General features: G+C 44.5%; 54 protein-coding genes and 2 pseudogenes (1 of these 56 running past the window's edge). 30 read left to right on the top strand and 26 right to left on the bottom strand.

Annotated elements, in window-relative coordinates; all coding sequences use genetic code 11:
- Nucleotides 1–452: 452 nt before the first annotated feature.
- Complete coding sequence (locus ACR9Y8_RS00005; RefSeq protein ID WP_481211163.1) at nucleotides 453–1,268, bottom strand: hypothetical protein; 816 nt, start codon at nucleotides 1,266–1,268, stop codon at nucleotides 453–455.
- Nucleotides 1,269–1,763: 495 nt separating this feature from the next.
- Between ACR9Y8_RS00005 and ACR9Y8_RS00010 the strand changes: the two are divergent.
- The 3 genes and pseudogenes from ACR9Y8_RS00010 (at nucleotide 1,764) to ACR9Y8_RS00020 (ending at nucleotide 4,710) form a co-directional block, all read left to right on the top strand.
- Nucleotides 1,764–2,959: pseudogene (locus ACR9Y8_RS00010) on the top strand (IS256 family transposase).
- 956 nt (nucleotides 2,960–3,915) lie between these two features.
- A complete protein-coding gene (locus ACR9Y8_RS00015) occupies nucleotides 3,916–4,302 on the top strand; it encodes a hypothetical protein (RefSeq protein WP_481211164.1) in 387 nt (128 codons plus the stop codon).
- 129 nt (nucleotides 4,303–4,431) lie between these two features.
- Nucleotides 4,432–4,710 carry a hypothetical protein gene (locus tag ACR9Y8_RS00020; protein WP_481211165.1) on the top strand — a complete coding sequence of 93 codons (279 nt, stop codon included), beginning with the start codon at nucleotides 4,432–4,434 and terminating at the stop codon, nucleotides 4,708–4,710.
- Between the two features lie 150 nt (nucleotides 4,711–4,860).
- On the opposite strand, the gene ACR9Y8_RS00025 is transcribed toward ACR9Y8_RS00020, so the two are convergent.
- Entirely contained in the window at nucleotides 4,861–5,391 is a 531-nt protein-coding gene (locus ACR9Y8_RS00025; protein ID WP_481211166.1) for a hypothetical protein, read from the bottom strand.
- Between the two features lie 60 nt (nucleotides 5,392–5,451).
- Entirely contained in the window at nucleotides 5,452–5,655 is a 204-nt protein-coding gene (locus ACR9Y8_RS00030; protein ID WP_481211167.1) for a hypothetical protein, read from the bottom strand.
- Between the two features lie 270 nt (nucleotides 5,656–5,925).
- On the opposite strand from ACR9Y8_RS00030, the gene ACR9Y8_RS00035 reads away from it, so the two are divergent.
- The gene (locus ACR9Y8_RS00035) at nucleotides 5,926–6,600 is read left to right on the top strand and encodes a hypothetical protein (protein ID WP_481211168.1); all 675 of its coding nucleotides are present in this window, start codon (nucleotides 5,926–5,928) and stop codon (nucleotides 6,598–6,600) included.
- A gap of 69 nt (nucleotides 6,601–6,669) precedes the next feature.
- Here the strand turns inward: ACR9Y8_RS00035 and ACR9Y8_RS00040 are convergent, their stop codons facing one another.
- Nucleotides 6,670–7,026, bottom strand: coding sequence for a hypothetical protein (locus ACR9Y8_RS00040; protein WP_481211169.1), 357 nt, complete (start codon nucleotides 7,024–7,026; stop codon nucleotides 6,670–6,672).
- Between the two features lie 249 nt (nucleotides 7,027–7,275).
- Nucleotides 7,276–8,172: a hypothetical protein gene (locus tag ACR9Y8_RS00045; protein WP_481211170.1), complete on the bottom strand. Its 897-nt coding sequence runs from the start codon at nucleotides 8,170–8,172 to the stop codon at nucleotides 7,276–7,278.
- A gap of 2,327 nt (nucleotides 8,173–10,499) precedes the next feature.
- On the opposite strand from ACR9Y8_RS00045, the gene ACR9Y8_RS00050 reads away from it, so the two are divergent.
- The 8 genes from ACR9Y8_RS00050 (at nucleotide 10,500) to ACR9Y8_RS00085 (ending at nucleotide 18,187) form a co-directional block, all read left to right on the top strand.
- Complete coding sequence (locus ACR9Y8_RS00050) at nucleotides 10,500–11,468, top strand: hypothetical protein (protein WP_481211171.1); 969 nt, start codon at nucleotides 10,500–10,502, stop codon at nucleotides 11,466–11,468.
- 126 nt (nucleotides 11,469–11,594) lie between these two features.
- A complete protein-coding gene (locus ACR9Y8_RS00055; RefSeq protein WP_481211172.1) occupies nucleotides 11,595–12,281 on the top strand; it encodes a hypothetical protein in 687 nt (228 codons plus the stop codon).
- Entirely contained in the window at nucleotides 12,263–13,447 is a 1,185-nt protein-coding gene (locus tag ACR9Y8_RS00060) for an alpha/beta hydrolase family protein (protein ID WP_481211173.1), read from the top strand. Before ACR9Y8_RS00055 ends, ACR9Y8_RS00060 begins: the two co-directional genes overlap by 19 nt.
- Nucleotides 13,448–13,929: 482 nt before the next feature.
- The gene (locus ACR9Y8_RS00065; RefSeq protein ID WP_481211174.1) at nucleotides 13,930–14,853 is read left to right on the top strand and encodes an NAD(P)-binding protein; all 924 of its coding nucleotides are present in this window, start codon (nucleotides 13,930–13,932) and stop codon (nucleotides 14,851–14,853) included.
- A 241-nt stretch (nucleotides 14,854–15,094) separates the two neighbouring features.
- Nucleotides 15,095–15,682 (top strand): hypothetical protein, encoded by a 588-nt coding sequence (locus ACR9Y8_RS00070; protein ID WP_481211175.1) that lies wholly within the window; start codon nucleotides 15,095–15,097, stop codon nucleotides 15,680–15,682.
- Between the two features lie 287 nt (nucleotides 15,683–15,969).
- Nucleotides 15,970–16,515: a hypothetical protein gene (locus tag ACR9Y8_RS00075; RefSeq protein ID WP_481211176.1), complete on the top strand. Its 546-nt coding sequence runs from the start codon at nucleotides 15,970–15,972 to the stop codon at nucleotides 16,513–16,515.
- A gap of 795 nt (nucleotides 16,516–17,310) precedes the next feature.
- On the top strand, nucleotides 17,311–17,721 hold the full coding sequence (locus ACR9Y8_RS00080) for a peroxiredoxin family protein (protein ID WP_481216202.1): 411 nt from the start codon (nucleotides 17,311–17,313) through the stop codon (nucleotides 17,719–17,721).
- A gap of 190 nt (nucleotides 17,722–17,911) precedes the next feature.
- Nucleotides 17,912–18,187: a hypothetical protein gene (locus ACR9Y8_RS00085; protein ID WP_481211177.1), complete on the top strand. Its 276-nt coding sequence runs from the start codon at nucleotides 17,912–17,914 to the stop codon at nucleotides 18,185–18,187.
- A gap of 939 nt (nucleotides 18,188–19,126) precedes the next feature.
- Here ACR9Y8_RS00085 and ACR9Y8_RS00090 read toward each other — a convergent pair.
- From ACR9Y8_RS00090 to ACR9Y8_RS00140, 11 genes and pseudogenes are all read right to left on the bottom strand, one after another.
- Nucleotides 19,127–19,387, bottom strand: a complete 261-nt coding sequence (locus ACR9Y8_RS00090; RefSeq protein ID WP_481211178.1) for a hypothetical protein — start codon at nucleotides 19,385–19,387, stop codon at nucleotides 19,127–19,129.
- Nucleotides 19,388–19,636: 249 nt separating this feature from the next.
- Nucleotides 19,637–19,906, bottom strand: coding sequence for a hypothetical protein (locus tag ACR9Y8_RS00095; RefSeq protein WP_481211179.1), 270 nt, complete (start codon nucleotides 19,904–19,906; stop codon nucleotides 19,637–19,639).
- A gap of 8 nt (nucleotides 19,907–19,914) precedes the next feature.
- On the bottom strand, nucleotides 19,915–20,154 hold the full coding sequence (locus ACR9Y8_RS00100; protein WP_481211180.1) for a thioredoxin family protein: 240 nt from the start codon (nucleotides 20,152–20,154) through the stop codon (nucleotides 19,915–19,917).
- A gap of 54 nt (nucleotides 20,155–20,208) precedes the next feature.
- Entirely contained in the window at nucleotides 20,209–20,574 is a 366-nt protein-coding gene (locus ACR9Y8_RS00105; protein WP_481211181.1) for a RagB/SusD family nutrient uptake outer membrane protein, read from the bottom strand.
- 310 nt (nucleotides 20,575–20,884) lie between these two features.
- On the bottom strand, nucleotides 20,885–21,655 hold the full coding sequence (locus tag ACR9Y8_RS00110; RefSeq protein ID WP_481211182.1) for a RagB/SusD family nutrient uptake outer membrane protein: 771 nt from the start codon (nucleotides 21,653–21,655) through the stop codon (nucleotides 20,885–20,887).
- Between the two features lie 931 nt (nucleotides 21,656–22,586).
- A complete protein-coding gene (locus ACR9Y8_RS00115; RefSeq protein ID WP_481211183.1) occupies nucleotides 22,587–23,564 on the bottom strand; it encodes a hypothetical protein in 978 nt (325 codons plus the stop codon).
- 241 nt (nucleotides 23,565–23,805) lie between these two features.
- Nucleotides 23,806–24,225, bottom strand: a pseudogene (locus ACR9Y8_RS00120) (TonB-dependent receptor plug domain-containing protein); the annotation flags it as partial.
- Between the two features lie 226 nt (nucleotides 24,226–24,451).
- Nucleotides 24,452–24,634, bottom strand: a complete 183-nt coding sequence (locus tag ACR9Y8_RS00125; protein WP_481211184.1) for a carboxypeptidase-like regulatory domain-containing protein — start codon at nucleotides 24,632–24,634, stop codon at nucleotides 24,452–24,454.
- Nucleotides 24,635–24,642: 8 nt separating this feature from the next.
- Nucleotides 24,643–24,822 (bottom strand): STN domain-containing protein, encoded by a 180-nt coding sequence (locus ACR9Y8_RS00130; protein ID WP_481211185.1) that lies wholly within the window; start codon nucleotides 24,820–24,822, stop codon nucleotides 24,643–24,645.
- Between the two features lie 478 nt (nucleotides 24,823–25,300).
- Entirely contained in the window at nucleotides 25,301–26,167 is an 867-nt protein-coding gene (locus tag ACR9Y8_RS00135) for an outer membrane beta-barrel protein (RefSeq protein ID WP_481216203.1), read from the bottom strand.
- Nucleotides 26,127–27,965 (bottom strand): carboxypeptidase regulatory-like domain-containing protein, encoded by a 1,839-nt coding sequence (locus ACR9Y8_RS00140; RefSeq protein WP_481211186.1) that lies wholly within the window; start codon nucleotides 27,963–27,965, stop codon nucleotides 26,127–26,129. The genes ACR9Y8_RS00135 and ACR9Y8_RS00140 overlap by 41 nt, the downstream gene beginning before the upstream one ends.
- A 336-nt stretch (nucleotides 27,966–28,301) precedes the next feature.
- Between ACR9Y8_RS00140 and ACR9Y8_RS00145 the strand changes: the two genes are divergently transcribed.
- The 7 genes from ACR9Y8_RS00145 (at nucleotide 28,302) to ACR9Y8_RS00175 (ending at nucleotide 36,719) form a co-directional block, all read left to right on the top strand.
- Nucleotides 28,302–28,877: an RNA polymerase sigma factor gene (locus tag ACR9Y8_RS00145; protein ID WP_481211187.1), complete on the top strand. Its 576-nt coding sequence runs from the start codon at nucleotides 28,302–28,304 to the stop codon at nucleotides 28,875–28,877.
- A 47-nt stretch (nucleotides 28,878–28,924) separates the two neighbouring features.
- On the top strand, nucleotides 28,925–29,179 hold the full coding sequence (locus ACR9Y8_RS00150) for a hypothetical protein (protein ID WP_481211188.1): 255 nt from the start codon (nucleotides 28,925–28,927) through the stop codon (nucleotides 29,177–29,179).
- Nucleotides 29,180–29,269: 90 nt separating this feature from the next.
- Entirely contained in the window at nucleotides 29,270–30,100 is an 831-nt protein-coding gene (locus ACR9Y8_RS00155; protein WP_481211189.1) for a FecR family protein, read from the top strand.
- Nucleotides 30,101–30,414: 314 nt separating this feature from the next.
- Nucleotides 30,415–31,563, top strand: a complete 1,149-nt coding sequence (locus ACR9Y8_RS00160) for a FecR family protein (RefSeq protein ID WP_481211190.1) — start codon at nucleotides 30,415–30,417, stop codon at nucleotides 31,561–31,563.
- Nucleotides 31,564–31,665: 102 nt separating this feature from the next.
- Nucleotides 31,666–32,226: a DUF4974 domain-containing protein gene (locus ACR9Y8_RS00165; protein WP_481211191.1), complete on the top strand. Its 561-nt coding sequence runs from the start codon at nucleotides 31,666–31,668 to the stop codon at nucleotides 32,224–32,226.
- Between the two features lie 139 nt (nucleotides 32,227–32,365).
- Nucleotides 32,366–35,635 (top strand): SusC/RagA family TonB-linked outer membrane protein, encoded by a 3,270-nt coding sequence (locus ACR9Y8_RS00170; protein WP_481211192.1) that lies wholly within the window; start codon nucleotides 32,366–32,368, stop codon nucleotides 35,633–35,635.
- Nucleotides 35,636–36,272: 637 nt separating this feature from the next.
- Nucleotides 36,273–36,719, top strand: a complete 447-nt coding sequence (locus ACR9Y8_RS00175; protein WP_481211193.1) for a carboxymuconolactone decarboxylase family protein — start codon at nucleotides 36,273–36,275, stop codon at nucleotides 36,717–36,719.
- Here the strand turns inward: ACR9Y8_RS00175 and ACR9Y8_RS00180 are convergent.
- From ACR9Y8_RS00180 to ACR9Y8_RS00195, 4 genes are all read right to left on the bottom strand, one after another.
- Nucleotides 36,711–37,049, bottom strand: a complete 339-nt coding sequence (locus ACR9Y8_RS00180; protein WP_481211194.1) for a DHCW motif cupin fold protein — start codon at nucleotides 37,047–37,049, stop codon at nucleotides 36,711–36,713. The genes ACR9Y8_RS00175 and ACR9Y8_RS00180 overlap by 9 nt on opposite strands.
- Before the next feature lie 20 nt (nucleotides 37,050–37,069).
- Nucleotides 37,070–37,867 carry a 3-keto-disaccharide hydrolase gene (locus ACR9Y8_RS00185; protein WP_481211195.1) on the bottom strand — a complete coding sequence of 266 codons (798 nt, stop codon included), beginning with the start codon at nucleotides 37,865–37,867 and terminating at the stop codon, nucleotides 37,070–37,072.
- 45 nt (nucleotides 37,868–37,912) lie between these two features.
- Nucleotides 37,913–39,154 (bottom strand): DEAD/DEAH box helicase, encoded by a 1,242-nt coding sequence (locus ACR9Y8_RS00190; RefSeq protein WP_481211196.1) that lies wholly within the window; start codon nucleotides 39,152–39,154, stop codon nucleotides 37,913–37,915.
- Between the two features lie 87 nt (nucleotides 39,155–39,241).
- Entirely contained in the window at nucleotides 39,242–40,198 is a 957-nt protein-coding gene (locus tag ACR9Y8_RS00195) for a hypothetical protein (protein WP_481211197.1), read from the bottom strand.
- 212 nt (nucleotides 40,199–40,410) lie between these two features.
- Between ACR9Y8_RS00195 and ACR9Y8_RS00200 the strand changes: the two genes are divergently transcribed.
- Nucleotides 40,411–42,057 (top strand): serine hydrolase domain-containing protein, encoded by a 1,647-nt coding sequence (locus ACR9Y8_RS00200; protein ID WP_481211198.1) that lies wholly within the window; start codon nucleotides 40,411–40,413, stop codon nucleotides 42,055–42,057.
- Nucleotides 42,058–42,065: 8 nt separating this feature from the next.
- Here ACR9Y8_RS00200 and ACR9Y8_RS00205 read toward each other — a convergent pair whose 3' ends face one another.
- Nucleotides 42,066–43,211, bottom strand: coding sequence for a DUF3095 domain-containing protein (locus ACR9Y8_RS00205; protein ID WP_481211199.1), 1,146 nt, complete (start codon nucleotides 43,209–43,211; stop codon nucleotides 42,066–42,068).
- Between the two features lie 306 nt (nucleotides 43,212–43,517).
- Here ACR9Y8_RS00205 and ACR9Y8_RS00210 point away from each other — a divergent pair, with 306 nt between their 5' ends.
- From ACR9Y8_RS00210 to ACR9Y8_RS00245, 8 genes are all read left to right on the top strand, one after another.
- Complete coding sequence (locus tag ACR9Y8_RS00210) at nucleotides 43,518–45,962, top strand: hypothetical protein (RefSeq protein ID WP_481211200.1); 2,445 nt, start codon at nucleotides 43,518–43,520, stop codon at nucleotides 45,960–45,962.
- A gap of 5 nt (nucleotides 45,963–45,967) precedes the next feature.
- Nucleotides 45,968–46,108, top strand: a complete 141-nt coding sequence (locus ACR9Y8_RS00215) for a hypothetical protein (RefSeq protein WP_481211201.1) — start codon at nucleotides 45,968–45,970, stop codon at nucleotides 46,106–46,108.
- A gap of 167 nt (nucleotides 46,109–46,275) precedes the next feature.
- Nucleotides 46,276–47,781, top strand: coding sequence for a hypothetical protein (locus tag ACR9Y8_RS00220; protein ID WP_481211202.1), 1,506 nt, complete (start codon nucleotides 46,276–46,278; stop codon nucleotides 47,779–47,781).
- Nucleotides 47,778–48,980 (top strand): metallophosphoesterase, encoded by a 1,203-nt coding sequence (locus tag ACR9Y8_RS00225; protein ID WP_481211203.1) that lies wholly within the window; start codon nucleotides 47,778–47,780, stop codon nucleotides 48,978–48,980. Before ACR9Y8_RS00220 ends, ACR9Y8_RS00225 begins: the two co-directional genes overlap by 4 nt.
- 41 nt (nucleotides 48,981–49,021) lie before the next feature.
- Nucleotides 49,022–49,444 (top strand): hypothetical protein, encoded by a 423-nt coding sequence (locus ACR9Y8_RS00230; RefSeq protein ID WP_481211204.1) that lies wholly within the window; start codon nucleotides 49,022–49,024, stop codon nucleotides 49,442–49,444.
- 35 nt (nucleotides 49,445–49,479) lie between these two features.
- Nucleotides 49,480–49,737, top strand: coding sequence for a hypothetical protein (locus ACR9Y8_RS00235; RefSeq protein WP_481211205.1), 258 nt, complete (start codon nucleotides 49,480–49,482; stop codon nucleotides 49,735–49,737).
- Nucleotides 49,738–49,864: 127 nt separating this feature from the next.
- A complete protein-coding gene (locus ACR9Y8_RS00240; protein ID WP_481211206.1) occupies nucleotides 49,865–50,857 on the top strand; it encodes a hypothetical protein in 993 nt (330 codons plus the stop codon).
- Between the two features lie 3 nt (nucleotides 50,858–50,860).
- Nucleotides 50,861–51,787 (top strand): SH3 domain-containing protein, encoded by a 927-nt coding sequence (locus ACR9Y8_RS00245; RefSeq protein ID WP_481211207.1) that lies wholly within the window; start codon nucleotides 50,861–50,863, stop codon nucleotides 51,785–51,787.
- Nucleotides 51,788–51,801: 14 nt separating this feature from the next.
- Here the strand turns inward: ACR9Y8_RS00245 and ACR9Y8_RS00250 are convergent, their stop codons facing one another.
- From ACR9Y8_RS00250 to ACR9Y8_RS00270, 5 genes are read right to left on the bottom strand one after another with little or no spacing between them, the layout of a single operon-like run.
- Complete coding sequence (locus tag ACR9Y8_RS00250) at nucleotides 51,802–52,875, bottom strand: DUF2652 domain-containing protein (RefSeq protein WP_481211208.1); 1,074 nt, start codon at nucleotides 52,873–52,875, stop codon at nucleotides 51,802–51,804.
- A gap of 39 nt (nucleotides 52,876–52,914) precedes the next feature.
- Entirely contained in the window at nucleotides 52,915–53,574 is a 660-nt protein-coding gene (locus ACR9Y8_RS00255; RefSeq protein WP_481211209.1) for a response regulator, read from the bottom strand.
- The gene (locus ACR9Y8_RS00260; protein WP_481211210.1) at nucleotides 53,567–54,349 is read right to left on the bottom strand and encodes a sensor histidine kinase; all 783 of its coding nucleotides are present in this window, start codon (nucleotides 54,347–54,349) and stop codon (nucleotides 53,567–53,569) included. Before ACR9Y8_RS00260 ends, ACR9Y8_RS00255 begins: the two co-directional genes overlap by 8 nt.
- Nucleotides 54,325–54,987, bottom strand: coding sequence for a hypothetical protein (locus tag ACR9Y8_RS00265; RefSeq protein ID WP_481211211.1), 663 nt, complete (start codon nucleotides 54,985–54,987; stop codon nucleotides 54,325–54,327). Before ACR9Y8_RS00265 ends, ACR9Y8_RS00260 begins: the two co-directional genes overlap by 25 nt.
- A 4-nt stretch (nucleotides 54,988–54,991) precedes the next feature.
- Complete coding sequence (locus ACR9Y8_RS00270) at nucleotides 54,992–55,231, bottom strand: hypothetical protein (protein ID WP_481211212.1); 240 nt, start codon at nucleotides 55,229–55,231, stop codon at nucleotides 54,992–54,994.
- 305 nt (nucleotides 55,232–55,536) lie between these two features.
- Between ACR9Y8_RS00270 and ACR9Y8_RS00275 the strand changes: the two genes are divergently transcribed.
- The gene (locus ACR9Y8_RS00275; protein ID WP_481211213.1) at nucleotides 55,537–56,451 is read left to right on the top strand and encodes a chymotrypsin family serine protease; all 915 of its coding nucleotides are present in this window, start codon (nucleotides 55,537–55,539) and stop codon (nucleotides 56,449–56,451) included.
- A 3-nt stretch (nucleotides 56,452–56,454) separates the two neighbouring features.
- Nucleotides 56,455–57,671 carry the 5' portion of a hypothetical protein gene (locus ACR9Y8_RS00280; RefSeq protein ID WP_481211214.1) on the top strand. 262 nt of this gene lie beyond the right edge of the window, so only the first 1,217 of its 1,479 coding nucleotides appear in the window; the start codon lies at nucleotides 56,455–56,457; its stop codon lies beyond the right edge, outside the window.

A 57,671-nucleotide genomic window follows, 5' to 3' on the forward strand; every position in this document is an offset into this window, starting at 1 on the left:
CCAGAAGATTTGGAGGGAAAGGAAGAAGTGGATGCATTTTTAGATAAACTCTATGCCAAATACGACGAGTTGAGGCAGCAGTAGCCAGAAATGTTTACGAGGATCTGACGGCGGGGAGGCAGGTAAAGGGACTGTTCAAGAGCTGTGTAAGTTTAAGAAAATCGGAGTTCGTAGCAGGAACTATATAAATCGCAGCTCTTACGAACCCCGATTTTCTATGTTTACACAGTTTTTGTTATAGTGTCCAGGTAAAGCATTTATGCTGTCGATAGCAGCAACTATATCCCCTTCCTGCCCCTAGAATGTTTAGAAGACAACAGCCAAAATCGGTAGCTCCGATGTGTTAAATAGTCTCTACTTGTCATAACTGGTTCCAATAATTCAAGATCTTATTATCTTAACGCCATATCTCTTTATTTACTGCCGATCAAAATAAGCTCGCTTCGCTTTATTCAATAATCATAGCTATTAACGTAAATATCTTTCATGTAATGGAAATTCTTGACCCATACATCTTCTGAGATATTTTGAGAGCTATCTTCAATTAACGTCAATGATCCATCATTTTGATATTCAAATATTCTATATGCATGTAAAAGTGTTCTTGATGTCTTGTTGCCTTTGATAATTGAATATTGAAAGGTGGTATTATGCTTGGAAACAATTTTGATAAACAAATAGTGTGTCTCATCTTTATTTAGTGTATACCCCAGCGGGCGCGTTTTATCGGCGTTTAAAGTAAATGGAGGTGCAAAAATCATAGAATTTTCTAAATAGCATTTATTTCCAATCATAACCTTCCCATGCCATATGCTAGTTTGGCATTTTATTATTTCATTGTAATTGCAAATCGTTATTTCTACCTCATACATAGGATAATACGAAGTATTTTCGACATAGCATTTTAATTCGGTTTCATTAGCACCTCCAATCTTGATCCGTGCATGGCCGAAACCCATTACTTTTTTAATGGTTTCTCCTTGAGCCTCAATCAGTTTGGAGTTTGATTCAATTATGCTAGATGCTTTAGAGTTTACTTCTAAATTTAATTTTTTTATTTCTTCATTAGCTGCTAATAGTTTTTCAAAGTATGAATCTGCCTTCCTTTGATTCTCCTCTGCTTTTCTTTGATTTTCTTCTGCTTTTTTTCGATTCTCCTCTGCTTTCTCGCTCGCTTTTTTCTTTTCCCATGCTTGCCATATTGCACCGCCAACTGTGGCAAATCCCGCTAATAACGCTAAAAATATTGGAAACATATGTTTTTTCATTTATTGATAATATATAAATTTTAATTTTTAGGCGTCGCCTTTTTCTATAACGTACCAACGAGCTGCCGTTACCCTGTGTACTTCTTATATATACGAATAGTTACTTGTTTGGGATTAAATGGCGTAACAAAGAAAGAAAAGGACTAACGGTAAACGCTATCATATTTGGTAATTTGAGTATATATGAATGGAATGGGTATCTAATTACTATATTTAAACGACTGCTAAGAGAACTGCATCAATTAGATCGGATGAAGATTTCCATTCCTGTCAGTGGTTGATGGAGATGAATAACTTAAACTTTCTGACATTTCTTGCGATTTCCTGTAGTATATCATGGGCGTTTTGATTATAAGAGTACGTTGTAAAAGCTTTTGTTTGGGAGAAAAGATTTCTTGATTTATGTTTAAGACACTATAACAAAAACTGTGTAAACATAGAAAATCGGGGTTCGTAAGAGCTCCGATTTTTTTACTTTAAACTTTTACACAGGCTATGAAAACCGAGGATTTTTTATCAGACGACTTTTTGAAGCAGTTTAAGACTGGCGAGCAACTCAATGATTTTCTGGGCCAGATCCAGATACGAGCCATTGAGAAGATGCTGGAAGGCGAGCTGGATGGGCATTTAGGATATGAGAAGAATGAACAGAACGACAGTAAAAATGCGCGTAATGGCTACGGAAAAAAGAAGATCAGGACCCAGTATGGGGAATCAGAGATTAAAGTCCCACGTGACCGGGATGCCAGTTTTAACCCCATGATCGTTCCCAAGCGGGAAAGCATGGTAGAAGGTATTGAAGAAGTAATTGTGTCACTATATGCCAAAGGCATGAGCGTAAGTGATATCGAGGAACAGATCAAGGATGTTTACAAATTTGAAGTATCTGCGGCAACAATCAGCCGGATCACCTCTCGGATAGCCGAAGATATTGTAGCATGGTAGAACCGGCCTCTGGAACGAGTTTATCTAATCGTGTGGATGGATGGCATTGTGTTCAAGGTCCGGGAGAACAGCAAAGTGGTCAACAAAACGGTTTATATCGCAGTAGGCCTGCGCCAGGACGGGTTTAAAGAGGTGTTGGGCATGTGGCTGGGCAAAAATGAATCTGCAGCTTACTGGATGACTGTACTGACCGATATGAAGGCCCGGGGCATGGAAGACATCCTGATCACTGCTACTGATAACCTGGGTGGCTTCACCCAAACCATCGGACCGTATTCCCTCAGTCAGCAACCCAGGTCTGTGTTGTCCACCAGATCCGTAACAGCTGCCGCTATGTAGTCTGGAAAGACAAACGTGAGTTCAGCCACGATATGAAGGATATCTATGGGGCACCCACACGCCAGGCTGCGCAGGCCGCCCTGCAGGCCATGGAAACCAAGTGGGGCAGCAAATATGGGTATGCTATCAAAAGCTGGAAGGACAACTGGGAAGAGCTGACTGTCTTCTTCCACTTTCCCTTGGAGATCAGTCAGATCATCTATACCACTAACGTGATTGAAAATCTTAATGGTAAGATCAGGAAGTACACCAAAAAACTAACTTTCATTCCCTAATGACGATGCAGTGCTCAAATCTGTCTACCTGGCCTTGAGAGAGGCTACAAAAAGATGGACAATGCCAATAAGAAACTGGGGCATTGTCCTGGACCAGTTTTAACTATTTTTGAAAACAGGATCAGAATATAGTTCCTGCTACGAACTCCGATTTTCTTAAACTTACACAGTTCTTGGAATAGTCCCTTTGAAGAAAGCCCAATGATAATGCAGGATATCCTCATCACTATCGTAGTAATAATTAGGTTTGCTCCATGCCCAGTCGGCTATTGAATCTATGATTTCTTAAGTCAGTCGATGGCTGTTCACCTCCAAACCAACTAGGTCATTTATTATCTCCCATAGGGTATAAACATATCCCTGGTAGCGCCCTGGCTTGAATCAAAGCTCATGAAGTTAGCAGCATCTGTATAAAAATTTAAGATGCCCTTCATCATGAATACATCAACTTCTCCAGTGAAATGACCTTTTTAGTTCCGTTGCAGTATGTACATTTACCAGGTTCTGAAGTTCTCCGGATAAACCTTCTTATGGCATAATCGTCAATATGATCAGGGCATAAAAGGTCTCTTTGAGGGTTTCTTAATCCGCGTTCATCTAGCCCAATTTTTTCATGATCTACTCAGCTCATGCTGTTGAATTTTCAAAACCGACGTCTAACAAAATTTGCAAAAGGTTAAAAAGCATGTACAAAGGTATACGGACAGTCATTTAATGAATGGGCGATTTCGTGAATAACCGAAAATCTTTAGTAAACGCTTTAACTTTCTCTATGAAATTACGTATAGTGGCTTGGTACAATAAATTATTGTAAAATTATTCCACTTATTGCACTTATATATCATTCCATTACTAAGCTGTAACGCTACAACTCTACTTCCTAGCTATTTTAGGACTAGACAATTCGATCATAATCCGAGGATGTTCGGTAGATGTCCCGTATATGTCCCGTAGTTCACCGGTATATGTCCTGTCCCTTAATAGATACCCATCATCTACTGCTCATATACCTAAATCATACAAAAAAAATACCTTTTTACTAAACCTATCACCCACTTTGCTTGTTTAACTCACTAAAATTTTACATTATGGCAACTCTTGAAGAAGGTATTGAAATTACTGGCGGACTAGGACAGCTATCCGCCTACAAAATGCGAGGTTCCGATAAGATCATCGTCCGTAAAAAGGCAGGACCTACAAAGAAGCAAATGTTACATTCCAAAAAATTCGAACGTACCAGGGAGAATATGGCGGAATTTATCGGGGTAGGGAAGGCCGTTCGCGCCATTAGGTCCCCGCTGACGCATGTGAAGCGGCTTGCTGGGTATAATTTTACTTCTACGCTGACCACCATTTTTAAGAAGATCCAGGTGCAGGACCCGAACTGGCGAAAAAGGCCGGCGTGGTATTTATCTTTCGCGGCACCGTTACATGCTGAGCGGGCTTCAGGCTGCATAGAGCACAGCCCTTTGTAAGTATTGTAACAGGCCCCATAAAGTGCACGCTTAACCGGGAAACTCAAAGTGCACTTATACAGCTGCCGCAACTTGTACAGGGTGTCAATCTCGAATCTTCCCTGGAAGCAGCCGCTCTACCGTTTTTGTATGTCCTTGGGGGTAGTGCCCGATGTAATGTATGATGGTAATGGTTATAATGACCATGCTGCAGAATGGGCCAGTACCAAACTGGATACCGCCTGGCAGGTGGTAACGGATCCCTTACCCGCACAAACCCTGGAGCTCAAATTGGAAGTACCAGGTGCCATCAAAGACTCCCAGACGCTGGTATTTGCCATTGGTGTAGAAATGGGAGCGCCAGGGCTCTCGGGACAGATAGAAGAAGTAAAATACGCCGGATCGGCCTGTATCCTGGCTGTAGGGTAAATGTAGAAAAGGAGAGGCTGCACCTGTGTGAAGTGCCGGTACAACCTCTCGGAACGGGTCCCAGGGACACCGCCTTTTCCTCTATTAAATAGTTGCTTTGATTGCAGATATGCTGCAGTCTTGCAATTTGACCGTATTGGCCATACTTGCTTATCGTTTTACCCCACCAGGCAGTGGAACCGGACGTTTAAGCATAAACCTTCTTAGTTCCATTACATCTATATTGAGAAAAGAAGAAATCTGCTGACTACTTGCATAGTCGAATACCTTAGGTTTTTGTTGTTGCAGCTTCATATATTGTTGAAAAGGGCTTAGATATTTAATGTCACTAATTCTTTCTGCTATTAGCAAGTTATGGCAGCCTCTGGTGAAAGCGTATTCCTCACGGCCTTCTTCTGATTCCCTCAGGTGTTGCAGCATGACGCTATAGTCGTCGAAACCTAAGAAATCAGCATCCGTCGAAAGCACTATGTTACTATAAGGAGAAGTTGGGATCACAAGTTCTCTTTCCGTCCAAAACCAAGATACAAGCTGTTTGTTTTTATTTGTCCGGTAAAATTCATATGCAAAACCCTCCGACAGGAAACCGTAGAGGGGCGCTGTTGCTGGTGGCATTTGCTCTATTTGTCCCGCTACATGCCGGAGCTTCTTCAGGGTATGAAACAGTTGAACATTAATCATATTCTCTTTTTTTTGATAGAAAATGTAATTCTTATAAGGACTTATTATATTCCGTCTTAGTCACTCATAAAAGGCCTGATCCTGTTCTTCCGTTAACCCGGTATGATTACAAAAGTCTGTGATAGTCAAAATATCATCTCTCTCTTTACCTGCATAATCCCTGATCTTCCGTAAGAATCGCCTGACGGAGCGCGGGCTCCAGCCCGTAAGACGCTCAATGTCCTCCGGGTAAATAGCGATCCTTTTAGGAACTTGATTTTTCATATTGTTTTTGTGCATTTATTCGATGAAACAATAAAGTACAACATCATCCATTTACTATCATTTTGGTCAAGATTGCCGAAAAGCGGCCATCTGCTTTTTTTCGTTTGCCCGTCTGTTTTACGATTGCACTATCAATTAAAGATTAAAAATATGCTACCATATAACAGCGCCGGAGTGCAGTCCGGTAAAGGATTTCATCTAGATGACGGCTTAAACAGCATGTGCCATATAACATGCTGCAATTTTTCCAATTATTTAAACCATTTAATTATGGCAACTAAAAATTACAGTAAGCGGGTAGCTACCGAGGCAGGCTTCGAACGTACCCGTGAAAACATGGCGGAATTTGAAAGAGCCGCCAAATCCGGTAAACTGCTCACCGATGCATTCCGGGCGATTGTTGACAGCGCCAGTGATGCGCGTCAGACGGCGCGGATGTCAAGGGCCATGTCCAAGGTGATCAAGTCCGACAAGTTGAACGAGCGAGGGCAGCGGAAAGTCAGTGACGGCAATTTGCAGCTGCTGCGAGGTTTCGACTTTAACGTGGATGCGAAGCTGACCACGGTTTTCTTTGCCCCTTATACGGCAACGATTGACCGTGCTGCGGGTACACTTAAAGTGGACATCCCGGCATTTATTTCCAAAAAGATGCTGAAAGCGCCGCCTAACACTAGTCACTTCTCGGTCGTCTGCGGCGCGGCGGAGCTGAATTTTGATACGGCCACGCAGAAAGGGGCCAATAGCGCCACCCCCGAACTGGCATACGGTAAGGAGTTGACGGAAGCCATTAGCCTGAGTAATGTGCTTACTCCCAACAGTACGGAACCACTGTTCCTGGTACTGGGCGTAACGTTCTACCAGTCTGTAAACGGCAAGTATTATCCATTGAATAACGGAGCGTACAACGCTGTGGCGATCATACAGGTGGATGCTCCTAATCCGTAAAAACGCAGTTTGTTTCATTTTGATATGTTTTAGTAATTAAGAGCGGCCCCTCTATTCTTGGAGGGGCTGTTATAATCTCCTCTTATCCTGGCTTGTTCCTGGAAAGGCCACCAGATTGAACATCTCGCTCATACGGCTGCGCAGGCGGGGGCCGTAACGTTCTTCCAGCTCGTCGGCGTTCAGGTTGGTGGTGATATGCGTGAACATTTTATCTTCCAGGAACAGTTCATAGCGGATGGGCAGGATCTCCGCCAGCGTGTTGAACGGAATACCATAGTTAGGGATGTTACTTTCGCTTCCCAGGTCATCGAAACAGACCGTACGCGGCTTCCCTTGGAGGTCGTAAGACCTGACAGTGTAGCGGTCGATCACGGTGTAACCTTCCTGGCCAAATTGTAATGCAACCCGCAATGAAGACTTGAGCACAAACTTCCACGTTGGGGGACACTGCAGGAGCAGAGAATCTTCATGATAGCACTTTTACCGCAGCCGATAGGCCCCGTTAGCAGAATGCCTTTATCGAGCGATAGACCTTCTTCTGTTGCTATGGCTTCATCGCGAAGGAACCAACAGCAGAGTTTCAGGATAGTGGCACGGTCTTCTTTAAAGATCCTGAATTTAGGACCAATCAACTGCTTACCACAGGCGGTCACTGTCTGCAGCGCTTCATCATAGTCAAAGCGACTTGTTGTAGCTTTTGTTTTGATTGACCTTGTGCTGCCCGAGTAGCTGGTCGGATTTTGTTCTTCCATTTTCGTTGATTTTATGATCATTAAATTGCTTGTTTTCGAAGGAATTACTGGTCCATTTATCAGCGGCGGCCTGCCAGTTTTTGATAGGTACTTTGCCGCCCTGCAGCCAACCGTTAGCCTGGTAGTGCGCAAAGAACTTCAAAGCTTCTTTCTCGGAATGCTTTACTGTGGCAAAGTATTGGATCACTTCATCCTTAGGTGGAGGCACCGATAGCGCAGGAGGGCCGGCGGTGGGCGAGTCGGCGGCGCGGGATGTACCCCGGTTTATATTATTCCCTGAGCTGTCCTTAACAGAAACGCCTGGGGGGCGCGTCTCACTCTCTATACCGTTTCCGTTTACACCCTCTTTATTATTAGGGCCCAAATCTGGGCCGCTTTCCGGCTCAGGTTTGACACCCGACTTTACCGGATCTGGGTCGGTAAGTGTACCAATCATGGCGATGAGCTGTCCCATATCTGTTACAGTCAGCGGTTTATTTTCGGTAAGGATGGCGTGAGATGTAGACAGCTGTTGCCTGAGCTCCGCCGTTGGCTTCCAGCGTAAAAGACTGACCTTGGGACGGTGATGCTTATGCAGAGAAGGATCGTAGCGAATGTAGCCGAACTCGTGCAGCTGTTTTAGGCATTTCAGGTACGTGTTCTTGGAGCCGATACCGCTGATCTGCATCAGCCTCTCCCGGTAAAGTGGAAATGGATGCTGGAACCTGTTGCAGTTCCAGTGATGGAAGAGGGCCAGGTAAAGACTGATGTGACTGGACGTGAGGCGGCTTTCCCTTTGGAGCAGCCAAAAGAACGTGTTGAGGTGATGTATGTAGTTCATGTTTGTTTAGTACTGATCATTGTTTAAGGTGAAGAGATCGGGGGTATCAACGGGACTGAAATAGAAGACACTTCTTCCGTAAGTGACAGGGATAATACGATGTTCTTGCAGGGCGCATCGGTCTCGCCAGGGGATGCGGAGGATTTTATCGATCTGCCGGTTGGAAAGCAGGAGGGTTATTAGCTTGCTCTGTTGTAACAGTGATTCGTGGACATCACGTTGAATAGCCATTTTGATGGCTGTTTGCGAAGTAGTAAAGTTTTTCATAATACGCTATACGCTTAAGTTAAAACAATGGGTATTAAAAATGTGGTTTTTCAAGTACCTGAGAATGGCAACCTGCTGAGATTTTAATATGATCAATATGGTCCTAATCACATGCGAGGTGAATGTTTTATTCAATATAGTTCTGTTGCTGCAAATTCTTATAGCTCTGCTGTGTAATATGTTTCTTTCATATGATATGGTTGGTTTGACTTAAATAATGGGATTAGTGATTTTGGTAAAAAGATCCTTAGGGTAACATGTTACATTTTTAATTATTTCATTTTAAAAGCCGCTTTCGATTTGATCTAGCAAATTTAAAGAGCAGTTTTCAGAAAAAAGTTGATCTAGATCATCAAATTGAAGATTTGGAAAGTTTTTTGAGCTCATAAGCCGGCATTAATGATGGTAAATTTGGAAATTGACCTGAAAGTCTATTGGAATTGGTCTGATTGTCTACCGAGGAGCAGAAGGAATAGATGTAGTTTTACAGTGGAATCGAGTGTAGTGCTGTGGTAGCCCTTAGACTGAAAATGTATACTAAATATAACCTACTCATATGCTGGGATGGCATGTTTCTGTGTAGCGCGTACGTGCATCGATTTACATATTGCTTTTTTTATTTAAAGATGCTGGGACGGCCTTCCTTAAAAACGGAAGGCTGGTCTGGCATCGCCAGTCCGTAAGTTTTTTTGCTGCCTTTCACTCCCTCGCCATCTTTATTTCTGCAAGGTACTTTACGCCAAAAGCTCTTTTGTTATGATCAGAATTAATTGATGATGACCGTAATGGTCGTTTTGAGTACAGTAGGTGGTATCTTGGTCTTTAAATCGGTAAGAATAGGCAGGTTCTGTAAAGTTGCTACTGTGAGTGGGTCTTGCGCAACTACTTTAAAGCGCGAAACTTGTACAACCATGAAGTCAGTGCTCAATGCTGTTTCAAAGTGTTATATAGTCGTGCATACCACCGCGTAAAATTTCAGGCTATTTGCAAAGGTGATATAATCAAGAGGGTTTGAGGACGAGTATAAGGGACAGGCATAATTATGCAGAATGATACTGCACCGTAACCAAAGGGCAATCAATAGGTTGCTGTAGATTAGAATTGGCCTAAAAGCCTGTTGAAATTGATTCTTATTGTCTTATGGTAATATAAGTAGGTATCTTCTTCTATATTCGGCCCTTCGGCCCGATCCCCATATGTAAAAGACGATAGTTTTCAGTATTGAACAATCGCTGAATTGCAAAGAGGCATGGTAATATGAGTTCTTTCGGCCTACTTGATGCTGCCACGTGAGAATACATTATAAGTTTGTTAATCATCCTATATTTCCGGTGCTTGTAAGTGAGCTTTTTGTTAATCGGGTGTAAATTTTATGGATTCTTTGATATACTAACTACGATGTTCCGATATTAGAAGGTTAATCAAATTTTAACAGCCCGTCATCGAGATAGAAAAGTGCCTGTCGGCTGCTGAGAGTTATTTCTAAATAAATATGAAGTTGGTATATAATTTTCATTTTTTCAACTTATACCTGTAAATTTGATTAACACTAACCTCAAATTCAGAATTTTTTGAAAGGGCTTATTAACCGTAGAGGTATTTGTATAATAATCCTTGGCCTATATTCTAACGCTTATTGATGTTATTGATAATTCCGGCATAACGTTGATCAAAAATGAGAGTTTAAACTATTTGCTGCCATCTCGATTCAGCGGATGAGGTATAGCTGCAGATAAATAGAATGAGGCTATTTAATATTTAGATGGATGTTTCCTTTTTTTTTAGGCTTGTTTGATCGGTTTAGTGAGTTTTATAATTAAGTGAAAATCTGCTTCTGATTATGAAAATTTATTCTAAATGATCTAAAAACCAATTAACTATGAAGCTGTTTTTTCGTTTTCGTTCGTTTTTTTCTTTTGCTTTAATTATACCCCCAGCTTTTTTTCAGAGTACTAATGTGTCAAATGATAGTATTCATGATCGATTAAAAACGGCCCCGATGGAATTTAAGCAGTTATGTGTGGAGCACTGCTAAGTGTAAAAGCGGAGGACATAAGCCTATGATTGACTTTGATGCCATTGATAATTGGCAGAGGATAGGGGATTATTTATCTATTAGCCATAACGGAAAATGCTTTGCCTATACCATTGAGCGAGGAAGTGGTCGCCCTTACCATCCAAATCAACGGTTAGATAGTCTAATTGTGCAGTCAGTGGACAATTCGTGGCGTTTGGCATTTGTTGGATCAACCCCAGGTTGTTTTACAGCTGATAGCAAGCAGTATTTATTTAAGAAAGGAACGGCATTAGCCTTTTTGCAACTTGATGGAAGCCCAACCAAATACATAAAGGACATCTTCTCTTATAAAGTGCCAGATGAAAAGAATGGCCTTTGGTTGGCTTATCAGTTAAAAAGTGGGGACTCCGATGTTATACTTCAAGATTTGGTTGCTGGAGGGAAGAAAGTTTTCCATGGAGTATCGAATTATAAGTTTGATGGGAACAATCAATGGCTTGTCTGTCGTAATAATTCTAATAACATTGAAAGCGAATCAAAAGAGCTGCTGTTGCATCAATTGATAACAGGTAAGGAAATGCGGTTTTCATCTGTAGTTGATTGGTTGTTTTCTGAGAATGGAGAATCAATTTTATTGAAAACGGCTAGAAAATATGGTAATGGCGTAGTTGTAGGAAGTTTAGAGTATGTGAACCTGTCAGATGGAAAAGAGAAAATAATTTGGTCAACAAACGATTATAATATAAATGTAAGCAATTACAGCATCGATAAAATCGGTGAACAGGTTGCCTTTAGCATTCGTGATAGTTCTGGAACCGCTCTACGAAAGGGTCCTATTAACAGCATCTGGTTTTATAGAAAAGGCATGGAAAAAGCAATTCAGAAGATAACCGATACTACAGCTGGGATTGACAAGGAATTGGAGATAGAAGGTTCAGTATCCTTCACGGACAACGGCCGCTATGTTAAATTCTCCTTGCAACCTATACCCTCCCTTAAAGAAGCAAGATAAAGATGCTGTACAGTTGGACGTGTGGAATCATAAAGATTTGATCTTGCAATCAGCACAAATTGATCAACTAAAGTATCCTAAGGTTTATAATTCTATTATAAACTGAAAAATGGACAAGTAATACAATTGGAAAGTGAAGGTCGGACTTTACACTTATTACAAGGTGATTTTGCTATTGTAAAAAAACTTAGCAAAGATACTTACGGAGATCGTTTTTGGGAAAAAGGTTATGGTTATGAAAGAGATAGTAATTGGCTCGTTTCCCTTAATGATGGCAGCCGGCATCTGTTAGGTAATGAAGGTGGGAATGCAACTGAGATTGGGCCATTTTGGTTTTCTCCAAGTGGTAATTATTTAGTATACTTTGATTTCAGCAGGGGCTGTCGTTATTTTAGTCATGATTTACGAGCAGGAACATTAAGCGAAATCTCCGCTACCGAAGATAGTGTACAATTAGATTATATTATCCCATATCTGCGAACGGATAAAATGAGTCAGCAATCACCTGGGATTGCTGGTTGGTTGGAAGGTGATGCGGGAGTATTAGTATATGATAATAATGATATATGGAAATTCGATTTGCAAGGTAGGAAACGAGCAATTAACGTAACAAATGGTTTTGGACGATCGCATAATGTTATTTTTAGTTTATATGATAGTAAACGTTTCGACCTTTTCATTCCAATCTTAAATGAAAGAGAACCTTTGTTACTAAGGGCATTTAATACAGAAAATAAATTTAGTGGTTTTTACAGTAAACGTATGGGTATAGGTGGTATCGAAAATTATTATATATGGGGAAATATTTTATGAATATGATTCCGTGGTGTCAAGATCCAAATTTGTCAAATAATGGAATGCCACCTATTAAAGCAAGAGACGTTGATTTTTGGGTGGTACAGCGTCAGTCGGATTGTGACGCGCCTAACGACTATAAGACAACAGACTTTAAACTTTTTAAAAGATTGACCAATTTTCAACCTCAGAAAGGATATAACTGGCTTTCCGAAGAACTACATTCCTTTAATCATCTTAATGGCACAAAAGGACAAGGAATTTTATATAAACCTGAGAATTTTGATTCTACCAAAAAGTACCCTGTACTAATAGTGTTTTACGGAGGATATTCTAATAATCTTTATCAGTTTCCTATACCAGCTTATAATGTCCAGGCTATTACGCCAGGTAAGTCGCCAATTTGGTTTTTAACTAACGGTTATTTGATATTTACTCCGGATATTTATGTCACTCCTCTAAAATATGGCCCCGAGGCATTTAATGTAATTGAAGGAGCAGCTAGGTACTTGAAACAATTGCCCTACGTAGATGGCAATAGGCTAGGCTGTTGCTCCCATAGTTGGTCTGCTAAATTGGGCTCCTATTTATATACCCATTCCAGAACTTTTGATGCTATGGCTATTACTGAGGGTTTTTTATTTGCAAATATGATCAATGTCGCGTTTTCTACCCAGGAGGACGGAGTAAGCAAATTGGAGGATGTTGAACAACGGTTTCAATTCGGGAATCTATGGGAGAATAAAGATTGTTGGTTGGATCAAACAGCAATTTTAAATGTTAATAACGCATATAGCCCATTATTATTATTATGTAATAAGAAAAGTTCACAGGAATACCAAAACCAAACACTACAATTATTTATTGCCGCAAGAAGATTGGGAAAGGAGGTTTGGTGGCTTAAGTATGATAAGGGGGAGCATACCCTATCGAATTTAGACGAACAGAAGGATTTTACGATTCGGTATATGCAGTTTTTTGATCATTATCTTAAGGATGCGCCGGCCCCTCTTTGGATGACTCAAGGTATCCCGGCCAAATCCAAAGGGTTCGAAACTGGTTATGATTTGGATCCCAAGGGTAATTGCGGTAAGAAATGTAAGATATGTCAAAGATGGAACGAGCAGTATAGAAAACAGCCTACAATGTTTAGTAAGCCAATCAGTGAATGGCATCTTGATTAATCTTGCCATAGGCGCTACTATCGAACTATGATCCATTCTAAATGCTCCTTAAATTTAGAAAAGCCGCTTCACCCCAAGAAGCGGCTTTATTAATATTTATATTGCTTGCTGTCTTGATGCAGTTTGACCCGATTTTCCATCAAATTGACCCGATAGTCTATCGTTAGATTGAGGGAATGAGCGCATCTTTACAAAGAATTTGATGGCAAAGAAGTGAAGTTAGGTAATCGAAAATCGAATGGATATTTTTGTCGGAGATGACGATGTTTAATTGAATTGCCAAGTTGTAAACCCTAGAAATATGAAGGAAATACGCTCATTGTAACCATTTCTTTGCTGTTGGTACGGCGCATGTCAAGTTAGGGTGTTACACACTGACTAATATATTACTTCTTGTTTATCGATATTCCGGTGTTCTCTTCCTGTCAAGGCGGTTGCTGTTCTGTTGGAAGAAAATCTTTGCAGTTAAAAATACAACATCTATGAGCATCACTAATATTGTAACAACAAACATATACGATAAATTGCCAGAGGGAAAAAGAAAAGCCATTATTATAGGTGCAGGCCCTGCAGGCTTGACGGCTGCTTATGAACTACTAAAGCGTACGGATATTATTCCTATTGTTCTTGAAAAGTCAGGGGATATAGGTGGTATCTCTAAAACTGTCAAATATAAAGGAAATCGTATAGATATTGGCGGACATCGTTTTTTCTCTAAATCGGACAGGGTGATGAATTGGTGGTTTAATATCATGCCGGTTGAAGCTAAAGGACAGAACAATTTTAATATCAACTATCAACAAAAATCCAGGCAGGTCCATGTTACAAATGCTGGTACGGAAAATTCTAATGGTGGAGACCCTGATAAAGTGATGTTAGTGAGGAAGCGTTTGTCAAGGATATATTTCCTTCGGAAATTTTTTACTTACCCAATCCAGCTCTCTTTTGATACTCTTAGTAAATTGGGCGTGTTGACCACTATCACTATTCTTTGTTCTTACCTTAAAGCGCAATTATGCCGCCGCAAACCAGAACGGAACTTGGAAGATTTTATAATCAATCGTTTTGGGAGCGCTTTATATGAACTTTTCTTCAAGGATTATACGGAGAAAGTGTGGGGTAGGCCTTGTAATTCCATCTCTCCTGAATGGGGAGCTCAACGTATAAAAGGGGTATCTATTAGTAAAGCTATTCAACATTCACTGCGAACTGCACTGAGACATAAACAGAGGAACGTTGATATTACTCAAAAGGACACCGAAACTAGTTTAATCGAGCAATTCCTTTACCCGAAGTATGGCCCTGGGCAACTATGGGAAGAGGTGGCGAGGCAGGTGACGGAAATGGGCGGAAAGAATACTCATGCACCAAGATGTAAAGCGCATTTATCCAGTAGATGGCAATAGCAGAGTATCCGCTGTTGCTGCAGTCACAGTATAACCGGTGAAACCTGCTACCTAGAAGGTGATTATTTTCTTTCTACTATGCCTGTACAAGAGTTGATTGGAAGCATGGATGGCTGAATACCTGACGATGTATTAGAGGTATCCTTAGCTGGTTTTCAATATCGTGATTTTATTACAGTTGGAATTTACTGAAGAAATTGTCTTTTCAGACAAGAGGACACGGTAGTGGAAACCGATTGAGTTGAAAGATACATGGATTTATATACAGGAGAAGGATGTTAAGGTGGGCCGGTTACAGTTGTTTAACAACTGGAGCCCGTTTATGGTAAAGGATCCAGATACGGTGTGGGTCGGAATGGAGTTTTTCTGTAATAAAGAGGACAGTTTTTGGCAGTTGAATGATGATGCGATTAGACAAATTGCTATTCATGAGCTCGAAAAAATAGGGCTGGCCTGTCAAGCGAATGTGCTGGATAGCACAGTATTGCGGATGGAAAAGACTTACCCGGCATATTTTGGAACATATGAGCGCTTTGATGTGATAAGGAGATTTGTTGACAGGTTTGAGAATCTTTTCTTGGTGGGTAGGAATGGGATGCATAAGTATAATAATTCCTATCATTCGATGCTAACGGCGATGGTGGCGATAGATAACATTTGTTCCGGAAAGACAAGTAAAGAAAATATATGGGCGATTAATACAGAACAGGAGTATCATGAGGGGAGCCTACCAGCAAAACAGGCCGAAGCAACAGCTGATACATTGGGAGTTTCGCTGGGACCTCAATTATCATTCCAAGACTTCATTAAAAGCAGAAGGGAGAGATAGAAGGCTATTTTGGATAACAGGTATTAGCACTATCCTTCTATTTGCCATTTTTAAATATTTCTATCCTTTTCCCAGCTTCATACATGATGATTCGTTTGTGTATTTGCAAATGGCGGCAGATAATGTCAATATAGATACGTTTCCTGTTGGTTATCCAAGGTTCTTGCGATTATTCAGTGTGTTTTCCGGCTCAGATACTGCTCTAACAGCCTTTCAATATATTGTTATTCAGTATGGTGCTCTCTTCTTGTTTACATTGTTTTATTTCTATCAGCCAAGTGAGAGTGATGCAAAAAGTATTACTTGGTTTCATTATTCTGAATCCGCTTTCCCTTTATTTGGCCAATCTGATATCAACCGATGCAATATTTTTAGGATTAAGTTTGACATGGTTTTCACTGCTATTGTGGATTGTAAATAAACCTAATACAGGAGTGGTTGTGGCACATACGTTAGTGCTGTTCGTCGCATTTACCTTTCGATATAATGCTTTGGTCTACCCAATTATAGCGGTTGTTGTATTTGGAATAAGCAATTTGTCTACTAGAAGGAAAATAATAGGAATTACCGCTGGTTTTTTGTTGTGCGGGTTATTTGTCGCGTATACCGGAGGTAAATATAAAGAGTTGACGGGCACCTGGCAGTTTTCACCTTTCAGCGGATGGCAATTAGCTAATAATGCTATGTATACCTATAGGTACGTTGATAGTGCGGATCGTAAGCCGGTGCCGAAGCGATTTAGGATCTTAGATAATATGATCCGTACTCATTTTGACAGCACACGTGATGCTAGATTGTATCCTCTTGAGAGGATAAAAGCGAGCACCGCCTAGATGTGGTCCCGTAGGCTACCTTTAATGAAGTATATGGACACGCAATTTAGCAATGACAGCACCATTTCGTCGTTTAAAAAATGGGCATTAATGGGCCCTTACTTTAGGAACTACGGCTCGTTTATTATTAAACAGTATCCAACGAAGTTTGCTGCTAACTTTCGATGGCCTAATGCTCGAAAACTGCTCATGCCCCACCTGTTGAGTTTCTGGCTCAGTATAATGGTGGACAAGACAGTATAGGTGTCATTGGACAGTTTTGGTTTGGGTATAAAAATCGCGAGGTGAAGGCTAGGTTGGCTAATGCAGAAGTGTATACACTCGGTTTTTACCCTATTCTTACTGGCGTGATGAATGTGCTGTTTCTATGTGGTCTTATATGTTATGCGCTACTCGGTGGTTTTCGAGGTGACAAGAATCTTCGAAAATGGCGCTTGCTGCCCTTGTTGTTTGGATTATGAACGCAGGGTTTACCATCCTAGCCTCGCCCGCAGCATTAAGATTTCAATCATTTCAGGTTATATTGGTTACTATTTTCTCCTTGTTATTTATTGACTGGATGATTCAGCTAATGAAGATGAAAGATAAGTCTTTAATTAGGCCCATGCATGACAGTAAGCCAATTTCGACTGGGTCGTTAGCGTAGGCTTAATTTCACTTGGTTTAAATGCTGATATGATTCGGATATCAATAGACATGAATTTCAAATCCAATGCATTATGAAACGTTTTATTATTTTTTCGCTAATTACATTCTTGTTTGCCTGTTCGGGCAAGAACTCGATAGAAAAGGAAACTGAAAGGAAAATCTTTTCCCGATTTCAGTATATTATTGCCAGACAGCTTAACGTACTTTAATACTGCAAGCATACCTACAGGTAGGCCTGTAGTGCTGTTTTATTTTAGTCCGCACTGTCCTTATTGCCGTGCTCAAATGACCGCGATCATTGATGACATGAAAGAGCTAAAGAATATGCGGTTTTACCTAGTTACAAGTTTTCCAGTTCCCGAGATGAGACAATTTTACGATGATTACAAGTTAGATCAATATTCAAATATTATAATTGGAAAGGACACTGCGGAGTTTGTAACTAAGTATTTTGAGGCGCCTGTAGTTCCTTATACCGCCATTTTTGGTGATGATAAGAAGCTCAGGAAGGTCTTACGTTGGCCAAATAAATACCCGGGAAATTATAGCGGCAATTGAAAAGTAATTAGGTAGATGTCTGTTGCTTAATACCAATGCGAATCAACTTATAGTTGTTTGGCACACTTATGTTATACATGTAATGAATAGATTAAGTTAGAAATAAAGGGGAAGCCGAAAACCTTTATAAAAGAGTAGGCGTATTGTTTTATTTAAGTTTAGCTTTTTACATTAAAAAAGCGCTTTTACTATGAACAAAGTAAAAATAATGCTAACAGCAATGATCGTTTTAGGAACAGTAGGTGGTGTGCTGGCCTTTAGGACGATGAGTGATGTCAAATATTGTACTACAGCTGTACAACCGAATGGAACATGTCCGAATACAGTAAAATGTCAGGGCGGTCAAGAAGGTAAGATTGATAACACTGGTACTAATAAATGTTATTTTATTACCAATGCAACGGCTGACTGTGCTGGTGATAAGCCTGTTTGTAATGCAACACCGGCTAAAATTTTAGGTAATTAATGAGATATCTAACGGCAGACTGGGGATTGGTGATATAGATCCACAATATTGCCTATTGTAACAGACTTCACTAAACAAAGAGGCTGTTCTAATTTAATTTAGGACAGCCTCTTAATGTAACGGCTAGAGGATTTCTATTTAAATCGGAAGCGGCCAAATGCCAAGTACTTTCAATTAGAGTAAAACACAGGTAGGTACTGACAGGAATACCTTTTTGGCATCGTGTGTGGTGTACTATCCTTCCGAGAAGTATTGTGCAAAAATATATAGTAGGGGTATTTGTTACTAATCATAATACAATGGTGGCTATGTCGAGAGCATTAATGACCATAGCGGTGCTTAGAAATATTGGCTATAATTAAAGTAGCCGTTTATTGCGTCGGGGAACGGATTCTTTTATTATTCAATGCTAGATAAAGAATAAGCGGATTGATCAAACAGGTAATAGATTTAACCTGAAAATATCGGAATGGGCTGTTTCATTTCCCAACAGCCCATTATAGTTATAGCGTAGGAATCACTTTTGTAAAACGCAACTATTAAAACTGTGGTTTTTGCATAATTCCCCAAATACTATTTGCGTGGATTGCAGGGACCCGTATAATTATATCTTAGTTCTATTTTAGCTTATGCTTAATTCGAGTGCCAGATTTGTTCATCTTTTTTCATTTGATTTATTCTTTGCTGATACTCTTTAACATCAGTCCAGTCGGCGTATTTTGCCGCTTCTTCTTCCCATTGGATTGCTTCTTTTTATTTCCCGCTTTATAAAGCAAGCACGCGTAAGTGTCAGTAGTAGTGGCTGTCCAAGAGGGATGTTTTAGCTTGCTTCTCCTTACTACCCCTTGCATCCAATTGGCTGCGGAAAGAATCTGCTCTCTGTCTGCTACTTTAGTAAATATCACCCATGCTATGTGGTTAAGCCTAAGATCTGTTTTGTCATTGGATGTATCCAGGCCATACATTTTCCATCTTTGTAACAAAGAATGCTGTATAAACGAGGTTTTGTTGGTGCTCGTACCACATTATTTTGGCATTCAATACATTTCTTTTGGCATAGTCAGGCGTATATTTATTTGAAATTATCTGATAAAGTTTTTCCCAGTCAGGGTCTGGTCGAGCTTGGGGGGCTGTGCCCATAATTTGCATTTCTTCTGCTTTCAGCTGAATGAATGGTTCAACATCTTCTCTTAAGATCACATCGTCTACAACGCTTTCTGCGTATCCTTTTTTATTTATAATAGCATCAATCTTACTTCCATCTGGAAGAAGAGATAGAAGAATTTGGATTTGCTACTGGTTGTGACAATGGTAAAAAACTCTATATTCTCCTTTGTATATAATTCCTGATCTTTTAATTTGACTGCATAATTGCTATAGTCTCGGGCAATAGTTTTGGCAATTTCTACTTCTTGCAAGTCTAACGCAGTTTTTACCAAATAAGGCATCCTACGATAGTTTTTTTGACCTATCGTATATCTCGCTGAATTGGTCGTATACTGCATATGGATTGTTATATACTTTTTCGGCAATCGCTGTTTGAGCTATTGCAATAAAATCGATTGGGGGCTTGAAGCCTGTTTCCATATGCACAATATTGCCTTCAGGCGACAGGAAAACGTATGTTGGATAGGCTTGGATTCTATATTGTTTGGCCATCGCCTCCGCATCTTTTCGCCAGTTTCTTACTTCTTTAGTATCTTTATCTGTATTGTCCATTTGTACCTTTACGGAAATGAAGTGTTTGTTGAAGAACTTCCCACCATGTCATTAATATATACTTCTTTATCCATTCGTTTGCAGGGAATACACCAGGTAGCATAGCAATCGATGAAAATATACTTGTTGTCTTTTTTTGCTTTTGCCTTGACTTGGTCCCAGTTTAGTTCTTTTTCGAATTTTATGCCGTTTCTTTGTGCCATAATTGATAATGGTGTAAACATAATCAGTAGCAATAATTTCTTCATAGAGACTTGATTTTATATTAGAGTTGGATGTAAGAGAAGAGAGTTTTGATTGTTCTAATAACCTGAGTTTTGTATTAGATTTGGAGCGCTCTCGATATCCGATAATGGTAATGGGTACAACTGTTGGAATGATTGCCAGGGTGCTCCGTTGTTTTTTAAAGGAGTTACTATGCTCATTACAGCGTCTATGTTATTAGTGCGTTTTAGATCTAGCCAACGATGCCCCCATTCGGTGAAGTAATCAACCTGGCGTTCATTTTGTATAGCTGCCAGGAGAGAAGCTTTATCTGCAGCGGTGGTGTTTGTCAAATTGGCCCTGGTTCGTATAACATTTAAATCGCTTTGTGCCCCGGTGATATTGTTCTTGCGTGCATGAGCCTCAGATCTGATTAGGAATTGTTCTCCTAATCGCAGTACCATCAGGTATTCTGTTAATGGTGCGTCAAGTGCCGCGCTTTTGTATTTAAGAGCATAATGGTACCTAGTGCCGGCTGTTTCAACACTGCCTATCCATTCGGATTTGCGCTAATCGGTAGCTTCAAATTTTCCTAATAGGTGAGGACTCAGAAAAACGGGATTCAGCTGATTAGGACCCGTGGAAGGAATGATGATGTCTCAACCGTCTTCTGTGTTGTGTCCAATGAATACTGGTTGAAGTTGCCAACTGGCTTCCTGACTATTCATTTTAAAGACGTCAGATAGCGGGCATAGGTTATATAAAGTAGAATTATTAATTACAATGGTGGCCTGAGCTTCTGCGTTTACATAGTCTCCAGTATACATATAGACGCGTGACAGTAGGGCTGTGGCTGCCCATTTCGTTGGACGAAGGCGTTCGTTCGTATCCTGTATAGGCTTGTAAGTTTCCATTCAAATACACTGTACTTAATAGATTTTGTGCTTCTTTTAGATCTTGAATGATTTGTTGATATACCTGTATCTTTGGCGAGCGAGAGAGTAGAGAATTTGCCTTGTAATCGGTTGTTAGAACTAAAGGTACATCACCGAATAAACCCACTAGGTAGAAGTAATAGAAGGCTCGCATAAATTTAGCTTCACCTAATAATTGCTCTTTTACCGCCGGAGTTAATGTGGTTGCGTTCAGTAAACCATTGATAGCCGCATTACATTTGTAAATATAATTATAGAGAGGAGCCCAGAATTCCGATCCTGTAACTGTTTTAGTTGACAAGGTATTAGTATAGTAATTTAGATGAATAATGCTATTCGCGTTGTCATATAAGCTGAGCTCATCAGCGCTTAGACCAGTAATCAGCGATATGCTCTGCAACCCGGTGAAGTATCCGTTGCTGCTCATTGCCGTGTATAATCCAGTTAACACGGATGTGGCAGTAGCATCATTAGTATATACATTATTATCTACAATCTGATCGGCGGACGGCGGAATGTCTACTAGCTTTTTGCAACTAGTGGCGACTAAGCTAAATGCCAAAATGTATATTGATAATCTGCATCCATGGAACTTATGTATTGATCGCATGACTTTATATTTAAAATTTATTTTACTGTTTGTTACAGTGCCATTTGTATACCTATTGTGAGTACTCTTAAAGGGGGTAAGTAGGAGAGGCTTTGATTTTCAGGGTCCATTCCACGGTAGTTTGTAATGGTTAATAGGTTCTGCCCCTGAATATATATCTTACAATTTTGTAGATAGGCTTTCTGTTTCCATTTTATAGGAACCTGCCACGACAGCGATAAGTTTTTTAGGCGGATATAAGAAGCATCGGAGTAACCAGCGTCGCTTTGAATTGCCATATCAACCAGAGGGCGTAGAGACCGGTTGGAATTATATTTCATTATAGGAGCATGGTCATCGACCTTTTGCCATCGGTCTATGACACTTGTAGGCTGATTACTGTTGCCGCTTGAAAATGAACCGGGGCAAGTGAACCATTATTAAAAAAAGTATTAAGGCCTATTTGTTTGACAAATTGGAATAGGAAGTCAAGTTCCAATCCCCTATATGTAATTTTATTCTGGAAGCCTCCATAGAACTTGGGCGAAGTAGACAATAGAATATATCTGTTGTATGGCACGATCAGGCGAAGATGTCGGGCTTCCATGACTATCGACCACCTGGTATAGCCCTGTGGCAGGATCAACACCTAGGAAATGATAAGCCCTAATTGTGCCTAGTGGTTGACCAATGATCAACTGTCTGGCATAACTTGATGTAGCGAGATCCGGAAAAGCCAGAAGCTTATTTTTAGGAATCGTCAGATTGATGGAACTGTTCCAGTTAACTTTCTCCCCCTTGCAACATCACTGCTATTGAGAGTGAACTCCCAACTTGTGTTTTGTACTGTTGCTGGAAAATTCTGAAAAATGCTGTTGAAGCCCGTTATAGACGGTAAGTCGTATCCTAGTAATTGATTTTGAAGATCGGTTTCGGGGGCGTAAAGTTGTATTTAACAGAATCCTGTCATTCCAAAATCCGAAGGTCTAGCACCGAATTGCCATTTATGTGTTTCTTCCCACTGAAGATAGGGGTTAGCTAGGTTGGTAATGGCCAGGCCTGTACTGTTTTGATAAGGCAGAAAACCACCACTGTTAGAGTAATACACGCTTAAAAAACCGTAGTCGCTAATTTGATCATTGCCTGTGGTACCGTAACTTGCTCTTACTTTACCAAAACTAAGGATAGGAATTAAATTTTGTATCCAGTTTTCCTCGCTGAATATCCATGCCAAGCCAATGCTACCAAAATTGTGGAAACGATTTTTTGCTCCGAACCGGCTACTACCGTCTCTACGTCCGGTCAGGTTAACTATATATTTGTTCTGCCAAGTATAGTTTACTCGGCTAAAAAGTGCATTGTATTTATAGATTAATGATGAACTAAGTGCTGTAAGTGTCGCTGCAGATTTTACATCCCCGAGTACTAAATCGCTGCTATATCCAACCCCATCGATGGTTTCTGCAGTGCTGTTATTTTGCTGGATGCTTGCACCCACTAAGCTTTCCAGTTTTCCTTTTCCTAGAAGCAACTTGTAAATAATTTGCGGCTCAATAATCCAAGAATCCATATGTCTATTTCCGTATGTGGCAAGCCTGTTGACGAAAGGTCTGCTTTCCGGTGGTATCGAACTGGAAGGGTAAGGAGAAAAAGTGGTCGTTTGCGTATTTGTGTAACCGGCACTTGTCTGTATATCTAACCCTGGTAGGATAGAGTAGCTGACTATAGCATTGCTGACTAAATTAATGGTTTTGTTTTTGTAGGTTTTGTATATTATTTGAGAAAGCGGGTTGGTCCATGTTGAGGTTCCGGTAGCATCTGGTGCCCAATTTAAGCTGCCATCCGAATTGTAAAGCGCGGGTGCAATAGGCTCTAACCGTATTGCCTGGAGGGTAATGTCCAAAGCTGGCAAGCGATTATCGTCAACCATGTAATTGCTAGAAAGTTGAAATCTTAGCTTCTGATTGGGTGATGTACTGGTGAGAGCAAAATGAAGTGAACCACGCTGATCTCTCGCATTGCCGGGGAATACTGTTGTCTCCCGGTGAAAGGTACCTCCTACGGTATATTGTATGCCCGTATTTCCGCCGGAAATACCAACATTAATATTGCTAGACTGTGCGGTGGCCCCAATTAATGTTTTTTGCCAGTCCGTGTTACGGGTTGTATCCCTAGACTTTTAGATCATTGGCCGTAACATCCGGAGATCTCCAGTCGATATTATCATTATAATACCCTTCATAACGCATGTCTAGATACTGACGCCTGTCTAGCATATCCAGTTTTCGGGTTACTTTTCCCCACCCTTGCTGTAAATTGATATTTATCGCTGTTCGACCTGCCTTTCCTTTTTTAGTAGTGATCAATATCGCGCCATTGGCTGCACGAGAGCCATATATTGCCGTCGCATCTGCATCCTTTAATACATCAATTGATTCTATATCGGCTGGATTAATAAAGTTTAACGGATTACCTCCTCGTATGATATTCTCAAAGCCAGCCTGGGGTAATTGGGAAATATAAGGGACCCCATCAATAATATAAAGCGGATCATTACCATTCAGAATGCTGTTTTGACCCTGCACGCGGACCGTTACGCGCCCCCGCCACCCTGCTTTGAGTTATGAATAAGCCAGGTACCCTTCCCTGTAGAGCCAACAGTGGATTGTTTACCGGCTGTTTTGCAATATCTTCTCCTTCTACAGTGCTTACATTGCCTACTGAGCATCCGTTTCGTTGTGGTACCATATGCTATTACTACTGTTTCATCCAGTCCACTTACCTGTAGATTCAATTGTGCCAACAAACTCCGCCCTTTTACGAATATTCTCTTTTTTCATACCCAATCGAGCTGATCACGAGCACTTCTCCGTTCTTTACTTTTTCCATCGTGTATTTCCCGTCTGCATCCGTCGTTGTTCCCTGATTTGTTCCCTTTAATTGTACTGTAACACCTGGTAAGGGGCTTCCCGCTGCATCCGTCACTTTTCCGGTTAACATAGACGGCGTTACTGTACTATCTTCTGCCGTTTCTTTTTTTGGGATGCCTCCTCCACTTTTTTATATATCACAACAACATTATCGCTATACGTCCACGCAAGGTTTCTTCCTTTAAGCAGGAAAGTAAGCGCCTCATCCAATGGTATATCCTTAAAACTTACGGTTACTTTCTCCTCCTGGTTTAGCATAGTAATGCTAGTGTTATACATCACTGCAAACCCTGTCTGTCTTTTAATAGCTTTAAACACGGCTTTAAGAGAAATTCCCGAACCAATAATTGTTACGCGGTGGTCGGCGGCTTGTGCACTGGAGTGGAAGCAGATTAGGGACAACAGGAGTACGCTTAGCAACCGGTACAATCGGTTGCGTAGTAGCATTGGTTGCATACGCAGGGATTTTGGTTGGTCAGTAAATAAGATTTTTCCTACACAGGCTTTTAGGGGGAAAAGAAATTGGCCAAATTAAGTAATAACGATAATTTAACCTGTCTTCAAAAGAAAAACGGCGGCACTGGGGTGCTGTACTATTACGGGAGCGATTTTTTAATTACGTTAACCAGTAATTCACATTCCCAATTTTTTAGATCAATATAACATTACCTTGATTAAGAGTGCATGTCCGTGGGAGGTAGACCGGGTTTTCATATTTATTAATTTCTCTTTGGTTTTAGTAGTAAGAGAAACTTAAGAGAATCGTGCGCTGCAGGGTCTTATTATTCCTATCTTCTAGCATACTTCTTCCAGTAAAACGGTTGGTAAAAGTGTTTTGATTAAGTAAATCAAGAATGTGCAGCTTTATATCTGCCTGTTTGTTTCGAAATAGACTTTTTGATACGGACACATTTAGAATAAACATATCCTGGTCATAAGGCAGGGGTCGGCCGCTTTGGAGCGTATATTCAAGTTGAGTACTCAAAATAAAATCCAGCGGGAAATTAATGCTTGATTTAAGTTTAGCTTTATAATTAAAATACTCTTCATTACTATTTTTTGATACGGAATACTTGGCGTTGTTGTAATTTACGCTTCCTGAAAAATTAAAGTCAAACGCTTCTTGGTCGATAAAACTAACATTCAATTCTTGCGTAACGGCATAGTTGCGCATATCTCCTTTAATGTTATTAGTATAACAGAGATTTCTACTGGTTCCAAAGGATGTGGTCGTATTTATAGATATTTTTTGTTCTTTAACTGGAATGGAGTTGGTTATTTGTCCAGTTATTGAATAGGCACCATTAGTATTTATAGGGTAGCTAGTTTGTCTACCAACAGAGTCCATATCGTTGGCATAAATTATCTTATTTTTGATCAATGAAATAGATAGGCCGGTGGTTAGATAACGTCGGGCCGTAGCATCGATTTTCGTGAAACTTAGGTTAAGGTTGTGGGTCATGCTCGTCTTAAGGTCAGGATTTCCCTGTTGTATATACATAGGATTACTATTATCCGATACCGGTTGTAGCTGATAAATTTCCGGTAGTTGTGGTTGTCCATCATAACTGATTTCGAAGTGGGAGTTGCTCTCTAAATCTATAGTTGAAGTAGGCTGTAGGGAAAAGAATGATTTTTTCCTGTCTTAGTCGTTTCGAGTTAGTAATATTCTCGTTCGTTATACTGCTTGATGTTGCATTGAATCCCATCCCGTAATCATGTTTGGTTTTTTGTGTACGGAATACGAAATGAATGGCATGAAGGATGGAGCTATTTTTAAAGCTGTTACTTAGATTTTCATCTAATTTTTTGTAATCGCCTATGAACTTGTCATAATTATAGGTTAACTTTTGGGATAAGCTGTTCCTACAAGAAAGAACATAGGTAATGTCCAGGGAATGGTCTTTGTAAATAGGTTCCCTATAATTCGAATATAACTGAACCATTTTATTGGAAGTGTAAGTGTTGTAGCGTTGATCAATACTATCAAGGCTTGTCAAACCATCTCGTAGGTTTAGTATATTATAAGATTTATTAAGCCCACCCTGAAGTTTATTTGTGTAGTTTACGCTTATGACTGTTCGTAGTATCCGATCTTCCCTCTTAATTTTTTTTTCAAACGTAAGTGCTGCCTTTAAATTCATATTATCCGACGTGTTGAAGCTATTAACACTTCCAGTATTTGAAAGTTGCCCTTTGTTTCCGAATGTTTTATATAACCTCTTTTGGGACACGTTACCGTGGGGTTGGTAGAAGTTTAGATCCAGGATAATATGCTGCATCGTATCAGTCTTATATTCTAGACGTGTGGTAAGCGTGTTGCCTATGGCCTTATTTTCATCGTTAGAATTTTGGTAGAAATAGTAGGAACTGTCTTGTAGTAAGTTTTCTCGATATAGGTTTTGTTGATTTCGTAATTTTCGGCTATTTACATGGTAGCTTGTACTTAATTTTATTTTTTTTCCAATGTTTTTACTATAGTTTATGGCATTATAGAAATTGCTGGCAACTCCTTCGAACATCATGTCCTGACTTCCTGTAGTCAGAAAGTCTGTGCTATTCATATTGTGACCGATGCTTACTACGGAGAGCTGTTCGTTATCTTTGAATTGGTTAAGACTTCCATTCCATGCATAATGAGCATCTGTTCCGATGGCGGTCGATGCCTGGCCAAATAGCTGATCCATCCAGCTTTTTTTGACTTTTATATTGATGACCTTTTCTTTTTCTATGTTAGTCTTTCCTTCGGAATTGGCACCATTTGGTATTTGGTCGATGACCTGAACTTTTTCTATCATCTCTGCGGGTAGGTTTTTGGTTGCCAGATTAATTTCGGTTCCAAAGAATAATCTACCATTTATGAGTATTTTTTTGACGGTTTCGCCATTTACTTTGATGGTGCCGTCTTTTTCTATCTGTAAGCCAGGTAGTCTCTGTAATAACTCTTCCATTACGGCATTTTTCCTAGTTTTGAAATTATTCGCGTAAAATTCGAGTGTGTCTTTTTTAATAGATATGGATGGGATAGTGCCTACTACTTCTAGCGTTTGTAGCGTAATACTCGTTTTTTGCATTAATATGCTATCTCGGTTTACAATAGAATCATGCTTCAGTATAGTAATTGGTTGGGTAACCGTTTCGTAGCCGAGATAGGAAATGCGAAGTGTGTATTTACCGGGTTGCAAACTGTCCAACAGAAAATTGCCCGATTGTTTCGTGTAAGTAGAGCCCGCTATGCTTGTACTGTGATCATACAATAGTATAACGGCCGCGTTAAAAAGGCCGGTTTTGGTCTCCTGGTCCAACAAAGTGCCTTTTACCTGTGCCAGTTGGTGAGTTTGCGGCCAGGCTTTGAGGAATGTAAAGAATAATATTGACAAGATGAGTGAGGTCTGTCTCATCGTAGTATAGTTGTTATAAAGCGTTTGGCTTTTACTTTAATAGCTACATTTATCTCCAAAGTTGTAGCTAAAGGTTTACATGTGCGGTGTATCAAGAGGTCAATTTGGTGGAAAATCAGGTCAATTTTGGAAGATTTTAATGGTGTTGGAATGAATCCAATTCCCTCTAGCAGCTTCTTTTTTCTGCATGGAAAAAGGGTGTTAGTGTTAACGTTACGTTTACATTCCCGTTAACACTGTATTCACATTTCAATCCTGTAAAATCTCCTACCTTTAACTAGCCTCAAAGAACCTGTTAAAGTAACGGTTTCGCTATGTACCAAGCACTTATAAACCATGTCAGTACAGGAACAGGATATACTTTTACTTGAACAGTTGAAAGCAGGCGATGAGCGAGCCTTTGCCGTCTTTTATGACAGGTACCGTAAATACCTGATGGTGGCTGCTATCTCTTTGCTGGAAGACGAAATGGAGGCACAGGATGTAGTACAGGATTTCTTTATAGACTTCTGGCAAAAGCGGCTGTTCAACAAGATAGACCCCTTATACAACAAGGGAGACGCTGGGCCGATCAAAGGCTATATCCATCGTATCATCTATAACCGTTGCCTGGATAGGATCGCCCGGCGCAAAACCAGGCAGCACAGATTAGATACCATGCCCGGCCCGGAATTGAGCTGTCCTCCCGAAAGCCGCATCGAAGCCATCGAATGGCAGCAACAGATTGGCCAGGCCCTGCAGTCCGCCTTGAGTAAAGTACCTCCCTTATCAGCCAAAGTATTCCAGTTATCTTACGTCGAACATAAAAGCCGCAACCAAATAGCCTCCATCATGGGAGTAAGCCCGCATACCGTTAAAAACCAACTCCTTAGAGCAGTCAAGATCATGCGCTCCCAGCTAAAAAGAGGATAAATTTTCCTGCACAATAGTACAAGTACCCGCGCAAACCAGTATTCCTCATGATGAAGCGTGACCCGCGCCATATACATGCATTAATGACCTCCTGGCTTTCCGGTGATATTACCCAGGAGGAAGCTTTATATTTAAAGCAACTGATCACCGAAGATCCTGCCATTAAAGCTGCCTGGATGGAATTCCGGGAAAAGTTCTCCCAGGAAGATAGAAGAACTAAATTTGAGCGTTTCGACGAATTACCCTGGATACCGGCCAACGAAATTACCGAGGGCTGCGCCACGCCCAAAGCGGATCTTTAGGTTGGTGATGCGGATCGCCGGTCTGGCAGCCGCTGTAATTGCCGGTATTGTCGTAAGCTGGTACCTGTTTACCAAAGCAGGCAGCTCGAGATGACCCAACCGGTTGCAAAGATCACCAATGGCCAGGCAGCGCATAAAAAAGACATCGCCTTACAGCTGGCTAATGGCCAGGTCATCAACCTCTCCGGTACCACCGATAGCATCCTCTTAAAAGACGCCCGGCTCAATAATGCCGGTAATACCTTGTCCTATACCTTGGTGGATGCGGATAAGGAGGCAGCCGGATCAGCAGCTCTTAACCGTTTAACAGTCCCCATCGGCAAAGATTATAAGATCACCCTGTCAGACGGTACAGAAGTTTGGCTCAACTCCGCCACTACCTTGCAATTCCCTTTCCGCTTCACAGGTAAAACCCGGGAGATCATCATCAGTGGCGAAGCCTACCTGGTAGTAGCCCAGAATACAAAACAGCCTTTCCTGGTACATACCCAGCATGGTACCATCCAGGTACTGGGTACTTCCTTTAACATGAACGACTATGATGCCGGGGTGCTAAGGGTTGCCCTGGTAGAAGGCGCCGTACGGGTAAAGACAGGGGAGAAGGACCTGGTAGTTAAACCGGGAAAAGAAGCCGTATACACCGTCAATAAAGGCATCCAGCTACAGGCTTTTGATGAAGAGGACGTACTGGCCTGGCGCTCGGGCAAGTATTATTTTTATGATGCTACCCTGCAGGAGATTATCTCCGTACTGCCACGCTGGTACGGGATCAGTGTAGTCATAGACAATCCCAGCCTGAGCCAGGAACGCTTTACAGGAATGATGGACCGCAACAAACCCGTGCAGAAATTCCTGGACGCCCTTTCTCAAACCATGAAGATCAGGTACAGTCTGGATAAAGATATACTGCATTTGCAGTAGTGTGTCATCATTTTCATTTTTCACCAATAGATATGTATGGTGTGGGCCGTTTTCTAACGGCTCTCTTTTTTAGTGAACTATTGTTGAAACAGATATGCTCAGCATGATCATCTAAAAAAAATTTTGATCCAAAGTAGTACAAAACACGACCTTTGTACGTATATATTGAGTAGTATAGTAGGCGCGACTGAACATGTGTAAACTAAACACAACCCCCAATCTATGAAAGGAGGGCCTGGACAGTGAAAGAAAATCCGTCTGTTATGCCAACCAGCTTTATTGAGTGACCCACAAAAAAACACCATCAACAATTTATGGAGTTCAATCAGGACGAGTTCCTCATTTTACTGCTACGCCAGCTCGAAAATTGTACCAATTGGGATGAAGACAGGTACATTGATCATATCCTGCGAAAGTATGAAGTTGCCCGGCAGCTGAAACAGGATGTGCGGGAAACCTATCCTACGGAGGCGAATAAACACCCCTACTTCGTAAAGGGAATGCGTCCCCTGATGATAGTGAAAGGCCTGGAATCCCCGGAAGAAACCCTGGCGTCGCTGCCATCGCAGCGCAAAAGGATACCTTTGAACATCGCCGCTGCCCTGTTGGTAGCAGTGGTCACTACAGTGAGTCTCTTTCTTGCTCCCTCAACAAGACCACATACCGGCTCCACGCAGCACTCAAAAGGAGTGATGCTGCAACTGGCGAAAGGTGAGCGTATCGTACTGGGTGATGAGGAGACCACCATCCCTACCCGTTACGCCCTGCTCAGCACCAATGCAGCCATGCTGCAGTTTAAGGCAAAGCCGGGCAAGGCAGGGCTCCTGGAAAATATCATCCAGGTGCCGGCGGCCAGTATGTACAGCATCACCCTGGCAGATGGCAGCGTGGTGCACCTGAACGCTGCTACGGAGTTGCGCTTCCCCTTTGCCTTTAAAGACAATAGCCGGGAAGTATATGTGGACGGGGAAGCCTACTTTTCTGTGGTAAAGGATGCAAAGCGTCCCTTTATCGTACACACGAAGAAAGGCGACGTCAATGTGCTGGGCACAGATTTTAATATCAATACCTACGAAAATAAATTGATTGTATGTTTGATCTCCGGATCGGTGATGGTGAAAGCCAATAAAGGAACCGGCATTCAGCTGCAGCCCTGCCAGGCCATGGAGCTGGACCCCTTGAGCCTGGAAACCTCGCTGGCAGTATTCAGCAGCGAAGAGGTGATGAGCTGGCTGCATGGGCAGTTCCGTTTCAGCCAGCAGCCCCTGGCCACCGTGTGCAAGGCGGCAGAACGTTTATACGACGTAAAGATCCACCTGGATAGTGAAGCCCTGGGTAAAGTGAAATTTAGTGGTAAGATCGATAAAAAGGAGCCGCTGGAGCGGTTCATGGAGAAATTAAAAGAGAACGGGAAAGTGAATAAATGGTATTATGATGAGAAAGGAACCCTGCACCTGGACTAAACATGGCAATTAAGCAGCTTTGAAAAAAAAACAAAGCTGAAGGCAATACTTAAACCTATGGGACAAATTAATTCTATTTGTATGCTGTCCTTAAGAAAACACTTGGAACAACAGAAGGGGGCATCCGGTAACATCCCTGCTTCCACTTTCTTTGATGAAGATGAATTTATTGAGCTGATCGTGCGCAAACAGGCGCGGCGCACTACCTGGAAACAGAACAGGTACATCCGCTCACAGGTCATGCAGAACCCCAGGGCGGCTAAAGCCTGGCAGGATGCACAGGAAACGTCCCCGCATGAACGTTTCAGCCTGAACGGGCATCGCCCACCGCTGGTAAAGGTATTGGCGGTATGCCTGCTGGTAGCATTGATCGCCGTGGGCGTGTACGCGCTGATGCATCGTTATGATATCAGTGTGAACGTGCACATCGAGAAGAAGGAAACGAATCAATTACGCTTTACGGATAAACGTCTCATGGAAGTAGCCGGCATGATAGAGAATAATTATGCGAAGAAAGTGGTCTTCGATAGAGAGGAGATTCAGCAAAAGCTGCTGTCCGGCAGGATGGATACCAGCAAAGGGCTGGAAGATTTCCTGGAAGATCTGCGCACCAATGGGGTGGATAATTATATAGATGATAAGGGGCTTATTCATATCAGGTAAGATGAGAAAGATAAAATGAAAATGCAGGGTGAAATGCGGCTATTTTGCCGGACCATGATCCAGGCATATCTTTGCTTCGTATATATAGTTAGGACTACCAACAGTCGTAGTCTCATAGCAATACCGAACCCCTATTCGTATGCCTTGTAAATCACTGTTCATCCTGCTGGTCATCACTGTTACGGCGAGCGCGCTTCGCGCCCAGGAATATCCTGGCGCCAGGAGATTGACGTACCGGCAGAACGACATACCGGTAGAGCAGCTCTTCCGGGTGATCTATGAACAGACAGGCATGACAGCCTTCTACAATGATGAGCAGCTGAATAGTTATGAAAGAGTGTCCGTCAACTGCAAAAATGAACCCCTTGATAATGTGCTGGCCCGCCTTTTAAGAAAGCGCGGCATGGCCTGGTGTTACCGCAAAGATGTTTTTGTGATCGCCTATAAACGCGATGGAGATGTAGACCTCGGCTACCTGCCGGGGGAGGATAAACGTATGATCAGCGGTATGGTGGTGAACGAAAAAGGCGCGCCTTTGGAAGCAGTGGCCATCATGACCGGCGATAAGCTCAAAGGCATGAGCACCGGGAACGATGGCAAATTTTTTCTGCGGGATATAGCACCGGATGCAAAGCTGCTGGTACAGCGAACAGGATATAAACCAATGATATTATCTTCCTACGCTGATTCTATTTATATACAGATGATCCCGATGATAGCGCCGCTGCAGGAAGTGAATGTAACGGGCATCGCACAGGGAATGCTAACAGGATCGGTCAGCCAGGTGAAAGGTAAAGAGATCGGGGAGTCGCCGGTGAATAATGTGCTGGGGGCATTGCAGGGCAGGGTACCGGGTTTATATATTAACCAGACCACTGGTTTGCCAGGCGGTGGCTATAGGATCCGGTTGAGAGGGAAGAATAGTATAGAGAGCAATAGCGATCCGCTGATCCTGGTGGATGGGGTGCCATTCCCCAGCGTGTCGTTCAATGAAAATTTCTTTAACATAGGAACTACTACCGGGGCAAACGTGGCGCCCAGCCCTTTGAATTTGCTATCGGTAAATGATATTGAAAGTATACAGATCTTAAAGGATGCGGATGCAACGGCCATCTATGGCACCAGGGGAGCAAACGGCGTGATCCTGATCAATAGCAAGCAGCCGGATGTGAGTGGCAAAGGATTGAGCACCACAGTGAATTTCTACCAGGGAATAGGAAAGGCCACTAACCTGGTGCATTACCTGGATACGAAGCAGTACCTGGAAATGAGAAGGGAGGCTTTTAGGAATGATGGCATGGACCCGGATCCGATGGTGGATCATGATCTGCTGAAATGGGATCCGAACCGGTATACGGATTGGCAGAAGGAAATGATAGGAGGGACGGCGAATATTATGGACGGGAGTGTGGAAGTAAAAGGCGGGAGTAAGAATTTTGGGTACAGGGCCAGTGGTTTGTACAGGCAGGAGAGTACGGTGTATCCATCGGAGAATTTTAAGTACAAGAAGGGTGGGGGGATGCTGCAGTTGCGGTATAATTCAAAGGATCAAAAGCTGAAGATGAATCTTTCGGGGAATTATGTGGCGGATCGCAACTACCTGCCGACAACGGATATGACTACTTTTGCTACGGCACCTCCTAATGCGCCGAAAGTCTATACTGATGACGGCAAGTTGAACTTTGCAGATAGCACCTTTGATAACCCATATGCTTTTTTGTTACAGACAACAACAGCTAAATCCAGCAATTTAAGAACCTTTTTAAATACTTCGTGGGAACCTGTAAAGAATTTAATGTTTAGTGCAGATGTAGGAGGCAGCACTATTAAAGTAGACGAAGTACAGATCATTCCTGCCAGGTCGTTGGTACCTTCTATAGGTTTTTCCGATCTCGGGAGCTCTTATTTTTACGCCAACAGGTATACAAATGGTGTAATGGATCTGCGGGGAAGCTGGAAGACAGCGATAGGTCAGGAGCAATTCTGGCTGGTGGCAGGCGCCCGCTTCCAATTTGAAGGACAGCTTAAAACAGGGCATCGTGCGATGGAGTATATGGGCGACGATGAATCGATGAAAGATATAAACGCTGGTGGGCCGGTGGAGAAATTAGACAGTGTAAGGACAGATTTCCAGAATCAGTCTTTTTACGGCCGGCTGGAATACAAACATGCAGATAAGTATTTGCTTACATTAACAGTGAACAGGGATGGTTCAACCCGGCTTAGCCGCCGTTATGGTAATTTTTGGACGGTTGGTGCTGCCTGGATATTTAGCAGGGAAGGCTGGTTTAAAGAAAATAAGGTATTGAGCTTTGGTAAGCTTCGTGGGAGTTATGGAATAACCGGAAATGATCAATATGTAAGAAATTTGAGCCGGGCGACATATGTATGGGGCATGCCCTACTATAAAGGACCAATACAACAAGGCAAGTTTAACTATGCTCCTTCCTATGGCTGGGAAAAAATCCGTAAGGCGGAATTGGCTGTTGATCTTGGTTTTATAAATGATCAGATCTTAGCCACTTTCTGTTACTATAATAACAGAAGTACGGATCAGTTGCTTACCGGGCGCTTCCAAACGATTGCACGTGATCCTTTGAAAGACATCTATATGCCAGTAAATGTTCCCGCAATTGTGGAAAATAAAGGTTTTGAGATTGACCTGGAAGGAGTTGTTTATAGAAATGGGTCACTAACATGGAGCACCAATCTCAATTTAAGCTTTCCTAAAAATCGTTTAGTTTATTTCCCGGAGTTGGAACGTTCAGGTTATAAACTTTTTTATGCTGAGGGTATGCCGCTTGACGTGCTCATGGGCGTTCGCCTGAAAGGGGTCGATCCTCAATCGGGCATTTACCAGTTTGAAGATGTTGACAATAACGGTCCTTCTCTCAGTGACCGCAAATTTGGCAAGGAGTTTGGCCCTTTCTTTTATGGGGGATTGTACAACCACGTTCGTTTTAAAAGCTTTGAAATAAGCTGTCTCTTCAGATATACAAAGCAGAATAATTACAGTTATTTGTATTCAAGTTTTATTACTCCCGGTGGAATGGGCAATCAACCTGTAGAAGTGCTAAACAGGTGGCAAAAACCCGGGGACGAAGCTTCGATACAACAATATACCGCTTCCTTCTTTAATGAGGCGGGAGCAGCTGTCCAGCTGGCAAAGGAAAGTGACAGACGTTTAACGGCGGCAAATTATCTTAGGCTGCAATCACTCGTTTTAGCCTATCATCTACCGCAAAAAAAATTAGCGGGAGCCAGGATAAAAAGTTGTAAATTGTATATTCAGGGCCTGAATCTGTTCACAATAAGCAGGTACAAGGAAAGGGATCCTGAAATTACCGCTGGACCTGATAAATATCCATCATTGCGCGTTGTAACAGCCGGCCTGCAGATGTCATTCTAGATATCAACCCTTGTTAGCCATATATTTGCTACTCCACATATTTGCTACTCCTATTTTCTACCCTTGTTTTTAACACCGTATTTGCTGCTCCGCTGGAAAGTTGATTGCATTTGAATCGATTGTTTTATTCTCATCACCTTTAAATTTTATACCATGAAACGTACCAACTTTAAGCCCGTGGGGGGCATCTGTTTGTTTGCACTATTACTTTCACTTACCAGCGCTATTGGGAACAAACGATTTACCACTGCTCGTTATAAAGAGACCGGCTCGCAAAGCTGCTTTCTACCGCAGACAATGCCTGACAACTGCACTAGTATCAATACCGGTGTCCTTTGCACCTCAACGTCAGGCTCAGTTACTCGAACCTGGTATCAGGGAGGGTCTTGCGTAGTGCCTTATTACCAGGTGCCATAAAAAATAAGAGTAGCGGCAGCCTTTGCCCTGCCGCTACTTTTATCCTATGATTATCTTAGTCCACTGAAATGCTGGGTTAGCTATATTTTTGTATCTTACCGGCCAACAAACCCACCTCAAAATGGCCAGAGTTCCACCAGTAATCCCAAGCGAAGCGATTTCATGGGTACGTGTCGCATTGGAACGGCACTGTATCCGGTTCAAAACCCATGTTACGAATATGAAATGTACACTGGCGCATTCGCTCACCGCCTTTGATGTGTACATGCAGTGGTACATCGTATTTGATGACATGCGGCTCATCCTGGGCCTGCGCCAGGCTTACCTGTATGGCTATGCCATCTCAAAAGGCTGCAACTGCTTTCTGTGGAGCACCTATTTCTACAAGTTTATTGAAGATGGCGGCGAAGATCCAAAGAATCTTAAGCTCAAGGAAAAAGACCGCCTGCTGATGGAGTTCGGCAGGGCCATCGCCGTCAATCATGGCAAAACAGACCAGGCGCTGTTCGACAAATTGAGCAAGTTCCATAACCCCCGCAGGATGATAGATATTGTTTCCTTTGCCGGACAAATGGTAGCTGCCTGCGTATTCAGCAACGCAATGGAAGTGGAGCTGGATGATTACCTGAAAGGCTATGCGGCAGACGCGGAAAAGGACCTACTTTAGAAAATCGCCGTCGATAATGAGCAGCTTCACACCAGTGCTGGTTTTGGAGCGGTGCGAGCTCAGATCATCCGATACAATATAGGTCATGCCTTCCTTGAGCGTATAGGCCTGGCCATTCTCATGCTCTGTTACGAACTCGCCTTGCAGGCAATGCACAATATGCCCTTTGGTGCACCAGTGGTCTGCCAGGTAGCCGGGTGAATAAACAACGATCCGCAGCTTTAAGCCGGGGAGCTGCAGCACCTGGGCGCTGGAAGCGCCTTGCATGCCTTTATTTTCCGTAGGTGTAATGGTATGCCAATCGATTACTTTGAAGGGAATGTTACTCATGTGAAAAGGATTTATATCGGTTATTTTGAGGCTTTCTTCGGGTCCAGCTGCATGATTTGGATATTGCGGAAATCAATTTCCTGGCCTTCGCTCTGCAGGGCGATGTAACCGGAGGACAATAGTTTGCCATCCTGTTTCTGTTTCGGGTCATAGCGGTTCACAACAGGGCCGCCGATCTGCGGTTTGGAGTACTGCAGCACGGTGTCGCCGTTGATGATATGCGTGATCAGGGAGTCGCCAAGGACGATCAGTTCTGCTTTGATCCATTCGTTCTTATCGTAGGTCTTTGAAGTGGAATTGATGCAGTGGCGGGTGTCCAGCTTGCCCTTATAAACAATATGCGTGCCCGGGGAGCACATATTGCCGGTAGGGCGGGGCTGTCCGTCATCCAGGCCGGCGAGGAACTGCATCTCGATAGAGATGGGCCAGTCCTGCTCCTTGGGCATGGTGCGCGGGTCCTGCGAATGGTACATCAGGCCGCTGTTCAGTAAGGTATAAATGGGCGCGGTTTTCATCCATTGGCCGGTAAAGCGGTATTCCAGCTTCAGATGATAATACGAGAAGGGCGTTTTGAAATAGAGGTGGCCGAACTGCTCGTTGAAGTTGTCGCCATATTGATCATACCGTACCTGGATCATGCTGTCCTGTACACGGAAGGTGTTCCCGAAATTATCGCCGGTTTCATGATGATGGATCTTTACGATCCAGTCGTTAATGTCTTTGCCGTTAAACAGCGAAACCCATTGTTCCTGGGCCAGGGCCTTATGCCTTGCGATAGTCACCAGCAGCAGGAGCGCCAGTGCACGTGGAAAATTCATGCCTGTCATAATGGTATTGAGTAGCTGCTTAAATATAGCGAGAAATTATTTCTTTTTCTTTTTCCGTTTATTGTCCTTTAATGCTTTTTCATGTTGTTCGATGAGCAGCTGCCAGTTCTCATTGGGAATATCTTCGGAGAAGGCGATGGTTTCGCGGTAATCGTTTTTATCGATCTTCATCACCTGGATCTCTTTGCCGATGTAGGTCTGGATCTGCTCCAGGATGGGTTTTTCTTCCGTACTGCAGAAGGTAACAGCCTGGCCTTTCTGTATACCACGCCCGGTGCGGCCTACACGGTGCACGTATTTTTCGGGCTCGTCGGGCAGGTCGTAGTTAACCACGTAATCTACATTGGGAATGTCGATGCCGCGGGCGTTCACGTCGGTGGTAATCAGTATTTTGACCTCGCCTTTTTTGAACTCGTTCATCACGGAGAGGCGGTCGTCCTGTTCACGGCCACCGTGCATGATGAGGCTTTTGACGCCTACACGTTCCATGGCGGCGGCCACCCGCTCGGCGCGTACCTTGGTGCGGACAAACACGAGGATCTTGTTTTCCGGGAATTCCTTCACCAGGCGTTCCAGGAAGAAGCGTTTATCATCCATTTCCACGAAGGCCACGGAGTGGTTCACGTTCTTGGAGATAGGATCTTCCGGCGAGATCTGGATGCGGATCGGGTTGCGGACGATGGAATAGGCCAGGTCCTTGATCTCGGTATCGATGGTAGCGGAAAAGAAAAGCGTTTGGTGATCGCGGCGCAGGTGTTTCATCACGTCGCGGATATCGCGGATAAAGCCGAGGTCGAGCATGTGGTCGGCCTCGTCCAGGATCAGCGTTTGCACATGGGAGAGGTCCAGGTGGCCCTGGCTGATGAGGTCGAACATTCGTCCGGGGGTAGCGATCAGCACGTCCACGCCTTTGTCCAGCTTTTTGACCTGGGCCTCCTGTTCCACGCCGCCTACGAGGGCCATGATATCTACGCGGGTGTATTTACCGATCTGTTTGAAGACCTCGGAGATCTGGATGGCCAGCTCGCGGGTGGGCACCATCACCAGGCATTTTACCTCGCCTTTGGTGCGGGAGCGGCTTTGCTGGTGCAGGAGCTGGAGTACGGGGATGGCGAAGGCGGCGGTTTTGCCGGTGCCGGTTTGGGCGATGGCCAGTACATCGTCTCCTTTCAGGATGGACGGGATGGCCTTGTATTGGATGTCGGTAGGGCGTTTAAAGCCGTTTTCTGCCAGGCTGCGTTTGATCTCTTCAGCGATGCGGTATTGTTCGAATTTCATGAGGGTACAAAGGTAGGGGATTTTTTGGGGAGGCGCCCTATCTGGCAGGGCGCCTCCTTTAAAGAGCTGCTTTGTACAGTTGCTGTATTAGAAGTGAATGACGGTGGAGTCGGTATCCCAGGCCTGGTTGAGGCGTATCTGGTAATCCGGTCCGCCGGGTTTGTTGGGTGTACCGTACAGGTAGCCGGTGATAATGGTTTTCTTGTTGGTATTGCAGGTAACGTGCTCAATGGTCTTCGACAGTGGCTCCCCGGTATTTTTATCCCTGTAGTTGATGATCACATTGAATTCATTCGTTGAGCCAAACAGGTAGTCTGAAAAACGATGCTGGTCTCTCCGGGTGCCGTACCATTCCCAGATGCTTTCGGGCGCGCTCAGGGATTCATTTCCAATGAAGAAGATTGCAGACACCGGCGTTACCTTTACCCCTACATAGCCATTTGCGTTGCTGGCAGGCAGCGCATCCAGGACATTTACTTCCAGTTTGCCCACAATGCGGTTCAGGCTTACTTCCAGGTCAGTAGGATTGCCGTCAACGCTGATATCTACCTGGATCTTTTTGTAGAATACGTCACCGAGGGGCTCCATTCCTATTGCGCCAAGAGGTACAGCGCCGAAACCGGCGGAGCTGAGGTTTTGCTTAGCCGAAGCAGCATCCATAAACAGTGGTTTCTCTGAAGCGATCAGCGCGATGGTATAGCTGCCGAATGCCAGCGAATCGGAAATAGTGCCGAAGCTGCCGGAAGCGGTGGCTGTGTCCTGGTGGATGAAGCTTACGCTTGCGCCATTGCTGGCGTAAGCGATGTAGTAGATGTCGGAGATCCGGGCGCTGTCTTCCCGGGCGCCCAGAACGGAGCTGCCGTCCTTTTTGCGGGCGGAGCGCATGTCTTCCGTCTGTTTGATAAAATCGGCGACACTGACCCGGAAAGGTCTTTTGGTTTCATTAACTGACTCATTGCCGGTAGGGCTGGTGTTGTCAACGGTGTCTTTCTTGCAGGCAAACAATAGGGATGCCAGTAAGGGGATGAACAGTACTCTTTTCATGATAAAATTGGAAGTTTGTAACGGGTTAAAAAAATGAGGCGGCAAGATAGTGAGACTATCACGAATAATAGTAAATAATAGGAAAGAAATAAAAGTATGGAGGGCGGGATGCGATTGGTAGCCGGCCTTTATTTTTGTAAAGCGTATGCAACTTTTGCACGCCCAGGGCATCCTTATATAATTGTTTATGTAGCACCCAATAAGCACACACCATGAGAACACTTTGCATCCTTTTGCTGCTTTCAGGCACTTTGTCCTGTACCGCGCAGCAAAGCCCTTCATTAAAGGCAACAGTAGATTCCTTGTTTAACAAGTATGCCCGGCCGGGGAGCCCTGGTGTAGCGGTCCTGGTGATAAAAGACGGAAAGGTAGTGCTCAAAAAAGGCTATGGCATGGCTAACCTGGAGTTTGATGTGCCCATTACACCGGCAACCGTGTTTGATATCGCTTCGGTATCCAAGCAGTTTGCAGGTTTTGCTGTTTCAACGCTGATACAGGAAGGAAAGATCTCGCTGGACGATGATATTCATACATACCTGCCGGAAGTGCCGGATTTTGGAAAGCCCATTACGATCCGTCACCTGGTGCATCATACCAGCGGCCTGAGAGACTGGCCGGCTACTTTGCATGCGGCAGGTTGGCGATGGGATGAAAGCTTCCGGTATGAAGATATTATGCGGATGGTAAAAAAACAGCGGGAGCTGGACTTTAATCCGGGCTCGCGGTATTCCTACTCCAATACGGGTTATAACCTGCTGGCGGCTATTATCGCTAAAGTAAGCGGTCAAACATACGCCGCCTGGCTGGATGACCATGTTTTTAAACCCCTGCATATGCAATCTTCCCGCTCGATAGAAGATTATGCAAAGGTGATCAAAGGAGCGGCCAGCTCCTATTCCGGCGATGGGCATACGTATTACAGGAGCAATGATGCCTTGACGGCCTATGGCTCCAGCTCTATATTTACTACGGTGGAAGACCTGGCAAAATGGGTGATCCATTTCCAGGATGCCATTGAGCGCAAAGATCCGGTATATGTAAGGATGCTGGAGACCGGGGTGTTGAACGATCAAAAGAAGATCGATTATGCCTATGGTTTGGAGGTGACTAATAAGAATGGCCTGCTAAATATTGCGCATGACGGCGGCTGGGCGGGTTTTCGTACCATTATCACCAATTACCCGGATCAAAAGCTAGGTATCATCCTGCTGAGCAACGATGGTAACTTTGATGTGTATTCCAACGCTATGGCTATTGCAAAGGTGTTCCTGGAAGACAAGATCAGAGGAGGGGCCCCCTGGCACGAAGACCTGAGCAAGATGCCCACGCTTAAGGCAGATACGGTATTGTTAAGAAAATATACCGGCAGCTATCAGCTGGGCACTAACTGGTATGTGACCTTTACGCTGGAAGATGGCCGTATGATGGTACAGGCAAATGGGGAAGACAAGTTTCCGACGGAGGTAAAAGCGGATACGGTGCTTTGGGTGCCGGCTTATGGTTCGTCTGTTACTTTCCGGGAGATCAAAGACCGGGCAGCATCGTTGAAATACCGGAATATTATCGCCCCAAGAGTGATCCCTCTTAGGGTGCGCCCGGCGGCCATTGATAGTTGCGCAGGTACCTATTATAGCGAGGAACTGGAAACTGCGTATAGGCTTTCTGTAGAGCAAGGGAAGCTGACGGGGCATCATATGCGGCTGGGCGATTTTACTTTTGAGCCGGATATGGCAAAGCAGGGAAAGTTTAGCAGTAACAATGGTACGATTGAGTTTTTTAAAGATGCGCAGGGGAAGATAGCTGGTTTCAGGTTGACAAATGGAAGGATTAAGAATATACTTTTTAAGCGGCAGGAGTAGCGATGGCTTTAGCGAAGCTTTAATTTAAGGATGCCGGCGGCTTTCGTATAGCCGCCTTCCGCGCCGTCTACAAAATGGATGTGATCGTCTTTCATATCGCGCACATAGCAAGACATAATAGATTCCGTGCTTACATAAAACCCATAATGGATCCGGCCTGCCTGCTCCAATGAGCTTAATGCCGCTTCGAGCTGCAGGCGTTGTTGCTCCGTGCCGGAGATCACCGTGTTTATTTTCCCATCTATAACCAGGGTGTCTGACATTTCTACCAGGCGGCTGAGGTACGTTTTACCGGGTTTTGTTTGAAAATAGAGATAGCCGAGCGAGGTGCTGAACCAGGTTTGAAAGAGCTGCAGGAATTTCATTTTGCCGAAGCGGGCGCGTATTTCGAGCCCCAGGCGGGTGAAGGTGGCCTTTAAGCGGAGCCGGGCAACGGAGATGGGCTGCCTTTTCTCGGGGCTGCCGTAAATCTCATCGATATACAGTATCACATCCCGGTAGGCGGCTGCCTGGTGAATACCCGGGGCAGCGCTGACGATCAGGGTCACTACTTCCTGCTTGTTTTCCGGTGGTTTGATGCGGTCCCAACGACATTGCATACCGGAGAGGTCTGGTTCTTCGGTAGGTGGCTGCTCCGGATGTAGGTAATCCGTTCCTTTTATGAGGCCTTCCGCATAACTGAGGCCATTGCCTATTATGATGGGGATGGAGAAATTACCGGAGCTATTGAATTTGGTGATCTTTAGTTCATGTCCGGCGGCGTAGATATCTTTTACGGGGATGCAGCCTACACGGAGCTCCAGGCTGAAATTATCGAAGCTGTGTTTTTTATAGCGAAGCAGCGCCCGCATGGCGCTGTCTTTAACGGTAGGGGGAACGATGAAGGTGGCGCCGTCGCCGCCAAAGAAAAAGGGAATACTGATGCTGGCTTTGAAACTGATGTTCAGTACCGCCACGATGCAGCCGGTTGCGATAAGGTTCACGGTTTGATGCTGCCCGGCTCTTACGGCGGCGGTAGAGCCTTTGATATCGGTGATGATCACGTGCCAGTCGGCCGGGATGGCGTAGAAGAGGTGGTCCTCGGTAAGGAGATCGCTGAGGGGAATGCGATTCACGGGAAGGTGGGAGTAGAAGAGGTGGTTGGAGCTGGACATCTGCGATGTGGCCTTGGACTGCAGGCAAGTTAAGAATAATGGAGAATACCGGGATATGAAGGAAAGTTTTTTTTGAAAGAATAATTAACTAGCGTAAATTAATAGCATATTTAATCCCAATGTTTTCTGCTTGTTCAAGAGAAGCCTCTTTGAATCAGCCCCAAAGTAAAATCCTGTTGCCGAGCGATCACCTTTTATCATTTTATTTCATAGAGATACCCTGAACCTATGATGGAAAAATAGCCATTAATATGTTGCTGTCACCTTTCATGGGCACTTTATACCTGTACCAATTATACCAAATGTATGTTTGATAATGTCGCTTTTAATGTCGCTATCGGGCTGGTATTCATTTATCTCTTGTACAGCCTTTTAGTGACTATCCTTGGAGAAATGATCTCTTCATGGTTTGGAATCAGGCCCAGGATGTTAAGAAGAGCCATTTCAAGAATGCTGAATGATGGTAAAAGTAAACAGCGCTGGCTTCCACGTTTTTTTCTTCAGACTCCGCGGGGATTTGAGCACACTTTTGCAGGGAAATTCTATGCTTACCCATCAATAAAGTATCTCGCAAAAGCAGAGAAGGAAGAGAAGCTCATATTTGGCCACACCATGCCTGCATATATCAGTGCCGAGAACTTCGCTGTAACGCTCATTAACCTGTTATCAGATAAGGGCGTAGGGAACAATAAATGGGAGAAAGTTAAATTTTGCTTACAGTTCAATAACTACAAAATTGAGCCCGAAACTTTGCGCCAGCTTCAGTCTATTGCTTCTGTTTCAGGGAATGATGTGAATGTTTTCAGGGAAAATTTGTCAAAATGGTTTAGTGAAACCATGGACCGGACAAACGGCTGGTATAAGAACAGGATCACACTGATATCATTCTGGTTGGGCTTTCTGCTTGCTTTGAGCTTTAATGTAGACAGCATCCGCATTTCGCGTATACTGGCTACTGATAAAGAGGCACGTAACCAGCTGGTGAATCTCGCCATTGAAATGTCGAAGGATACGGCACGTTACGCGAGATTTATCCATGCAAACGGCGATTCGGTAATAGAACGCACGGTGGTAGATTCCGGGTTTGCACGCATTACAAAAGACATCAGTTATGCTAATATGATCCTGGGGCTGGGATGGCAGACAAATAAGCTTGAAAAGGAACTGCGGTATAAAGTTAAGGGGGATAGCTCAGCATACCGGGAGATAAAGCAGCTTGTTCCAACCTTCGATAGTTTACATCGCGATGCGCGGGTAAAGCAATTGCAGCTAAAAGTTATATCCGCCAGGCTTGACAGTCTGTTCAGGTCACAGCGCATGTTGTTGCTGGATGCTCATCAGCTCGTCCGTGAACTGAGATGGCGGAATGGTAAGAAGATCCAGGGGCTTAAAGGCGCTCTGCTACAGGTACAGCGAGGTCTTGACAGTACCGGGATGATCATGTTCGAGGATAGTATCCGGTTTAAGCGGGCATTGGTTGCCTACTCGGAGGTACGCGACAGTCTTCAGCAGACAGGGAAATATGTAGACTCCCTTACGGGAGACAGGTTTACACGTGTGGATTCCGTTTATCTTGGTGGCAAGGATGGAAATACCGTAATGGTAGCGGGGGCAAGGCCTGCCTATATTTTAGAAAAGCTGTGTTATGTGCTGGGTCAGTTAGTTGATGATTTCCATTGGGTGGGTTTGATCATTACTGCCCTTGCGCTGTCGCTTGGTGCGCCTTTTTGGTTCGATCTGTTGAAAAAGCTGGTTGCGATCCGCGGGGTTGGCGTGAAACCGGAGGAAAAGAAACCGGTGCCCGAAACGGAGGGCGCAGCGGTTAACGCAATAGTGGATCCTGCTGTGCCGCTGGTACAGCCTGCTGCGGGTGCCGCAGCTGAAATAGCCATGCACCGCTATGCCGCTACTATCCAAAGCTTTGCGGGCGTGCAGGGTGTATATGTGGTGTATGACAATGTCGCCAACAATCATTTTATACAGGCCAATGTTGATACCAATGCTACCAGGACGGCGCTGAAGCTGAAGTATCCCAAGATCAATGTAGACGGCGCCACAGTGCCTTTCAAGATTGTTGTCAGCGGTATTGTATATGGTCACGATCTTCCTGCAGACGCTATACTTAACGCGAGCCAGCAGAATGGATATGGCTCTCTGGGTTGTATAGTGGAAGATGTTAACACAAAAGAGCGGCACCTGTTATCATGCTGGCATGTGTTGAATGGAACTACTCAATATGATACTGATGACAAGCTTACCACGATTATAAAACCTACTCTAACAAGGATCGGGTGGCGCTGGGCAGGCGGTATTGAAAATGCATTTGACTTTGGCATAGCCGCGTTGTTCAGTTCCCAGCAACACCTGGATAATAAAGCACTCTTCCTCAGTTTGGGCATCAAAACTACTTGTAGTTGTCGGCCCGTTTCTATCAACGATGTGCTCAATAAGATACCGGTAAAGTTCTACGACATTTTTACAGGGGCTTCTAAAAAGGGGATTCTTTTTTCCCACGCGCCTGCGATTGCTGTTTCTTATAAAGATAAAGTAAGGGTCGTTGAGGACGTGCTATTGCTCAATGGCCCTGGTGGCAAGGGCACTATCAGCCAGGGAGGCAATTCCGGGGCTATTGTATTTGACAGTAAGGGGGCGGCCATTGCCATGATCATTGGTGGAGATGAAATGTTTACCTACGCTGTACGGCTTTCCCATGTTTTCGATCTGCATAAGGAGTTATTCATTGTAAACTGAATATTATGTATTACAAAACTATTATTGTATTGTTTATCTCTATCCTCACCGGAATAACCGTGTATCCCCAAGCGCCGGTAGCCGGTATTAAAGATACTTTGCTGCTGGAGATAGCCGGGCCGAAAAGGGGGCGGCAGTCAGCCTGAAGAAAGGCGGGCAGGAGATCGGGCCAGGCGCCAACCTGAAGATCCGGGAACAGCGTTGTGTGTTAAGGGTAAAGGCGAAAGGTCCGGGCATAAAGGTGGTATTACAATCTTTACAAGGTGCTGTAGCGGAAATGGTGGCTGTCCCCGTAAATGCTGATACATCGATCATGCTGAATCCCCCCAACGGTGTAGCGGGTATTCAGGTTCGCAATGTTTTTAGTCTCACCGTTATTAACTCGCGTGATCCCGCGGATACACTTAAAAATCCGATCAAGCTCATTTTTGCTGCGCCGGATGATGATGATAGCAGCGAAGTAGCTAAGGTAGTGCTGACAGGCAAACGAGCGCCTTTTATTGACAGTGCGATGATGGCCTCCGTATCTGCGGGCGGGGAATGCGAGCCTTGTAAGCGGACCGCACTTATTGAGCATAAATCCGAACGGCAGATGCTGACCAATTATTTCATTATCTATGACCGCAGCCTCAAATTTGATGCCTTCACGATCTGTAAACATATCTATCGTAAAAGTGCCAATGGTAAAATTTTGGAACGTTACCGGAAAGTGTCCCCTGAGCTTTTTGCGCCTCGTGTTGGCAGTGAGCTTAACTTCCAGGTGATTAACTTTAGCCTGACAGAGAGCCTGAAGATCCTTAGCGATTCTGCAGACTTGTTTGTTGTGAGCAGTTCTTTCCAAAGTGTATTGAATGCACAGATGAATGCCACTATTTTAAAACCGCCGGCGGGCGAAGCGGTGGCAGGGGCTAAAGAGCCGAAAGGTATCGAAGCTGAGGCAGGTGGGCTCGAGGATTCTTCCCAGCTGTTGCAGCGATTATATAACGAGCTGTCAGACTATGTAACTGTATTTATTGGGTCTCCCTGTACGATTGAACAACACATAAAAACAAATGCGCCATTGATTTATTCCCATATCGGGCAGCAGTTTAAACTGGAAGGTACCCGTAACGACATTATCACGGGGCTCGTCAACAAATTTAAAGGTACGCCCGCTCAGCAGCTTGCAAATGATGTGGTCACATTACTTAAGTCGTTGGATGCCCTGAAGCCGCTGGCATATGCCACGCCGAGGCTTGGTAACCGTGATTATTACACCATAAAGGTGGTCAACGGTGCTAATGAGGTGGTGGCCAGTCAGCATATCAGGACCTCCTTTGGGCTCAAAATAGATTTTAGCGGCGGCCTGTTTATTACAGGGCTTAAAGATTATAATTATATCTTCAAGGATACTACCGTGATGTATGCTCCGGAAACCAATGCAGCCAAGCGTGACACTTCCGGGAGGATCATTACCCGGGAAACAGACAATAAGGTGAACCTGGGATTTGGATTTCTGGCGCATGTTTACCCGAGACTCAGCAGTAATTATAATATTGGTCTTACCACTGGTTTTATGGCCACGACCAACCTGGATCTCAATGTTTTACTGGGCGGCAGCCTGATGCTGCAATCTTTATTCGGAGAGAACACCAGGATAGCATTGAGCGGAGGAATGATATGGGGAAAGGTAAACCGCCTCAGCAAAGCAGTTTATGAAGGATTAAAGATGGAAAATGATAAGCCTGTATTTTACCCTACTTCGATCAATACACCTTCGGTTGTCAAGGTATGGGAGCGGAGTTGGTTTTTTGGGATCACTTACAATTTCAGACAATGAAAGTATATCACCGCTGCGTGATCTTTGTGGTACTCATGATCTTTACGGGGCCAGGTGAGGCTTTGTCCAGGCAAAATATGAGTTTCCTTGCTGTATCTGATATTCACCTGGATATAGACAAGCAGTCCCTTTCTGATGACAATACCGGCCCGGAACTTTGGAAGCAGGCTACGCAGAAAATAAGGGCGCTTTTGAAAGGCCCGGGAGCGCAGGGGAATAACAGGTGGAGCAAACCTGCGTTCCTGTTATGCCTTGGTGATCTGCCGCTGCATACAAACAAGGTAGACACTGCAAGCAAGAACCGCATGATAGTGCGGCAGACGCTTGAAAAGATAGCAGAGGACGAGGGGATACCGTTTATTTATACGCCGGGGAATAATGACCCGGAGAAAGGACGTTATGAAGAACTGCCTACCGCCACACTTTGTACTGCTGCATTTCCATTAGGCAAGGCCGGGAAGCTGAAGGTGCTGGCGCTCAACTCCGTCGTGTTCACTGCTGCATATGCAAAAAAAAATCCCGCAATTGCCGGAGACCAGTTGATAACTGCTTTGGCTACGCTGGAGCTTGAATTAAGAAAAGCGGCCGCTAAAGGCCAGAAAGTGCTGATCATGATGCATATTCCGCCGGGGGTGGACGCTTTTAAGGGGACGGATATGTGGGATTCTCCCAAAAAGTATGATATGGGTTTTTTGTCGCCACAGAACGCATTTCTTAACATTATAACGCCTTACAGGCAGATGATCGTAGGCATTCTTTCCAGCCATACCCACATGGATGGGATCAGCTTACTGTATGACCGTCAGAACAGGTTCAATAACCTGCTGATATCGGTTCCGGGTATTGATCCGGGCCACGGTAACAACCCGGCACTTAAGCTGTTTACCTTTCAGCGATCGACGCTGGAGATCATTGATTGTATGACGTTCTACGATAATTATTACCCTGGACGGAAGGCAAGGCCCTGGCTAGCCGACTATTACTCGTTCCGGCAGGTGTTGGGGTGTAAAACAGGCCAGCCAATGCGCAGCTGCGTGAAAAACCTGCTGCAGCTCGACTATAAGCGGCTTCGAAGGGCTAACCAGGAGATCTATAAAGTGCGGGGAGTGCCGGATGATGAAGATCCAGGCAGGGCTAACCGCTCATTGCTTGTTAAGTGGCAGCATAATGTGCCTGCAAAGAGCACTGCGATACAATAGGTGTTGCCAGGGCCTGGCACAACGATTGTTATTATTAAACTATGCCAGCCAGAAAGAAAATATCTAATCAGCGGCTATTAGCGGAAGCCCGCGAGGCGGAACGGTTGGGGGCAACAGACCAGGCCCTGCAGGGCTATAAGCAGGTAGTGAATAATGATCCCCTGTCCGAGGAAGCCTGGCAACGGCTGATGATCCTCCACCGGAAACGGAAAGATTATGCCGGAGAGTTGAAGATCATCGACCTCGCTTTGCAGGCATTTGATACCCATAACCGGGAGGGGCAAAAACAGTGGCTGCAGGAGAACCGGAAAGTAGCCAGCGTGGCGAAATCGCTTGCCAAAAGCCTGGGATTAATGGACAAGAAGGGCATCGTAATAGATGACAACCCGGTGTTGGAGAAATGGAGGCACCGGAAAGAGTGGGCCCAGGCGCGGCTGAAGAAGAACAAAGCTAAACGCCGTTGATGAGCTGCGCAGCAGGAACAGCAAAAGGATTTGATATGAAGCAATTTTCGAATATAATGGGCTATGCAGGCCGATATTTTACGAATACAGCATTCCTGGGCAAGGGGCCGGACCGGATGTCGGACATAGTATACACGGTGATCGTTGATGATCATCCCAGGCTGCATAGTTTCCTGTTAACCTGGAATACCCAAAAAGGCTGGCTGCGTGAGCAATTTGATGAAGCCGATGTGCCGTTTGTCCACGCGCTGCAAGCGGCGATAGATGAAGACGCGGGGCGTACGCGGGAATAAGTGAGCCTACAGTGGCGGTATTCAATTTTTTTTATTATCTTCGGATATATGACTACAAACCCCTGATATTAGCTTTTCGAGAGTCACATGTATTAATCCCTAATCCCCAAGCAAAATCACATGTATTATGCTCGTTCCCTACAAAGCGCCGGTCTACCGAGACCATAACGGCAACGAAATTTCCCCAGGCGGAAAATTCTGGGCAGGCCTTTTTCTCATCGTTTTCACACTGGGTAGTGCACTGTATATCATCGGCCATTGGCCGAATCAGATGCCTAAGCCGGGAGACGATGTACATTCATTCTATACCTATAGATGGTTCGGGGTGACATTGGTAACCGGCAACACCGCAGCCGGCCCGCTCGTCCACGTCAATACCCTTTTGCTGATCCTGGTGGCCTTTGGCGGATTCCTGGGCAATATGATCTACATCGCCGCTTCCTTTACCACCTATGTAGGTTCGGGTAAATTCAGGAAAAGCTGGACGCTGTGGTATTGTATCAAGCCGTTCTCAGCTGCCGCACTGGCCCTTGCCATTTACTTTGTTTTCCGCGGCGGCTTTTTGAACATGAGTGATTCCAGCTCCAATATTAACATCTATGGGCTGATGACATTATCTTTCCTGGCCGGGCTCTTTACAGACCGTACTGCGCTGAAGCTGAAAGAGGTCTTTGATGTACTGCTGAAGCCTAAAGAAGAACGCCCGGATGCACTGGAGAATGATCTTCCAAAGGTAGTGAGCGTAAAAGCAGATCCGCTTGAGGCTGGGAAGGCGGTATTGATCACGCTTTCCGGCACACAACTGGACAAAGAGACAGCGGTGATCACTATTGAAGGACAGCCGGTAGCCGCCACGCTGGACGTGAAAGCAGACAGCATCAGCTTTACTTATACGCTGCCCGATGAATTAAAAGATAAAGAGACTGTGACGCTCTCCGTGCAATTTGAAAAGGATAAAGCCGCCAAGACATTCCCGCTGGCAGTAGTAAAAGCCATCGCCGGAACAAACGGTAGCGATAACGGCGTTCAGCAACCCGCAGCCGATACCTTGACGGAGGAGGATATTGTACCGGATGCGCCCGAACATGTAAATGGAGAACAACCCCTGGTAAAAGAATAGTGTATGAATAATTTTATCACCACAGATTTCCTGAACCTGCGCAACCAGCCCGCGATTGCAAAGGGTAATGTGATAGCCGTTATGCCACCGGATACTGTTGTTGAAAGCGTGAATGGGGCAGACGCGCCCGGCTGGCTGAAGGTAAAGGTCGTGTTAGGGAAAACACTGGCCCAGGGCTTTGCTTCCCGGAAATATTTGCAGTCTACCGCCATGGGGCTGCCCGAAGAACAGCCAGCGGCTGCTGCCGCTGCGATACCTGCTGTTCACTATCCACCGGGCGATCGGAAGATCAGTCGCAGCCAGGTCAATGGCAGGGCATATCCGCTGAATGAACCGGGCCTGTTAAAGGTGGCGCTGGACCAGATTCAGGGAGCGACGGAGAAATGCGCTGCCATACACAACCTGGTGGAGTACCTGGATGTAGAGCATAGCGCACGCTATGCGCCGGGCGGCGGCAGCACTTATTGCAACATATATGCCTATGATGTGGCTTATTGCCTGGGCGCTTATCTTCCCAGGGTATGGTGGTCGGCGGAGGCGATTGTTCAACTGCAGCAAGGGCAGGCGCTCGTGCCCAGGTACGATCAGAACATAACGGAATATACTGCCAACCGGATCTGTAACTGGTTTGATCAATATGGCGTATCCTTCGGGTGGCAACGTTTGTTTGACCTGACAGCGCTCCAGGACGAAGTGAATAAAGGGAAGCTGGGTATTATCGTTGCACAACGTATTAACATGAGTAATCCCGGGCATATTGTGGCCCTGGTGCCAGAGAATGACCAGCACAGCGCCAAACGAAATAGTACCACCGTGCTATCGCCGCTGCAATCACAGGCGGGCGCCAGGAATAAAAAGTATTTCACTGGCCTGAACTGGTGGGAGGACAGCAGCCGTTTTAAAAAGTTTGGTTGCTGGATCTGGGGATGACAGACCGGTGTTGATCAGAAGAAAGAACCTTCCATCTTTTCACAATAGGCTTCCAGTTTTTCCACGAAAGCCTGCATATGATCTAACAGATCCGCATTTATTTCTTCCAGGAGCGGGATGGGGCCGTTGTTCAAAAAACGGCAGGCTACCAGGCAGGACTTTTCATTTACTTTATTAAACGTGAACTCGTAGACCAGGGAAAGATCCATTTCCGGGATGCGGCAGCTTTCTGCATAGAAGATCGCTTGCGCAGATATATTTACGCGTAGCGGTGATACAATGGCCTGGTAATCTTCAAATGTGCAGTAATGTACGCTGCCGATAAACACGGCCGGGATCTCCTGTTCTACTTTGAGCAGGCCGGGCACCCATTCGGCCCGGGCGGGGATGTTGGTGAGGGCCATGTATACATCGCGGTAATTGGCAGGGACAGAGATTTCCAGGTAGCCGGTATCGTCGGCTGGGTAGTCGTTTTGTAGCGGAGGCGGTTCTGGCACGCTTTCCCGGGCTTTGCCGAGCAGGGCGAAGCGATAGTCTACTTTGCCGATGGAGGCGTATTCTTCGGAAGAGCTGGCCCATTCCAGCTCGTCCGGTTCAGCGAGAACGGCGGCTTGTCCGAAGAGCTTTTCGGAGATGAGCAGGTATTCGTTGTTATCGATGTGATTCTTTAACAGGCGGTGTGCAATGATCATTTCGGGGCCGGATTGTTTGACGAAGCGTCCGACGGAGATCTCTGCAACAGGGCCGTGGTGGGCAACGAATTTTAAGGTGAGGTTGGTAATAGCCTGGCAGGCGCCGCAGGCGCAGACCATGTGCTGCTGCATCCATTTGCGCTGGTAGTGGAAGGCGTTGAAGATGTTGAGGCAGGTGGTAAGGATTTCCTGCCGGGTGGGAGCGGGGCCTTTTTTTACCAGGAGGACGGCGTCGCCCTCGATTTCGGCTACTTCGTATTCGTCGCCGATGGCTTTGACCATGGCATCGATGAGCATGTTGATGGCGGTGGTGGAGTGTGAGAGCTCAGTGGAAGTCATGAACTCGGTGAAACCGCTGATGTCCGGGATGAGAATGGTGGCGTTGGTTGTTGGCATGGTTTGGGGTGGTTTGTGTATAAAGGTAAGCAATCCTGCTCACAGCTCCACCAGATTATTCTTCACCGCATATAGCACCAGTCCCACCCTGGTAGACACATTCAGTTTTCTGAACAAGGCTTCCCGGTATCCGTCCACGGTTCTTTCACTGACAAACATCTCCTTTGCAATCTCCTGGTAGCTTTTTTCGCTACAGGCTCTGCGGATAAATTCCAGTTCACGTTGTGACAATTTCACAAATGTATTCAGGGGGGAATTTTCGTTGACGAGCTGACTGATAGACTGCATTACCTTTCTTGTTACCAGGTCGTTGAAGAAGAACCCGCGGGAAAAGACCTCATCAAGGGCTAGTTTCAGTTCTTCCGGTTCTGCATCTTTAAGAATGTATCCTTTTGCCCCATGACGGATCATCTTGATAATGGCCACCTCCGATTCCATTGTGCTCAGGGCCAGGACGTGAATACCCGGTTGATTAAGACGCAGCCAGTCGGCGGTCTCATACCCGTTCATGCGCGGCATGGTCACATCGAGAAGAATAATATCCGGCAGGCGTTGGTATTTCAGCCGTTCGATCATTTCACGGCCGTCGGAGGCTTCAAACAATACCTCATAGCGGGGGAATAGATTGATGAGTGCAGCCAATCCTTTCCGGAACATGGTGTGGTCATCTACAATGGCGATATATCTTGTGTCAGGCATATGGTACAATTATGTGAATGGATGTTCCCTCTGCAGGGTTGCTGTTGATGGCAGCTGTGCCGCCGATCAGGTGTGCCCTGTTGAGGATATGCTGAAGGCCCAGGCCTTCCTTCTTTTGAATTTCCTGGTCTACATTAAAACCGCAGCCGTTATCACGCACGGTGATCTGCAGGGCCTGCGGCTGATATTGCAGGTCGATCACCACCTGCGTAGCCCTGGCATGTTTCAGGATATTTTGTAAAGCCTCCTGGATCATCCGGAACGACAACAATTTGGACTGCTGGTTAAGGGGTCGCTCTTCGGGGCTTACGTTAAAAATGATGTCTACTCCGGCGCGTTGCATCCGCCGCACTTCTTCCTGGATATTGTCTGTGAGGGCAAAGGACTGGATCCGGTCGCTGCTCAGGCTTTTAGCGATATTCCGCAAGGCAGTGAATGCGCTGCCGATCGTTTCCTTTACTGCTTTCAGGTCTTCCCGCCCGGTGCTTTGCTGCTGTTCAATGATATTCAACTGCACTTTTGCAGAGCTGAGCAGCTGGCCTACGTTGTCATGGATCTCCTGGCTGATGGCATTAAAGGTCTCTTCCTGTATCTCTAATTTGGACTGTAAAAGCTGTTTTTCGAAAACATCCTGGATCTGTTGTTTTTCCCGCCTCATCTGCAGCTTCTTGTTATTATATGACCAGATCATTACCAGGAACAGGATGCCGATGAACAAGAGCACCAAGGTAATGGCGACAATGATAGCGACTATCTGGATTTGGGGATCTTGCATAAAATAAAAGCATAACTGTAAGCCAGATATAATATGATATTGGGAACCGGCATAATAGCCTTATAAAGGCTTTTACCCCATAACATCACCCGGTGGTCCTGCAGAAATTGCTGCAGGCCCAGGAGCACCAGCGTGACCAGGGCAAAGAGCAGGAACCCTGCATTGATCCAGAAATATGGCTCCTTCCATAGGCTCAATCCAACTTCATCCCGCAGCGCCAGTCTTAAAAGGATAAAACACGAAAGTACAATAGTGAGTATTTGTATCAATATTAAAGAAAAAGTATTGAAAACGGCAGTGCCTTGTAAAAACAGGTAGTTCAGCAGGATTATCAGCATGCACAGAAATGAGATACCGGTAAAGGTGGCCCGCTCATTGTTGTGCAGCTGCAGCATTCTTCCCATCAGATATAAGCGCAGCGGGGTTTCCAGGAGCAGATTCAGGTTATAGATTGCATAATTGGGTAACCAGGGTATCCAGCCCAGCGTTTTGTAATTGGTGCCGGCGATCTCGATCAGGTTAACGATGACCAGCATGGGCAGAAACAGGGCTATCTTATATTGACTGAGCCCCCTGTAGCACAGGATAGCCAGCAGGAGGCTCAGTAATTGGGCGTATTGGTACAAATGTAGTTGCATGTGCTTAGGGCTCTAGTTCGCCTAAATTGTAAGCTTTACCGCCGCTGGCCGCAGCTTTGGCGGCATCACCGGCAGAGTCTTTGAAAAAGGGAATAATGAAGGTGGTGATACGGTTTCGCCTGGCTTCGAGGGCTTGTTCTTTCCCGGCCGCAGATAAGGCATTCACCCTTGCCTTTGCTGCCTGTTGCAGCATGTAGTTTTGTTCGCGAACATGGGGGCTGGTAATTGTGGTTTTGTCTTCCATGAGGAAACGATTTGAGGTTAATGTTGAAATGATGGGGTTAAATTAAGCAAGACATCAGAACCGGAAAACAACGTGATCTTCCTCTCCAGCACAATTACCTGATATTCATGTTATATGTAAAAACGTAAAAAGTAATAAACGGGAGATCTCACATGGGCGCCCCGTAAAAGCACCCTCCTTAAAAACAGTCTTTACCCCCTTGTGATGCCGTGAGGGGCATGGTAGCTTTGTGATGTTCAAAACCGTAAGCAGGAAATTACAAACTTTCCAGCAATTGACAAGCCCCAGATGTAAACTCCATAACAATGAAAAAGCAACTGCAATCCGAACTGCAGGCCATTCAAGGCCACATTAACAAGAACTATAAAAGATGGTTTAAGCGGTATCCCAACCTTGAAGGCGTGCATGTGGGACCTAAAAAGGTAAAGGGCGAAGCCTTAGCGGATACCTACGCCATTGTTTTTCATGTAAGCAAAAAAGAGCTGCAGCCTGAAAGGGAGGTACCGAAATTAATGCGCGTTAAGCAGGGGGACCAGGAATATATGAAAGTGCCCACAGATGTGATAGAGACCGGCAGGCTGCAACTTACGGGCATAAAGATAGGAGAGCAGACTAAAAATGAACATTCGCCTCTGGTTGGCACTATTTCGTATTACTTCTCCACCCCCAGGGGCGTTTATCTCAGCTCCAATATGCATGTGCTGGCCCCACAGCTGTTAAACCGTGGTCAGGTGTTCTATGATGTCCGGAGGGGGGATCCCCCTCAATCGATCCTCTTATTCAACAATGTAATTGCTTCCACAGCACAATTGATCGTCGCTATTTTTAACGGAATCGATTTCGGTTTTGCCAAAGTAGATAATCCCCAGGTGCCGGAAGTGATCGAAAGGATCATTAAGGAAGTAGGAGCGGTAAAAGGAGTGTTTGGATTAACAAATGCTAATGTTCATACCGTTCAGCTTTCGTTTTTTGGCACATCTTCCGGGCAAAGGGGCTGTACCGTTACCGAACTGGGTGCAATTAAAAACACAAAATTTGAGCGCATCTTTCTGAAGAACCTGATCAAATTGAACAGGTGCACCCTTGATGGCGATTCCGGCGCCCCGGTTTTTGATCAGCGTAACAGGCTGGTCGGCGTAATTATCGGCCGGGATAAGGATGCCAGTTATGCCATTCACATCGATGATATAATAAGTTTTTTCCAAACCTCAAACCTTTAAGTCATGAAGCGCTTATTTTACCTATTAGTTATGCTGTCACCACTGCTTTCGTATGGCCAGACCTTCAAAATCAGGATCGGCGGAGCAGCAGGTCAGGAGATCGATATCAGTTCCATCCCCGCCGGCCTTATGTTTACGGATGAGATCAAGAACCTTGAAATTAAAAAAGAACCGTCGGACAATCCGGCTCAGACATTCAGTGTAGTTGCAGGTGGTACTAATTTGACATTTCTTAGCGACGGCGCCTTTCATCCTTTGTCTTTTCCTTCAGATATCAGGGAAACCGGTATTACGATCAATGATGCAGCCGGCGGGGTAGCGGCAGGACCATTTCTATTGCACAAAAGCCCTGTAGCTCCCGTCGCCGGTGTTGCCAATGACCAGGTAAAGATCGATATGCCCGCCGATAAAACCGCTACAGACTATTTAGTGAATACACTTTTTAGGGATCAGATCTCGGACCTGGAAGGTGTGGGACTGCAATTGTTATTAAGCAATCGAAACCCCCGTAAGACTTCCAGGTATATGGGGCATAAGTACATCCATCTTTTCTTTGATCAGAACGGGAATAGCCTGATCCGTTCGATCCCTGTGGGCGCTGGCAAAACCAATTATGTGGTGCATGTGGTATACCTGGTACCTAAAGGGAATCCGCTGCGTGTTGAGTATAAGGCTAACCAGAACACGGCAGATATAGAAGAAGGGACCATTATCCGGGGAGACGGCAGCCTGCAGAACAATTTACGCTTACAGGGGCTGGCTCCTGCGGATAAAACAGTTACTTTAGAATGGGCGCATACCGAAACCCTGTTCACGCCTTCCAGTTATGATATCAGCTTCGATATTGTCAGAAACGGCTTTGAGCTAAAGGAAGAAAACCTGGAAGCTACTACGCCGGTGGTGGTTGCCTCCAAAGTGATCAAGGTGAAGAAGATCTTTCATGGCAGTATAGACGTAGGCGTGTTAAAGACCAGACTGGAGAATCCCACATTTGCACTGGTTACATCTGACGCGGATCCTAATCTACAGGTGATCAAAAGAACCAACACCGGATCAAGGGTATTGGCGTCGGCGATGTATACCTTTTACCTTTCCCCTGTTGTATTGATCGAAAAACTGTTGATGCCGGAGAAAGTACGGAACTACAAGCTGGAAGGAAGAAGCTTTGCGGATGACCATAAAATCTACGAACGTATTTATCCTACTGCGGGTATTGGTCT

Source organism: Chitinophaga sp. SVR4-12A (assembly GCF_056754765.1).

Coding starts and splice junctions, on each gene's coding strand:
- ACR9Y8_RS00180 (WP_481211194.1), bottom strand. CDS start 37,049: ATGAGTAACATTCCCTTCAAAGTAATCGATTGGCATACCATTACACCT.
- ACR9Y8_RS00240 (WP_481211206.1), top strand. CDS start 49,865: ATGCTCGTTCCCTACAAAGCGCCGGTCTACCGAGACCATAACGGCAAC.
- ACR9Y8_RS00160 (WP_481211190.1), top strand. CDS start 30,415: ATGGAGTTCAATCAGGACGAGTTCCTCATTTTACTGCTACGCCAGCTC.
- ACR9Y8_RS00140 (WP_481211186.1), bottom strand. CDS start 27,965: ATGAGACAGACCTCACTCATCTTGTCAATATTATTCTTTACATTCCTC.
- ACR9Y8_RS00210 (WP_481211200.1), top strand. CDS start 43,518: ATGTTTGATAATGTCGCTTTTAATGTCGCTATCGGGCTGGTATTCATT.
- ACR9Y8_RS00075 (WP_481211176.1), top strand. CDS start 15,970: ATGCAAAAAGTATTACTTGGTTTCATTATTCTGAATCCGCTTTCCCTT.
- ACR9Y8_RS00100 (WP_481211180.1), bottom strand. CDS start 20,154: ATGAAGAAATTATTGCTACTGATTATGTTTACACCATTATCAATTATG.
- ACR9Y8_RS00170 (WP_481211192.1), top strand. CDS start 32,366: ATGCCTTGTAAATCACTGTTCATCCTGCTGGTCATCACTGTTACGGCG.
- ACR9Y8_RS00225 (WP_481211203.1), top strand. CDS start 47,778: ATGAAAGTATATCACCGCTGCGTGATCTTTGTGGTACTCATGATCTTT.
- ACR9Y8_RS00205 (WP_481211199.1), bottom strand. CDS start 43,211: ATGTCCAGCTCCAACCACCTCTTCTACTCCCACCTTCCCGTGAATCGC.
- ACR9Y8_RS00175 (WP_481211193.1), top strand. CDS start 36,273: ATGAAATGTACACTGGCGCATTCGCTCACCGCCTTTGATGTGTACATG.
- ACR9Y8_RS00130 (WP_481211185.1), bottom strand. CDS start 24,822: ATGCTAAACCAGGAGGAGAAAGTAACCGTAAGTTTTAAGGATATACCA.
- ACR9Y8_RS00115 (WP_481211183.1), bottom strand. CDS start 23,564: ATGGTTGACGATAATCGCTTGCCAGCTTTGGACATTACCCTCCAGGCA.
- ACR9Y8_RS00265 (WP_481211211.1), bottom strand. CDS start 54,987: ATGCAACTACATTTGTACCAATACGCCCAATTACTGAGCCTCCTGCTG.
- ACR9Y8_RS00030 (WP_481211167.1), bottom strand. CDS start 5,655: ATGAAAAATCAAGTTCCTAAAAGGATCGCTATTTACCCGGAGGACATT.
- ACR9Y8_RS00050 (WP_481211171.1), top strand. CDS start 10,500: ATGATTGACTTTGATGCCATTGATAATTGGCAGAGGATAGGGGATTAT.
- ACR9Y8_RS00015 (WP_481211164.1), top strand. CDS start 3,916: ATGGCAACTCTTGAAGAAGGTATTGAAATTACTGGCGGACTAGGACAG.
- ACR9Y8_RS00185 (WP_481211195.1), bottom strand. CDS start 37,867: ATGAATTTTCCACGTGCACTGGCGCTCCTGCTGCTGGTGACTATCGCA.
- ACR9Y8_RS00230 (WP_481211204.1), top strand. CDS start 49,022: ATGCCAGCCAGAAAGAAAATATCTAATCAGCGGCTATTAGCGGAAGCC.
- ACR9Y8_RS00195 (WP_481211197.1), bottom strand. CDS start 40,198: ATGAAAAGAGTACTGTTCATCCCCTTACTGGCATCCCTATTGTTTGCC.
- ACR9Y8_RS00250 (WP_481211208.1), bottom strand. CDS start 52,875: ATGCCAACAACCAACGCCACCATTCTCATCCCGGACATCAGCGGTTTC.
- ACR9Y8_RS00215 (WP_481211201.1), top strand. CDS start 45,968: ATGTATTACAAAACTATTATTGTATTGTTTATCTCTATCCTCACCGGA.
- ACR9Y8_RS00095 (WP_481211179.1), bottom strand. CDS start 19,906: ATGGACAATACAGATAAAGATACTAAAGAAGTAAGAAACTGGCGAAAA.
- ACR9Y8_RS00255 (WP_481211209.1), bottom strand. CDS start 53,574: ATGCCTGACACAAGATATATCGCCATTGTAGATGACCACACCATGTTC.
- ACR9Y8_RS00060 (WP_481211173.1), top strand. CDS start 12,263: ATGGGGAAATATTTTATGAATATGATTCCGTGGTGTCAAGATCCAAAT.
- ACR9Y8_RS00190 (WP_481211196.1), bottom strand. CDS start 39,154: ATGAAATTCGAACAATACCGCATCGCTGAAGAGATCAAACGCAGCCTG.
- ACR9Y8_RS00105 (WP_481211181.1), bottom strand. CDS start 20,574: ATGGTACTGCGATTAGGAGAACAATTCCTAATCAGATCTGAGGCTCAT.
- ACR9Y8_RS00035 (WP_481211168.1), top strand. CDS start 5,926: ATGGCAACTAAAAATTACAGTAAGCGGGTAGCTACCGAGGCAGGCTTC.
- ACR9Y8_RS00220 (WP_481211202.1), top strand. CDS start 46,276: ATGCTGAATCCCCCCAACGGTGTAGCGGGTATTCAGGTTCGCAATGTT.
- ACR9Y8_RS00125 (WP_481211184.1), bottom strand. CDS start 24,634: ATGTTAACCGGAAAAGTGACGGATGCAGCGGGAAGCCCCTTACCAGGT.
- ACR9Y8_RS00155 (WP_481211189.1), top strand. CDS start 29,270: ATGACCCAACCGGTTGCAAAGATCACCAATGGCCAGGCAGCGCATAAA.
- ACR9Y8_RS00260 (WP_481211210.1), bottom strand. CDS start 54,349: ATGCAAGATCCCCAAATCCAGATAGTCGCTATCATTGTCGCCATTACC.
- ACR9Y8_RS00275 (WP_481211213.1), top strand. CDS start 55,537: ATGAAAAAGCAACTGCAATCCGAACTGCAGGCCATTCAAGGCCACATT.
- ACR9Y8_RS00110 (WP_481211182.1), bottom strand. CDS start 21,655: ATGCGATCAATACATAAGTTCCATGGATGCAGATTATCAATATACATT.
- ACR9Y8_RS00085 (WP_481211177.1), top strand. CDS start 17,912: ATGAACAAAGTAAAAATAATGCTAACAGCAATGATCGTTTTAGGAACA.
- ACR9Y8_RS00025 (WP_481211166.1), bottom strand. CDS start 5,391: ATGATTAATGTTCAACTGTTTCATACCCTGAAGAAGCTCCGGCATGTA.
- ACR9Y8_RS00065 (WP_481211174.1), top strand. CDS start 13,930: ATGAGCATCACTAATATTGTAACAACAAACATATACGATAAATTGCCA.
- ACR9Y8_RS00145 (WP_481211187.1), top strand. CDS start 28,302: ATGTCAGTACAGGAACAGGATATACTTTTACTTGAACAGTTGAAAGCA.
- ACR9Y8_RS00270 (WP_481211212.1), bottom strand. CDS start 55,231: ATGGAAGACAAAACCACAATTACCAGCCCCCATGTTCGCGAACAAAAC.
- ACR9Y8_RS00245 (WP_481211207.1), top strand. CDS start 50,861: ATGAATAATTTTATCACCACAGATTTCCTGAACCTGCGCAACCAGCCC.
- ACR9Y8_RS00200 (WP_481211198.1), top strand. CDS start 40,411: ATGAGAACACTTTGCATCCTTTTGCTGCTTTCAGGCACTTTGTCCTGT.
- ACR9Y8_RS00020 (WP_481211165.1), top strand. CDS start 4,432: ATGTCCTTGGGGGTAGTGCCCGATGTAATGTATGATGGTAATGGTTAT.
- ACR9Y8_RS00005 (WP_481211163.1), bottom strand. CDS start 1,268: ATGAAAAAACATATGTTTCCAATATTTTTAGCGTTATTAGCGGGATTT.
- ACR9Y8_RS00235 (WP_481211205.1), top strand. CDS start 49,480: ATGAAGCAATTTTCGAATATAATGGGCTATGCAGGCCGATATTTTACG.
- ACR9Y8_RS00150 (WP_481211188.1), top strand. CDS start 28,925: ATGATGAAGCGTGACCCGCGCCATATACATGCATTAATGACCTCCTGG.
- ACR9Y8_RS00045 (WP_481211170.1), bottom strand. CDS start 8,172: ATGAACTACATACATCACCTCAACACGTTCTTTTGGCTGCTCCAAAGG.